The 57,671-nt window shown below is 66.6% G+C and carries 50 protein-coding genes and 3 tRNA genes (1 of these 53 running past the window's edge); 23 read left to right on the forward strand and 30 right to left on the reverse strand.

The genetic code is table 11. The annotated features are described in order from the left end of the window. Positions 1 to 126 precede the first annotated feature (126 nt). Complete coding sequence (locus ACFWU5_RS22020; protein ID WP_379245188.1) at positions 127 to 348, reverse strand: RNA-binding S4 domain-containing protein; 222 nt, start codon at positions 346 to 348, stop codon at positions 127 to 129. A gap of 109 nt (positions 349 to 457) precedes the next feature. On the opposite strand from ACFWU5_RS22020, the gene lysX reads away from it, so the two are divergent. The 4 genes from lysX to ACFWU5_RS22040 all read left to right on the forward strand — a co-directional run bounded on the left by lysX (position 458) and on the right by ACFWU5_RS22040 (position 5,514). Next, a complete protein-coding gene (gene lysX, locus ACFWU5_RS22025; protein WP_379268531.1) occupies positions 458 to 3,781 on the forward strand; it encodes a bifunctional lysylphosphatidylglycerol synthetase/lysine--tRNA ligase LysX in 3,324 nt (1,107 codons plus the stop codon). Between the two features lie 102 nt (positions 3,782 to 3,883). Continuing rightward, a complete protein-coding gene (locus ACFWU5_RS22030; RefSeq protein ID WP_379268533.1) occupies positions 3,884 to 4,144 on the forward strand; it encodes a hypothetical protein in 261 nt (86 codons plus the stop codon). Positions 4,145 to 4,178: 34 nt separating this feature from the next. Beyond that, positions 4,179 to 4,871 (forward strand): hypothetical protein, encoded by a 693-nt coding sequence (locus ACFWU5_RS22035; RefSeq protein ID WP_379245194.1) that lies wholly within the window; start codon positions 4,179 to 4,181, stop codon positions 4,869 to 4,871. A gap of 28 nt (positions 4,872 to 4,899) precedes the next feature. Further along, positions 4,900 to 5,514 carry a histidine phosphatase family protein gene (locus tag ACFWU5_RS22040; RefSeq protein ID WP_379268535.1) on the forward strand — a complete coding sequence of 205 codons (615 nt, stop codon included), beginning with the start codon at positions 4,900 to 4,902 and terminating at the stop codon, positions 5,512 to 5,514. 56 nt (positions 5,515 to 5,570) lie between these two features. Here the strand turns inward: ACFWU5_RS22040 and ACFWU5_RS22045 are convergent, their stop codons facing one another. The 10 genes from ACFWU5_RS22045 to gltB form a co-directional block, all read right to left on the reverse strand. Beyond that, positions 5,571 to 6,470, reverse strand: a complete 900-nt coding sequence (locus tag ACFWU5_RS22045; protein ID WP_379268537.1) for a cutinase family protein — start codon at positions 6,468 to 6,470, stop codon at positions 5,571 to 5,573. Between the two features lie 268 nt (positions 6,471 to 6,738). Continuing rightward, positions 6,739 to 7,110: a hypothetical protein gene (locus ACFWU5_RS22050; protein ID WP_379268539.1), complete on the reverse strand. Its 372-nt coding sequence runs from the start codon at positions 7,108 to 7,110 to the stop codon at positions 6,739 to 6,741. Positions 7,111 to 7,120: 10 nt separating this feature from the next. After that, positions 7,121 to 7,597, reverse strand: coding sequence for a roadblock/LC7 domain-containing protein (locus ACFWU5_RS22055; protein WP_379245202.1), 477 nt, complete (start codon positions 7,595 to 7,597; stop codon positions 7,121 to 7,123). Further along, on the reverse strand, positions 7,594 to 8,520 hold the full coding sequence (locus ACFWU5_RS22060; RefSeq protein WP_379268541.1) for a hypothetical protein: 927 nt from the start codon (positions 8,518 to 8,520) through the stop codon (positions 7,594 to 7,596). The genes ACFWU5_RS22055 and ACFWU5_RS22060 overlap by 4 nt, the downstream gene beginning before the upstream one ends. Beyond that, positions 8,517 to 8,897 carry a hypothetical protein gene (locus ACFWU5_RS22065; protein ID WP_379245206.1) on the reverse strand — a complete coding sequence of 127 codons (381 nt, stop codon included), beginning with the start codon at positions 8,895 to 8,897 and terminating at the stop codon, positions 8,517 to 8,519. The genes ACFWU5_RS22060 and ACFWU5_RS22065 overlap by 4 nt, the downstream gene beginning before the upstream one ends. A gap of 305 nt (positions 8,898 to 9,202) precedes the next feature. Continuing rightward, positions 9,203 to 9,847, reverse strand: coding sequence for an SEL1-like repeat protein (locus tag ACFWU5_RS22070; RefSeq protein WP_379268543.1), 645 nt, complete (start codon positions 9,845 to 9,847; stop codon positions 9,203 to 9,205). A 196-nt stretch (positions 9,848 to 10,043) separates the two neighbouring features. After that, the gene (locus ACFWU5_RS22075; RefSeq protein WP_379268545.1) at positions 10,044 to 10,484 is read right to left on the reverse strand and encodes a type II toxin-antitoxin system VapC family toxin; all 441 of its coding nucleotides are present in this window, start codon (positions 10,482 to 10,484) and stop codon (positions 10,044 to 10,046) included. After that, complete coding sequence (locus ACFWU5_RS22080) at positions 10,481 to 10,741, reverse strand: hypothetical protein (RefSeq protein WP_379268547.1); 261 nt, start codon at positions 10,739 to 10,741, stop codon at positions 10,481 to 10,483. Before ACFWU5_RS22080 ends, ACFWU5_RS22075 begins: the two co-directional genes overlap by 4 nt. Before the next feature lie 105 nt (positions 10,742 to 10,846). After that, entirely contained in the window at positions 10,847 to 12,319 is a 1,473-nt protein-coding gene (locus tag ACFWU5_RS22085; protein ID WP_379268549.1) for a glutamate synthase subunit beta, read from the reverse strand. A gap of 56 nt (positions 12,320 to 12,375) precedes the next feature. Beyond that, the gene (gene gltB / locus ACFWU5_RS22090; RefSeq protein WP_379268551.1) at positions 12,376 to 17,043 is read right to left on the reverse strand and encodes a glutamate synthase large subunit; all 4,668 of its coding nucleotides are present in this window, start codon (positions 17,041 to 17,043) and stop codon (positions 12,376 to 12,378) included. A gap of 910 nt (positions 17,044 to 17,953) precedes the next feature. Here gltB and ACFWU5_RS22095 point away from each other — a divergent pair. The 6 genes from ACFWU5_RS22095 to ACFWU5_RS22120 all read left to right on the forward strand — a co-directional run bounded on the left by ACFWU5_RS22095 (position 17,954) and on the right by ACFWU5_RS22120 (position 25,894). Next, entirely contained in the window at positions 17,954 to 19,738 is a 1,785-nt protein-coding gene (locus ACFWU5_RS22095; RefSeq protein WP_379268552.1) for a DUF4407 domain-containing protein, read from the forward strand. A gap of 163 nt (positions 19,739 to 19,901) precedes the next feature. Next, positions 19,902 to 21,455 (forward strand): adenylate/guanylate cyclase domain-containing protein, encoded by a 1,554-nt coding sequence (locus ACFWU5_RS22100; protein ID WP_379268553.1) that lies wholly within the window; start codon positions 19,902 to 19,904, stop codon positions 21,453 to 21,455. Between the two features lie 258 nt (positions 21,456 to 21,713). Next, entirely contained in the window at positions 21,714 to 22,598 is an 885-nt protein-coding gene (locus ACFWU5_RS22105) for a hypothetical protein (protein WP_379268554.1), read from the forward strand. Beyond that, positions 22,595 to 23,620 carry a DUF4129 domain-containing protein gene (locus ACFWU5_RS22110; RefSeq protein ID WP_379268555.1) on the forward strand — a complete coding sequence of 342 codons (1,026 nt, stop codon included), beginning with the start codon at positions 22,595 to 22,597 and terminating at the stop codon, positions 23,618 to 23,620. The genes ACFWU5_RS22105 and ACFWU5_RS22110 overlap by 4 nt, the downstream gene beginning before the upstream one ends. Beyond that, positions 23,617 to 24,603 carry an AAA family ATPase gene (locus ACFWU5_RS22115; protein WP_379245230.1) on the forward strand — a complete coding sequence of 329 codons (987 nt, stop codon included), beginning with the start codon at positions 23,617 to 23,619 and terminating at the stop codon, positions 24,601 to 24,603. Before ACFWU5_RS22110 ends, ACFWU5_RS22115 begins: the two co-directional genes overlap by 4 nt. A 4-nt stretch (positions 24,604 to 24,607) precedes the next feature. Continuing rightward, positions 24,608 to 25,894 carry a DUF58 domain-containing protein gene (locus ACFWU5_RS22120; protein ID WP_379268557.1) on the forward strand — a complete coding sequence of 429 codons (1,287 nt, stop codon included), beginning with the start codon at positions 24,608 to 24,610 and terminating at the stop codon, positions 25,892 to 25,894. A gap of 180 nt (positions 25,895 to 26,074) precedes the next feature. Here the strand turns inward: ACFWU5_RS22120 and ACFWU5_RS22125 are convergent, their stop codons facing one another. Continuing rightward, positions 26,075 to 26,821, reverse strand: coding sequence for an RDD family protein (locus tag ACFWU5_RS22125; protein WP_379268559.1), 747 nt, complete (start codon positions 26,819 to 26,821; stop codon positions 26,075 to 26,077). Between the two features lie 18 nt (positions 26,822 to 26,839). Between ACFWU5_RS22125 and ACFWU5_RS22130 the strand changes: the two genes are divergently transcribed. Beyond that, on the forward strand, positions 26,840 to 27,874 hold the full coding sequence (locus ACFWU5_RS22130; RefSeq protein WP_379268560.1) for a stage II sporulation protein M: 1,035 nt from the start codon (positions 26,840 to 26,842) through the stop codon (positions 27,872 to 27,874). 744 nt (positions 27,875 to 28,618) lie between these two features. On the opposite strand, the gene ACFWU5_RS22135 is transcribed toward ACFWU5_RS22130, so the two are convergent. Next, positions 28,619 to 29,977 (reverse strand): hypothetical protein, encoded by a 1,359-nt coding sequence (locus ACFWU5_RS22135; protein WP_379268594.1) that lies wholly within the window; start codon positions 29,975 to 29,977, stop codon positions 28,619 to 28,621. A 133-nt stretch (positions 29,978 to 30,110) separates the two neighbouring features. Here ACFWU5_RS22135 and ACFWU5_RS22140 point away from each other — a divergent pair, with 133 nt between their 5' ends. Then, positions 30,111 to 30,749 (forward strand): class I SAM-dependent methyltransferase, encoded by a 639-nt coding sequence (locus tag ACFWU5_RS22140; protein ID WP_379268562.1) that lies wholly within the window; start codon positions 30,111 to 30,113, stop codon positions 30,747 to 30,749. Positions 30,750 to 30,848: 99 nt separating this feature from the next. Here the strand turns inward: ACFWU5_RS22140 and ACFWU5_RS22145 are convergent. After that, positions 30,849 to 30,934, reverse strand: a tRNA-Leu gene (locus ACFWU5_RS22145). A gap of 218 nt (positions 30,935 to 31,152) precedes the next feature. Between ACFWU5_RS22145 and ACFWU5_RS22150 the strand changes: the two genes are divergently transcribed. The 8 genes from ACFWU5_RS22150 (at position 31,153) to ACFWU5_RS22185 (ending at position 41,594) form a co-directional block, all read left to right on the forward strand. After that, complete coding sequence (locus ACFWU5_RS22150; RefSeq protein WP_379268564.1) at positions 31,153 to 32,547, forward strand: DUF3662 and FHA domain-containing protein; 1,395 nt, start codon at positions 31,153 to 31,155, stop codon at positions 32,545 to 32,547. A gap of 168 nt (positions 32,548 to 32,715) precedes the next feature. Next, complete coding sequence (locus ACFWU5_RS22155; RefSeq protein ID WP_062992366.1) at positions 32,716 to 33,192, forward strand: FHA domain-containing protein; 477 nt, start codon at positions 32,716 to 32,718, stop codon at positions 33,190 to 33,192. Further along, entirely contained in the window at positions 33,189 to 34,637 is a 1,449-nt protein-coding gene (locus tag ACFWU5_RS22160) for a PP2C family protein-serine/threonine phosphatase (protein ID WP_379268565.1), read from the forward strand. The genes ACFWU5_RS22155 and ACFWU5_RS22160 overlap by 4 nt, the downstream gene beginning before the upstream one ends. After that, positions 34,637 to 36,109, forward strand: coding sequence for an FtsW/RodA/SpoVE family cell cycle protein (locus tag ACFWU5_RS22165; protein ID WP_379245244.1), 1,473 nt, complete (start codon positions 34,637 to 34,639; stop codon positions 36,107 to 36,109). Before ACFWU5_RS22160 ends, ACFWU5_RS22165 begins: the two co-directional genes overlap by 1 nt. Continuing rightward, entirely contained in the window at positions 36,106 to 37,572 is a 1,467-nt protein-coding gene (locus ACFWU5_RS22170) for a peptidoglycan D,D-transpeptidase FtsI family protein (protein WP_379245246.1), read from the forward strand. The genes ACFWU5_RS22165 and ACFWU5_RS22170 overlap by 4 nt, the downstream gene beginning before the upstream one ends. A gap of 37 nt (positions 37,573 to 37,609) precedes the next feature. Then, a complete protein-coding gene (locus ACFWU5_RS22175) occupies positions 37,610 to 39,124 on the forward strand; it encodes a protein kinase (RefSeq protein ID WP_379268567.1) in 1,515 nt (504 codons plus the stop codon). Further along, complete coding sequence (gene pknB, locus ACFWU5_RS22180) at positions 39,121 to 41,022, forward strand: Stk1 family PASTA domain-containing Ser/Thr kinase (protein ID WP_379245250.1); 1,902 nt, start codon at positions 39,121 to 39,123, stop codon at positions 41,020 to 41,022. The genes ACFWU5_RS22175 and pknB overlap by 4 nt, the downstream gene beginning before the upstream one ends. Positions 41,023 to 41,174: 152 nt before the next feature. Next, positions 41,175 to 41,594, forward strand: coding sequence for a CBS domain-containing protein (locus ACFWU5_RS22185; protein WP_379245252.1), 420 nt, complete (start codon positions 41,175 to 41,177; stop codon positions 41,592 to 41,594). A gap of 4 nt (positions 41,595 to 41,598) precedes the next feature. Here the strand turns inward: ACFWU5_RS22185 and ACFWU5_RS22190 are convergent, their stop codons facing one another. The 3 genes from ACFWU5_RS22190 to ACFWU5_RS22200 form a co-directional block, all read right to left on the reverse strand. Beyond that, positions 41,599 to 42,057: a deaminase gene (locus ACFWU5_RS22190; protein WP_379245254.1), complete on the reverse strand. Its 459-nt coding sequence runs from the start codon at positions 42,055 to 42,057 to the stop codon at positions 41,599 to 41,601. 143 nt (positions 42,058 to 42,200) lie between these two features. Then, positions 42,201 to 42,881 carry a RibD family protein gene (locus ACFWU5_RS22195; protein ID WP_379268569.1) on the reverse strand — a complete coding sequence of 227 codons (681 nt, stop codon included), beginning with the start codon at positions 42,879 to 42,881 and terminating at the stop codon, positions 42,201 to 42,203. Next, entirely contained in the window at positions 42,878 to 43,540 is a 663-nt protein-coding gene (locus ACFWU5_RS22200; RefSeq protein ID WP_379245258.1) for an aminodeoxychorismate/anthranilate synthase component II, read from the reverse strand. Before ACFWU5_RS22200 ends, ACFWU5_RS22195 begins: the two co-directional genes overlap by 4 nt. A gap of 94 nt (positions 43,541 to 43,634) precedes the next feature. Here ACFWU5_RS22200 and crgA point away from each other — a divergent pair, with 94 nt between their 5' ends. Both crgA and ACFWU5_RS22210 read left to right on the forward strand, forming a co-directional pair. Then, positions 43,635 to 43,901, forward strand: coding sequence for a cell division protein CrgA (gene crgA, locus ACFWU5_RS22205; RefSeq protein ID WP_379245260.1), 267 nt, complete (start codon positions 43,635 to 43,637; stop codon positions 43,899 to 43,901). 86 nt (positions 43,902 to 43,987) lie between these two features. Next, positions 43,988 to 44,437 carry a PH domain-containing protein gene (locus tag ACFWU5_RS22210; RefSeq protein ID WP_379268571.1) on the forward strand — a complete coding sequence of 150 codons (450 nt, stop codon included), beginning with the start codon at positions 43,988 to 43,990 and terminating at the stop codon, positions 44,435 to 44,437. A gap of 83 nt (positions 44,438 to 44,520) precedes the next feature. Here the strand turns inward: ACFWU5_RS22210 and ACFWU5_RS22215 are convergent, their stop codons facing one another. Next, positions 44,521 to 45,054 carry a peptidylprolyl isomerase gene (locus ACFWU5_RS22215; RefSeq protein WP_379245264.1) on the reverse strand — a complete coding sequence of 178 codons (534 nt, stop codon included), beginning with the start codon at positions 45,052 to 45,054 and terminating at the stop codon, positions 44,521 to 44,523. Positions 45,055 to 45,106: 52 nt separating this feature from the next. Between ACFWU5_RS22215 and ACFWU5_RS22220 the strand changes: the two genes are divergently transcribed. Further along, positions 45,107 to 45,256 (forward strand): hypothetical protein, encoded by a 150-nt coding sequence (locus ACFWU5_RS22220; protein ID WP_379245266.1) that lies wholly within the window; start codon positions 45,107 to 45,109, stop codon positions 45,254 to 45,256. Between the two features lie 7 nt (positions 45,257 to 45,263). Here ACFWU5_RS22220 and ACFWU5_RS22225 read toward each other — a convergent pair whose 3' ends face one another. The 12 genes from ACFWU5_RS22225 to dnaN all read right to left on the reverse strand — a co-directional run. Next, on the reverse strand, positions 45,264 to 46,058 hold the full coding sequence (locus tag ACFWU5_RS22225; RefSeq protein ID WP_379268596.1) for an ABC transporter permease: 795 nt from the start codon (positions 46,056 to 46,058) through the stop codon (positions 45,264 to 45,266). 56 nt (positions 46,059 to 46,114) lie between these two features. Continuing rightward, positions 46,115 to 47,110 carry an ATP-binding cassette domain-containing protein gene (locus ACFWU5_RS22230; protein ID WP_379245268.1) on the reverse strand — a complete coding sequence of 332 codons (996 nt, stop codon included), beginning with the start codon at positions 47,108 to 47,110 and terminating at the stop codon, positions 46,115 to 46,117. Between the two features lie 625 nt (positions 47,111 to 47,735). Next, on the reverse strand, positions 47,736 to 48,653 hold the full coding sequence (locus ACFWU5_RS22235) for an acyl-CoA dehydrogenase (protein ID WP_379268572.1): 918 nt from the start codon (positions 48,651 to 48,653) through the stop codon (positions 47,736 to 47,738). Positions 48,654 to 48,658: 5 nt separating this feature from the next. Continuing rightward, positions 48,659 to 48,731, reverse strand: a tRNA-Ala gene (locus tag ACFWU5_RS22240). Positions 48,732 to 48,766: 35 nt separating this feature from the next. Further along, positions 48,767 to 48,874 (reverse strand): DLW-39 family protein, encoded by a 108-nt coding sequence (locus tag ACFWU5_RS22245; RefSeq protein ID WP_379245272.1) that lies wholly within the window; start codon positions 48,872 to 48,874, stop codon positions 48,767 to 48,769. Positions 48,875 to 48,903: 29 nt separating this feature from the next. Then, a tRNA-Ile gene (locus ACFWU5_RS22250) sits at positions 48,904 to 48,977 on the reverse strand. Positions 48,978 to 49,113: 136 nt separating this feature from the next. After that, a complete protein-coding gene (locus ACFWU5_RS22255; protein ID WP_379268574.1) occupies positions 49,114 to 50,100 on the reverse strand; it encodes a DUF3566 domain-containing protein in 987 nt (328 codons plus the stop codon). A 43-nt stretch (positions 50,101 to 50,143) separates the two neighbouring features. After that, entirely contained in the window at positions 50,144 to 52,651 is a 2,508-nt protein-coding gene (gene gyrA / locus ACFWU5_RS22260; RefSeq protein WP_379245276.1) for a DNA gyrase subunit A, read from the reverse strand. 57 nt (positions 52,652 to 52,708) lie between these two features. Next, positions 52,709 to 54,742: a DNA topoisomerase (ATP-hydrolyzing) subunit B gene (gene gyrB, locus ACFWU5_RS22265; protein WP_379245278.1), complete on the reverse strand. Its 2,034-nt coding sequence runs from the start codon at positions 54,740 to 54,742 to the stop codon at positions 52,709 to 52,711. A gap of 441 nt (positions 54,743 to 55,183) precedes the next feature. Next, positions 55,184 to 55,720, reverse strand: a complete 537-nt coding sequence (locus ACFWU5_RS22270) for a DUF721 family protein (protein WP_379245280.1) — start codon at positions 55,718 to 55,720, stop codon at positions 55,184 to 55,186. 128 nt (positions 55,721 to 55,848) lie between these two features. Continuing rightward, positions 55,849 to 57,045, reverse strand: coding sequence for a DNA replication/repair protein RecF (gene recF, locus ACFWU5_RS22275; protein WP_379268576.1), 1,197 nt, complete (start codon positions 57,043 to 57,045; stop codon positions 55,849 to 55,851). Between the two features lie 15 nt (positions 57,046 to 57,060). Then, positions 57,061 to 57,671 carry the 3' portion of a DNA polymerase III subunit beta gene (gene dnaN, locus ACFWU5_RS22280; protein ID WP_379245284.1) on the reverse strand. It continues 565 nt past the right edge of the window, so the window shows 611 of its 1,176 coding nt (coding positions 566-1,176); the start codon falls outside the window, past its right edge; the stop codon is at positions 57,061 to 57,063.

Below are 57,671 nucleotides of genomic sequence, written 5' to 3' on the forward strand. Positions count from 1 at the left end.
CAGAGGCGCAGCCTCCAGCAACGGTGGCTAACTCGCGGCCCCTCAGGGGCCGCGCTCGAGCGCGCCAGCGCTCCAAAAACACAGCCTCAAACAATCTGGGACCACTCAAACCCCGAAGTCAGGGCACTATCCCTGAGACACTCGCGCTTTGTTCCCCGCCAACAACACAACATCCCCAACTTCCAACTGCCGCCCGCGACGCAGCTCCACCTCGTCGTTGACGCGCACCAACCCCTGCGCGATCACCGTTTTGGCTTCGGCCCCCGAATCGATCAGGTTGGCCAGCTTCAAGAATTGCCCGAGCCGGATGACTACGTCATCAATAGGCACATCGACTGGTTCCGACATGCGCTAATACTTACCCTCTCCCCTGTTTCCGCGAGCAACCGCCCCCGCCCACGGACACGCCGCGCCCACCGCCCCCACCTTCCACGCCGCGGGCACGCACACTGGACCGGTGACTTCCGTGCAAACCGAGCAGCAGCCAACCGTCGAGCCTTCGGCGCAGCCGGGCAGCGGGTCGACCGTGCACCGCCCACACGGCCGGTTGTCCGAGCTACCGCACATCATCGGCACCGCGCTGGGGGTGTTCTCGGTGCTGTGCCTGCTGTGGAGTTTGTCGCCTGCGCTGCGGCATCTCACGCAGGTGCCGCGCCACTACATCGACCAGTACTACTTCGACGCCCCCGAGACCAGTCTCGTGTGGGCGTTGGTGGTCGGTCTGTTGGCCGGTGCGACCGCGAGCCGTAAGCGGATCGCGTGGTGGCTACTGGTGGGCTACATGCTGTTGTTCGCGGTCGCCAATATCGCGGAGTACACCGACAAGCACGACACCGACGCACTGGTCGCGTGCGTGGTGCACCTGGTGGTGGTCGTGCTGTTGGTGGTGGCGCACAAGCAGTTCTATACGCGCGTGCGGCCGGGGGCGCTGTGGAAGGCGCTCGGGGTATTGGTGGCGGGCCTTGGTGTCGGGTGGTTGGTCGGCTGGGGATTGATCGAATTGTTCCCCGGCACTTTGATTTCCGATGGGTGGCAGCGTCCGCTGTGGTCGATGTATCGGGTGTCGGGTGCGGTCCTGGTCGACAACGAGCATTTCGACGGGCGACCACCGCACCTGGTGAACTTCGCGCTGGGCCTGTTCGGTGCGATCGCACTGTTGGCCGCGGTGATCGTGCTGTTGCGTTCCCAGCGCGCCGACAATGCCATGACCGGCAAGGACGAGTCGGCCATCCGCGGCCTGTTGGTCGCCGCCGATGTCGAGGATTCGCTGGGCTACTTCGCCACCCGCCGCGACAAGGCGGTGGTTTTCGCGCCGAACGGCAAGGCCGCCATCACCTATCGGGTGGAGCTGGGGGTGTGCCTGGCCAGCGGCGATCCGATCGGTTCGAAGGAATCGTGGCAGGGCGCGGTGCGGGCGTGGCTGCAGCAGGCCGACCGATTCGGGTGGGCGCCCGCGGTGATGGGCGCGAGTGAGATCGGCGCGACCGCCTACCGCGATGCGGGGATGTCGGCGCTGCGGCTGGGCGACGAGGCCATCCTCGACACCCGCACGTTCTCGCTGGCGGGCCCACACATGAAGCAGGTGCGTCAGGCCGCGAATCGTCTTCGCAAGCAAGGGTATTCGGTGCGGGCGCGCCGGTGGCGGGACATCCCGGCCGACGAGTACGCGCCGATCATCGCCCGCGCCGACGCCTGGCGCGACACCGAGACCGAACGCGGGTTCTCGATGGCGCTGGGCCGACTCGGCGACCCGCTGGACGGCGACTGCCTGCTGGTGGAGGCCGTCGACGGTGACGACCAGGTGCGCGGCATGTTGTCGTTCGTGCCGTGGGGTCGCACGGGGGTGTCGTTGGAGTTGATGCGGCGCGATCCGAGCAGTCCCAACGGCGTGATGGAACTGATGATCTCCCAGCTGGCGCTGACCTCGGACCAGTACGGCATCACCCGAATCTCGTTGAACTTCGCGGTGTTTCGCTCGGTGTTCGAGGAGGGCGGGCAAATCGGCGCAGGCCCGATCCTGCGCGCGTGGCGTCGGGTACTGCTGTTCTTCTCGAAATGGTGGCAGCTCGAGGCGCTGTATCGCTCGAATGTGAAGTACCACCCGCGCTGGGTGCCGCGGTTCTTCCTGTACGAGGACAGTCGACAGTTGCCGCGGGTGGCGATGGCGTGTGGGCTGGCGGAGGGTTTCCTACCGCGGATCGGCAAGGAGCCCGACGCCGCCGTACACACCGGCATCACTTCGGCCGTGCCCGCGACCGTCACCGGCCTGCACGGCGACGGCAGCCCGCCGGAACTGCCCGACGGCGCCGATACCGACCAGGGTCCGCGCAGGCCGGAGCAGGTGCGGGTGCGCCTGGACAAACTCGACCGCCTGACCGCCACCGGCATCGACGCCTACCCGGTGGCCTACCCGCCGACCCACGACATCGCCCAAGCTCGCCGCTGCCCCAAGGGCACCACGGTGCGAATCGCGGGGCGTATCTTGCGGATTCGCGACTACGGCGGCGTGATCTTCGCGGTGGTGCGGGACTGGACCGGCGAGATCCAACTGGTGATCGACCGCGACCGGGTGGGCGCCGAACGCAGCAACGAGTTCACCGAATTCTTCGATCTGGGCGATCTGATCGAGGTGAGCGGGCAGATCGGCACCAGCCGCAACGGCGAACTGTCGCTGCTGGCGCAGGACTGGCGGATGAACGGCAAGTGCCTGCACCCGCTGCCCGACAAGTGGCGTGGGCTGGCCGATTCCGAGGCCAAGGTCCGGCAGCGGTACGTGGACATGGCGATCAACCCGGAGACCAGGGAGCTGATGGCCAAGCGCAGCGCGGTGCTGCATTCGTTGCGAGATTCGTTGTACGCCTGGGGTTTTCTGGAAGTGGAGACCCCGATCCTGCAGCAGGTGCACGGTGGTGCCAACGCGACACCGTTCCGCACCCACATCAACGCCTACGACCTGGACCTGTACCTGCGCATCGCCCCCGAGCTGTACCTGAAACGGCTGTGCGTGGGCGGCATGGAGAAGGTGTTCGAAATCGGGCGCACGTTCCGCAACGAAGGCGTGGACTTCAGCCACAATCCCGAGTTCACGATCCTGGAAGCCTATGAGGCGCACAGTGATTACCTGCAGATGATGCACCTGTGCCGTCGACTGATCCAGCACGCGGCGATGGCGGCCAACGGTGCCGAGGTGGCGTTGCGGCCCACCGACGACGGCTTCGAGACCGTGGACATCTCCGGCGAGTGGCGGGTGAAGACCGTGCACGGCGCGGTGTCGGAGGCGATCGGCACCGAGATCACCGCGCGCACCGAACTGGACCGACTGCGTGAACTGTGCGACGAAGCGGGCGTGCTCTACCAAAGTGGTTGGGACGCAGGGCAAGTGGTGCTGGAAATGTACGAGCACCTGGTCGAATCACAGACCACCTACCCCACGTTCTACCTCGACTTCCCCACCTCGGTCTCCCCGCTGACCCGCTCGCACCGCAGCATCGACGGACTGGCCGAACGCTGGGATCTGGTGGCTTGGGGCGTCGAATTGGGCACGGCCTACAGCGAACTCACCGACCCGGTCGAACAGCGGCGCCGACTCACCGAACAGTCGATGCTGGCCGCGGGCGGCGACCCCGAGGCGATGGAACTGGACGAGGACTTCCTGCAGGCCCTCGAACACGCGATGCCACCCACGGGCGGGCTCGGCATGGGCGTGGACCGGGTGGTCATGCTGATCACCGGGCGCAGTATTCGCGAAACGCTGCCGTTCCCGTTGGTGAAACCGCGGTAGAAACGGGTACAGCTGTAAACGAATCGCAGCACACCGGCGATCACTATCTGCTCCGAAACCTCTAGCGACAGCGCTAGTCTCGGAGTTCCGGCGCCGGGAGGGATGTCGGACCACCAATACTCGGGATGGGATCACATGTACCTGGACTTGCTCACCACCGCCGCACTGGTCGACCCGCACGTGTTCATCGACACCGTAGCGAGCTCGGACGCGGTCAACGCCACCACGGACCTGCTCGCGAAAAAGAAGAAGAGCAACAAGGGCATGCTCATCGGCGGCATCTGCTGCCTGGTCGTGGTGGTGCTGATCGTGGGTGGCATCTACCTGATGAAGAACAAGAAGAAGGGCAACGGCCAGCCATGATCTGATCCGGGGCTCGCGGCGATAGCCTGCGTACATGGCTAGCGAACGCAGCGAGTCCCGCGACGGTTACCTGCTGGTCAAGGGGCTGTCGGCGACCATGGTCGGTGCGGTGTTCCTGCTGCTGCGCATGTTCGCGATCTCCGACTACGAGTGGGACAGCGCCTTCGCGCTCGCCGACATCCTCAGCCTCGAAGACGTGGTCGGCATGGTGCTGGGCACCCTGATGGCCGACCCGGTGCTCGGTGGTGCGGCGATCGCGGTGCTGTGGCCCGCCGCGATCGTCACCCGGATCCGGATGGGTCGCCCGACCTGGGACAACGCGGGCAACCTCGCGTGGCTGATCATCGTCACGCTGTTCGCGGTGTCGCTGCTGCTGAGCTTCCACATGTGGTGGGTACTGGTGTTGACCTTGGTGATCGTAGCGGTGGTGACATTCCTGCTGCGGGCGGGCGCGCACGGTCAGGACCGGTGGGGCGCGGCGGTCGCGCACTGGTACATCGCGGGCACGGTCGTGCTGATCACCGTGATCGGGCTGGTTTTCGCCGCGGTGCTGCGGGTGCCGTGGGCGCCGCTGGAGCGGATCGAAACCAAGAAGGGGCCGGTGGTCGGGTACGTCATGCGGGTGTCGCCGGGTTATCTCGATGTGCTGGTGGAGAAGGGGCGCGACATGATCGTGGTCGATACCGACGAGGTCACCGCCCGCGAGGAATTGGACGAGGCACCGTAGTTCCAGCCGGGGCCCCTAGGGTGTGGGGGTGCAGCTGATTCTTGTGCGTCATGCCCAGCCCGAACGCGTCGTGGGGGTTACCACCGCCGCGGACCCCGGTCTCACCGAGATCGGCCGTCTGCAGGCCGACCGGGTTCCGGCCGTGTTGGCTCCGCACGCGATCACCCGCATCGTCAGCAGCCCACAGCGCCGGGCCCGCGATACCGCGCTGCCGACCGCGACCGCGCGCGAACTAGCCGTCGAGGTCATCGACGATCTGGCCGAATACGATCGCGACCTGCCCGCTTACATTCCGATCGAGGATGCGAAAACCGAGCTCGCGCACGCCTATGCGCGGATCAAGGCCGGGTATCTGCCCGAGGAGATCGATGGGCCGGCGTTCACCGCGCGGGTCCTGGCCGCCGTCGAAAAGCTGTTTGCCACAACGGCTCCCGATGACACGGTCGTCGCGTTCGCTCACGGCGGTGTCATCAACGTGTTGCTCGCCGACGTCCTCGGCCTACTGCGACCGCTGACGTTCCCCATCGACTACTGCTCGGTCACGCGAATCCTGTACTCGCGCACCGGCACCCGCACCGCCGCCACCATCAACGAGAACGGCCACGTCTGGGACCTGCTGCCACGAGCCCTGTCTCGCAAATAGACCAGCGCAGCAAAAAGCCCGGCGCCGCAGCACGCGACACCGGGCTCCGAGAACCGTCAGGCCTGCTGAGCGATCCAGTTGTGCATCCACGAGATAGCGGTCTGCCCGCCACCCACCGAGTAACTGCCGTACAGCGTGTGCGCCTGCGAGCGGTAGAACTGCTCGAGATCCTTGGCCCGCTTCTGGTTGGCGGCGTCGGTCAGCTGCGCGCCCAGCGTGGGCACGCCGCCGTGCATCATCAGGTCGTTCATGATGGCGCCCGCTTCGATCTGGTAGCGCCACAGGTTCGCCGGGTTGGCGTCCGAGCTCTGGGCAAGGAAGCCCGCGAAGCGAGTCACGAAATCGTCGGTGGCGGTGGCGCAGTACAGGTCGTCGACCGCGCAGATGGTGCGCGTGCGGTCGCTGAGCCAGCCGAAGCCGCCCGGACGAGCACCACCGGCACCCGCGCCCGCGGCGTGCGGGCCGACCTGCACGTCGGTGGGCGAGCGGCGCGGATCGGAGATCAGGCCGACCGCGGCGACCCGGTCCTGCGGGATCGTGCTGATGCCGGTGCCGATCTCGGCGGCCAGATCGCCCGCGGCGTCGGCACCCTGGCTGTAGCCCACGATGGCGGCCTTGGTGTCACCGCAGAACGCGAGCTTCGCGGTGATCAGCGAGCGCGCGGCATCCACGGCCTGCTTCTTGGAGTTGCCGTAGACATCGCCTTCCCAGGGGAACGCGGTCGCGGCGTAGGTGACGTAGTCGACGTCGGTGTTGCGGGGTAGGCCGTTGGTGACACCGGCGAGCATGCCGGGACCGGGCGACTTGTCATGGCCGGTTTCCCAGGTGCCGGGAATGGCTACTACGTACAGACTCGGGCAGGCCGGCGCCGCGTGCGCGCTCGAGCTGCCGACAACAATTCCGGACATCGTCGCGGCGAACGCTCCCATAGCCGCGACAACCTTCTTCACCTGCATACCGCTCCAGTCCAACCTTGCCCGCGCGTGCACGGGCAAACCCCGATACCTGACGTTGTGGCCCCAGACCTCGCCGCGAATCACAATAGGCGTCCGGGTCCCGCCGTGCCACATGACCGGTGATCTTGTGACTCGACGCACCGATATTGTCCCGTGCGCGAGCGAACAGCACGGGTCGACCAGTTGTCCCAGCGTTCATTTCGCACCGAGGACACGGAAATGTCGGCGGCACACCAGCGCCGCCGACATCCCCCCAGGGACGAAACCCCTAGACCTCGAGGTCTTCTTCGATGCCCTTGAGCTTGTGCCGGGCCAGTGCCAGGTTGGCGCGGCCGCGATCCAGGGCCAGGTACAGGAACAGGCCCTTGGACTTGCGCCCGGTCATCGGGCGGATCACGTGGTACTGGTTGCCCAGGGTGATCAGCATGTCCTCGATCTCCTCGTTGAGACCCAGCTGCTCGATCGTGCGCATCTTCGCGCGCACCACCTCGGTGTTGCCCGCGGCGGCGACCTGCAGGTCCAAAGCCTTGCTGCTGCTGAGCATCCCCAGTGCCATACCGCTGCTGTAGTCCACGATCGCGGCGCCGATCGCGCCGTCGATCACCATCATGTCCTTCAGAGCCAGATCCATATTCGACATGTCGTGCCTTTCATTCGAGTGCCGGCGTCGCCAGATGGGCGGCGATGGCGCGTGCTACCGGTCGCGACTCCAGGTGGAGTCGGCCGACGTTTATTTCCGGACCCGCGAGCACGGCCAGGCAGGTGTAGCCGGCGGCGTAGATCACCACCTGCCCCTCCGTGCCGTGCACGACGACCTCGTTGAAGCCGCCGCCGTGCGCGGTGTTGGCCAGTCGGTACGACAGCGACAACTGCGCGGCCGACAGCGCGGCCATGCCCGCCGGTTCCAAGTGGGCGGGCAGGTCGTGTTCGATGAGCAGACCGTCACCCGAGGCCACCAGCGACCCCACGATCTGCGGTAGTCGTTCGCGCAACGACTTCAGCTCGGCTTGCACCACCGGATAGTGCTGTGGCGCACCGTGTTCCGGCCTGCCGTTGTCGGGCGCGGTCATCGGCACCTTGGTCAACCTTCCCCTCCATTCACCGAGCAGTTTCTTCCGCACGGTCACGCAAGCTCCTCCAACGCCGCCCTGAGCCGGATGAGTATTTCGCGATCCACCTGTTCCCACTGTTCGGGTTGCGCTGGGTGGGAACGGGTTACGCGAAACTGGGTGGACGCGGTCGCTTCCTCGTCGATCGCGTGCCTGCCCGATCGTGCGCCCGTTCCCTGCGGGGAGCGGACCGGTCCCAGGCTGCCGGGTATGCGTTTGGGCAGCGAGGGCACGTGGGGTGTCGAAGTGTTCGACGGTTCGTGGTCGGCCAGTGTCGGTGCCAGCGTGAGGTGGCGGCCGCGGTTTTCGACGTTGACCTGCTGCGGTGGCTCGATCACACCCGCGGCGGTGAGTTGGCGCACGGCGACCAGGCAGCCGTAGGTGGTGCGGCCCAGTTCCCTGGCGATGTCGGCGATGCTGCGACGCGTGTCGGCCGCGGCCAGCACTTCGACCTGACTTCCGGTGAGCAACAGTTGGTTTCGCTTGACGCGCCGCGCCGGCACGACCGGGACCATGGTCACCAGGTCGGCGGACCACGCACTGTCGTCGCTGTCGCTGCGGCGTTCGCATTCGTGCACGAGTGCGCGCGGGGCGATATGGCAGACCGGGGCAAGCCAATGTTCTGGTGTGGCAAGGAATTCCGGCTCGTCGTCGGAGGCCAGCAAGAAATACGCGGCGTCGAAAACCGAGAGCAGCGCAAGTGTTTCCAGTTGGGGGCGATGGAGCAGTGGGCCGGGGTCGCCCGCGCCCGCTCTGCGCCAATCCTCCGCCGTTGCTACACCGGCCTCCACGGCCAATCTGTCGAGGCCGATGGTTCGCTCGCAACCCACCGACGCGATAGTGCCACGCACCAGGTGGAATTCGCCGTCGCCCGCGCGCAATATGCCGGTGGAGCCTTCTTCGCCGAGGCGATGCAATTCGTCGGCCAGTGCCACGCTCATCGGTTCCCGCCCGTCAATTCCTCCAGCGCCGACCGCAGCTGATAGCGGGCCATGCCCAGATTGCCGGTGTCGCCGTCGAATTCGACGTGCATGAACAACCGGCCGTCGAAGTCACCGTCGACCAGGTGCAATAGGTGAAAACCCCTGGTCCGGCACACCACGATCTCGGTGAGGTCGTCGTCGGCGCTGCCCAGCGCGGTGCACCCCAGCGCCGCGCGCACCACATCGGTGGTGCCCGCCGCGTCCTCGTGTTCGTCGATGCCGTGCCGCTGGCCCGCCCCTGCGATGGCCAACCCACTCGCCCCGTCCACCAGTGTCACACTGCGCGCCCCGGGAATGTCCATGATGCGCTTCAAGCAGCCATCAAGTGAATTCACCGCGCCCCCGAACGTCCTCGTTTGTCGATCGGGAACGACGGTATACCCGCGGGCTATTCGCCGCATCTCGAACGCCGGAAAATTGCTGTCGCACAATATGTTTGCTGGGGTTTGCTGGTAAACCGCGCGGTATCAATACTTTTCAGTAACTCACCCGATGGTTCGCTGCCACCCGCTATAACCGGTGATCACTGTGCGAATCCACTGTTCAGCGATTACCGGGCGAACTATCGTTTCGGATTCTTCGCAAGCATCGCCGAATCGAACGCGCGCAGTTCCCATCGATGGGAACGCAATAGTGCGAATCAGCCTGCCGCGCGGCGGTACCAGGCTTGCGCTTCCCGGTGCGCGCCTTGGGATTCCAGCAGGGCGGCCAGATTCGCCATCGCACGGGGGTGGCCCAGATCGGCGGCGCGACGGAAGCAGCGGCGTGCCTCCGTGGTGGCGCCACGGTCTCGCAGCAGCATGCCTAAGTTGTTCACGGCATCGATGTCACCGTGATCGGCAGCCTCGCCGTACCAGGCCTCGGCATCGTCGAAGCGGTGCTGGTCTTCGCACAGGCGCGCCAGGTTGTACATCGCGTCGACATGGCCCGCCATAGCCGCGTGGTGGTACCAAGTTTCGGCGTCCACACGATCACCGGACTGGTAGAGCATCGTGGCCAGGTTGTACATGGCGTTGCTGTTGCCGCCCGCGGCCGCACGGCGGTACCAGGATTCGGCCTCGTCGAGCTCGCCGAACTGATCGAGCAGCACCGCGAGATTGTTCATCGACCGCGTATGACCCGCCGCCGCGGCACGCCGAAACCACAGCTCCGCCGCCTCGAAATCGCTGTGGTCGTGGTAGAAGTGGGCGAGATTGTGCATGGCGGTACCGTCACCGCCCTGCGCGGCTCGGCGAAGGTTCGCCAACGTTCCCGGCGGCAACGGCACAGCTCCCCCTCGGATCACCGGTTACACCTAGACACGGAAAGTCTATGTGCTGCACCGGAGATGAGCTAGGTCGTTTGCCGAGGCACCGAACCTGTTGCACCACATACCCGTTCATACCCCCACGCACATTCCCCGCAAACCCGCAGGTACCCGGCAACGTGTCCGGATTCGGCGGCCGATCCGCGGTGTGTGGGGGGAATGACAAAAGTTGGCCTCAATCCGGTGCCCGCACCACGATCCGAGCCGACGGCACGGTGGCGGCCAGCCGGGTGATGTCGTGCGGGTCGGAGGTGATCACCATGCCGCCACCATGCTGCGCGCAGACCGCGACAACATGCGCGTCCGCGATATATTCGCTGCCGACACCCGCACCCGCCAGGACAGCCCCCACCTGCCTGGCCAGAGTGAAATCCGTTTCGGCCAGTGCGATCGCGCGGTTGCCCGAGTTATCCGGGAGCTTCCGCGTCACCAACGTTTCGACCCCACGCGTGCGCGCAACCCCACGACACACCTCCGCGCAGATCACGGCAGGCACGATCACATCGCTGCCGCGCGCGTAAGCCTCGGCCAGCAGCGCCCGTAACCGAGCAGGCGGCTTCGCTTCCGACGCCGCCGACAGCCCGGCCGAGTCCAACACCACGGGCAATGCGTTCACGCGATGTCTCGCATTCGCGCAGCCGCATCCAACTCATCGAAGGCCGCGCGCGCGTACGCGGTGTCGGAGTCGGAAACCGGCCCCAACTCGCGGTCCCAGGATTCGATCAGCGCGCCCAACGCCGCACGACGAGCCAGGCGGTCGACATGTTCGGTCAGAGCCGCGTTCACCACCGCGGACAGGTGCGAATCGCCCAGCTCGCGTGCCAGGTCGACGATCTCTTCGTCAACCGTTACAGTGATCTTACGTTTGGCCATACTTTTATCCTACCTCGACTGCCGCATAAGCGGGGCCATCACCGCGGCACAGAAAAAGGCACCCGCGGACTCGAAAGTCCGCGGGTGCCTTGGTTGTTCAGCAGGTCAACGCTGGGCGACTGCCGTCGGGGGGATCGGCGCGGGCAGCGCGGTTTCGCCCTCGAGGAACTTGTCGACTGCCGAGGCGGCGGCGCGGCCCTCGGCGATGGCCCACACGATCAGGGACTGGCCGCGGCCCATGTCGCCGGCGACGAACACGCCGGGGATGTTGGTGGCCCAGTTCTTGTCGCGCTGGACGTTGCCGCGACCGTCGTAGCCCACGCCCAGGTCGGTGAGCAGGCCCGGCTTCTGCGGGCCGACGAAGCCCATCGACAGCAGGACCAGGTCGGCCTCGAGGGTGAAGTCGGTGCCTTCGACCTTCTCGAAACGGCCGTTGGACATCTTGACCTCGTGGGCCTCGAGACCGGTGACCTTGCCGTCCTTGCCCACGAAACGCTCGGTGTTCACCGAGAACAGGCGTTCGCCGCCCTCTTCGTGTGCCGAGGCGACGCGGTACATCAGCGGGTAGGTCGGCCACGGGGTCGAGCCCGCGCGCTCCTCGGGAGGACGCGGCATGATCTCGAACTGGTGGACCGACTCGGCGCCGTGGCGGTGCGAGGTGCCCAGGCAGTCGGCGCCGGTGTCGCCGCCACCGATGATGATGACCTTCTTGCCCTTGGCGTGGATCGGGGGCAGGCCTTCTTCGTCGGCGATGTCGTCACCGAGCTGGACCCGGTTGGACAGCGGCAGGAACTCCATCGCCTGGTGGATGCCGTCGAGCTCGCGCCCGGGGATCGGCAGGTCGCGGGCGATGGTGGCGCCACCGGCCAGCACGATCGCGTCGAAACGCTCACGCAGCTGCTCGGCGGTGATGTCGACACCGACATTGACGCTGGTCTTGAAGATGGTGCCTTCGGCCTCCATCTGGGCCAGACGACGGTCGATGACCGACTTCTCCATCTTGAATTCCGGGATGCCGTAGCGCATCAGGCCACCGATGCGGTCGTCCCGCTCGAACACGGTCACGGTGTGACCGGCGCGCGTCAGCTGCTGGGCGGCGGCCAGACCGGCCGGGCCCGAACCGACGACGGCGATCTTCTTGCCGGTCAGGCGGGTCGGGTACACCGGGGTGACCCAGCCTTCGTCGAAGGCGTTCTCGATGAGTTCGACCTCGACCTGCTTGATGGTGACCGGCTGCTGGTTGATGCCGAGCACGCAGGACGCCTCACACGGGGCGGGGCACAACCGACCGGTGAACTCCGGGAAGTTGTTGGTGGCGTGCAGGCGGTCGATGCCTTCGCGCCACGCACCCTTGTACACCAGGTCGTTCCACTCGGGAATCAGGTTCCCCAGCGGACAACCCTGGTGGCAGAAGGGAATTCCGCAGTCCATGCAGCGGCTGGCCTGGGTCTGCAGGGTCTGCTTGGTGAAGGACTCGGTCTCGTAGACCTCTTTCCAGTCCATCAGTCGCAGATCGACCGGACGACGGGCCGGGGTTTCCCGCGAGGTGTGCTTCAAAAAACCTTGTGGGTCAGCCACGAGCCGCCCCCGAAGAATCACTGTGCTGTGTCGACATCATCGTTAAAACTCCTTGACTAACCACGAGCCGCCTCCATGATCGCCGTGTCGACATCCTTGCCGGCCTTTTCGGCCTCGGAGATGGCGAGCAGAACCTTCTTGTATTCGCGGGGCATGACCTTCACGAAATGGTTCACCTGCTGGGACCAGTCGCTCAGGATGCGTTCGGCCACAGCCGATCCCGTTTCGTCACGGTGGGTGGTGATGATGTCGCGCAGCCAGGTGAAGTCGTCACCGGACAGCTGCTCGATCGCCTCGATCTGATCCGGGTTGACCCGACCGGGCAGCTTGCCCTCCGGGTCGTAGATGTAGGCCACACCACCGGACATGCCTGCACCGAGGTTGCGCCCGGTGTCACCGAGGATGACCACGCGACCACCGGTCATGTACTCGAGCGCGTGGTCGCCCACACCCTCCACGACCGCGGTGGCACCGGAGTTACGCACGCCGAAGCGTTCGCCCGCGACACCGTTGATCAGGATGCGACCGCTGGTGGCGCCGAACATGATCACGTTGCCCGCGATGATGTTGTCTTCGGCGACAAAGCTTTCCGGTGCGTCGGTCGACGGACGGACCACGATGCGGCCACCCGACAGACCCTTGCCGACGTAGTCGTTGGCGTCACCGAACACGCGCAGCGTGATGCCGGCCGGGACGAACGCGCCGAAGCTGTTGCCCGCCGAACCGGTGAAGGTGATGTCGATGGTGTCGTCGGGCAGGCCCGCGCCACCGTAGAGCTTGGTCACCTCGTGGCCGAGCATGGTGCCGACCGTGCGGTTGACGTTGGTGATCTTGGATTCGATCTTCACGGCCTGGCCACGCTCGAGCGCCGGGGCGCTCTGCGCGATCAGTTCGTTGTCCAGCGCCTTGTCCAGCCCGTGGTCCTGGGTGGTGGTGCACCGGGTGTCCTGGTTCATGAACGCCGTTTCCGGCATGTCCAGGATCGGCGACAGGTCCAGCTTGGCGGCCTTGTAGTGCTGCTTGGCGGCGGCGGTGTCGAGCAGGTCGACGCGGCCGACGGCCTCGTCCAGCGTGCGGAAACCGAGCTCGGCGAGCAGCTCACGGACCTCTTCGGCGATGAACATCATGAAGTTCTCGACGAATTCCGGCTTGCCGGTGAAACGCTCACGCAGAACCGGGTTCTGGGTGGCGATGCCGACCGGGCAGGTGTCCAGGTGGCACACACGCATCATGACGCAGCCCGAGACCACCAGGGGCGCGGTCGCGAAACCGAACTCCTCGGCGCCGAGCAGCGCGGCGATCATCACGTCGCGGCCGGTCTTCATCTGACCGTCGACCTGGACCACGATGCGGTCACGCAGGCCGTTGAGCAGCAGCGTCTGCTGGGTCTCGGCCAGGCCGAGCTCCCAGGGACCACCGGCGTGCTTCAACGAAGTCAGCGGCGAAGCGCCGGTACCGCCGTCATGACCCGAGATGAGCACGACGTCGGCGTGTGCTTTGGACACACCGGTGGCGACGGTGCCGACACCCGGCTCCGCGACAAGTTTCACGTGAATCCGAGCCTGCGGGTTCGCGTTCTTCAGGTCGTGGATCAGCTGGGCCAGATCCTCGATCGAGTAGATGTCGTGGTGCGGCGGCGGGGAAATGAGACCCACGCCCGGCGTGGAGTGCCGCACCTCGGCGACCCACGGGTACACCTTGTGCGCGGGCAGCTGGCCGCCCTCGCCCGGCTTGGCGCCCTGGGCCATCTTGATCTGGATGTCGGTGGCGTTGGTCAGGTAGTGCGCGGTGACGCCGAAGCGACCCGACGCGACCTGCTTGATCGCCGACCGACGCCAGTCACCGTTCTCCTCGACCTCGAAGCGAGCGGGGCTTTCGCCGCCCTCACCGGAGTTCGAGCGAGCGCCGATGCGGTTCATCGCGATCGCGAGGGTCTCGTGCGCCTCGGCCGAGATGGAGCCGTAGCTCATCGCGCCGGTCGAGAAACGCTTCACGATCTCGGACGCGGGCTCGACCTCGTCGATGGAGATCGGCGCGCGCTGACCCGACTTGAACTTGAACAGCCCACGCAGCGCGGCGAGGCGCTCGGACTGATCGTCGACCAGCTTGGTGTACTCCTTGAAGATCGAGTACTGACCGGTGCGAGTCGCGTGCTGCAGCTTGAACACCGTGTCCGGGTTGAACAGGTGGTACTCGCCCTCACGACGCCACTGGTACTCGCCGCCGACCTCGAGCTCGCGGTGCGCGCGCTCGTTGCGGTTCTCCAGGAACGCCACGCGATGGCGGATGGCCACCTCTTCGGCGATCTCGTCGAGACCGATGCCGCCCAGCGGGGAGCGCAGACCGGTGAAGTACTCGTCGACCAGGTCCTGCGCCAGGCCGATGACCTGGTACAGCTGGGCGCCGTTGTAGGAGGCCAGCGTGGAGATGCCCATCTTCGACATCACCTTGAGCACGCCGTTGGAGCCCGCGGTGCAGTAGTTCGCGACGGCCTTGCGGAAGTCGGCGTCGTGGTTGCCGGTGCTGCCGGGCATCTCCAGCGAGCCGCGCTCGAGCATGTCCTCGATGGTCTCGAAGGCCATGTACGGGTTGATCGCGGCGGCACCGAAACCGATCAGCAGAGCCATGTGGTGCACCTCGCGGGCGTCACCGGCCTCCACGACCAGGCCGACCATGGTGCGAGTGCGTTCGCGCACCAGGTGGTGGTGCACCGAGGAGGTGAGCAGCAGCGACGGGATCGGCGCCAGCTTCTCGTTGGACTCACGGTCCGACAGCACGATGATCCGCGCGCCACCGTCGATGGCGGCCGATACCTGGGTGTTGATGGCCTCGAGTGCCTTGCGCAGACCCTCGCCGCCCTCGGCGACCGGGTACAGACCGCGCACGACCACCGAGCGCAGGCCCGGCTGGCTGCCGTCGTCGTTGATGTGCACGAGCTTGGCCAGCTCGTCGTTGTCCAGAATGGGCTGTTCGAGCGCGATCTGACGACAGGAGTCAGGGCCCGGGTGCAGCAAGTCGGCCTCGGGGCCGAGGTTGCGCTTGAGGCTGGTGACGACCTTTTCACGAATCGCGTCGAGCGGCGGGTTCGTGACCTGTGCGAACAGCTGCGAGAAGTAGTCGAACAGCAGACGCGACCGGTTCGACAGCACCGCGATCGGCGTATCGGTACCCATCGAGCCCAGTGCCTCGCCGCCGGTCTTGGCCATCGGCGTGATCAGCAGGTTCAGGTCCTCGGTGGTGTATCCGAAGATCTGCTGACGGATCAGCACGCGGTCGTGCGACATGTGCACGTGCGGGCGGTCGGGCAGGTCGGCGAGACGGCTGACGCCCTCGTCGAGCCACTGCTGGTAGGGCTCCGCCTGGGCGAGCTCCGACTTGACCTCTTCGTCGGTGACGATGCGGCCCTTTTCGGTGTCGACCAGGAACATCTTGCCCGGCTGCAGGCGGATCTTCTGGACCACGGTCGACGGATCGATGTCGAGCACGCCGACCTCGGACGCCAGCACGACCAGGCCGTCTTCGGTGACCCAGATGCGACCCGGGCGCAGACCGTTGCGGTCGAGCACGGCGCCGATCTTGGTGCCATCGGAGAAGCAGACCGCCGCCGGGCCGTCCCACGGCTCCATCAGCATCGAGTGGTACTCGTAGAACGCACGCCGCTCGGGGTCGAGGTTCTCGTTCCGCTCCCACGCCTCGGGGATCATCATCATGATCGCGTGGTGCAGCTCGCGACCGCCCAGGTGCAGCAGTTCCAGCACCTCGTCGAAACGCGCGGTATCGGACGCGCCGGGGGTGCAGACCGGGAAGATCTTCTGCAGACGGTTCTTGCCCGCCTCGTCCTTGCCGAACACGTCGCTGCGCAGCAGCGCCTCACGGGCGCGCATCCAGTTCTCGTTACCGGTGACGGTGTTGATCTCACCGTTGTGAGCGACCCGACGGAACGGGTGCGCCAGCGGCCACGAGGGGAACGTGTTGGTGGAGAAGCGCGAGTGCACGATGCCCAGTGCGGACTCCACGCGCTCGTCGTGCAGGTCCAGGTAGAACGCGCGCAGCTGCGGCGTGGTGAACATGCCCTTGTAGATGAAGGTCTGGCCGGACAGGCTCGGGAAGTACACCGATTCCTTGCCGACAGTGCCCTCACCGGGACCGGCCTGGCCGAGCTCGTGCTCGATCCGCTTGCGGATCACGTAGGCGCGACGCTCCAGGTCCATGCCCGACAGCTGCTCGGCGGAGTTCTTGGGCGAACCGATGAAGATCTGCCGCAGGGTCGGCATGGCATCGCGCGCCAGTGCGCCCAGCGACGACTCGTCGATGGGGACCTCGCGCCAGCCGAGAACGGCCAGACCCTCTTCGGTGACGATCTTCTCGACGCCGTAGGCGGCACGTGCGGCTTCGCGACGGGCCTGCGGCAGGAAGGCGATACCGGAGGCGTAGGAGCCTTCCGGCGGCAACTCGAAAGTGGCGCCTTCTTCGGCGAGGATCGCACGGAAGAACTTGTCCGGCAGCTGCAGCAGGATGCCCGCGCCGTCGCCGGAGTTCGGCTCGGCACCCGCAGCACCGCGGTGCTCCAGGTTCAGCAGGGCCGTGATGGCCTTGTCGACGATGTCTCGACTGCGCCGTCCGTGCATGTCGGCGACGAACGCGACGCCACAGGCGTCGTGTTCGAATGCCGGATCGTAGAGCCCGGTGACTCCGGGTGACCTGTGGCCAGGAAGTTGCGTCATGCCTCTGCCTTCAAGAAAGTCGGCTGTCGATGTCGGCCACTCAGCGAGCTGAGCGTGGGCCCTTCGTCGTTTCGCCTCCGTCAAGACTGCGTCCGTACGATCCACAAACCAGCGGCGATGATGGTTCGGGGCGTTGACGTAGTTGGGGTGCTCAGAGGTAACGGGATGCTTACTCATCCCTTACCTCTGTGCGGGGTTTCACCCGCTACTCTTGGCCCGGTTTCACCGGCCCTCGATCGGGTGGTTGTGCCGAACATGGGTGCGTTCGGCGTAAGAGCAAACGATAAGTCAGACGGCAGACCCAACCAACTAAGGTTGAGCTAACTACCCCGTCTAGCTGGGCTTTGTAACGACCGCTTGCATCGTCGCGCGCGTCGTCCAGTGTAAAGCAGACCGGGGCCTGGATCGATCCCGAACAACCCGTGCTCACCTGCGCGAACACCGTCGACGAGCAGCCTGCGATCAGCCTTCGACCCGAGGCCGAAAGCTGAACTCACCTGCACCGCAGCAGATTTCCCGTTCCTTGACCTGGTCAAACCTGCTATCCCCGCTAACCAGGGGTGTGGGCGGTGAGATATTCCCGACACGGGCCCCGACGAGCGCGCCAGTGGGCCGACCGTACGGTCTGTATTGTCGAATGTGCGCCACAGCACACCGCTGGCTAACTCTGGGCAGTGTCCTTGGACACAAATTCGGCGCGGGCGGCGGTTCGCCTCGGCTCGCCGGGTGTGACACGCCGAGGTCGTCGCCGAAATGTCGGGCGCGCGCACGATGCCCGGTCGACATGACTGTGAGGCTGACCACAAGCGACCCTTCGACGCTCGGTGTGTCGCCTGACGGCCTGTCACGCTGACAGCACGAATCCATGACAGTTTCGCCATGCCTGTGGAGCTCGACCCGGGGAGAATTGATGACCGGCTTACTCACCTGGCTGGGCGGCGGGCTCGCCACGCCCGCGCGTAGGGACCCCGAAACGGGCGCTGACCAGGCCTACAACCATGAACAGAGCCGCTACCTGATCACCGGTGCGGCGGTAGCGCTGTTCGCGGTGATCGCGGGACTGGTGGCGATGGCCGCGCTGCTGGCCGCCTCGAGCGGGGTGGTTCTCGCGGTGCTGTTCGCGCTGGTCGTCGTGGTCGCCGCGGGTGCGCTCGGGCGGGCATTGGCCACCACGCGTCCCGGTGCCGACGACGATCGGCTCGGTATGGCCGCCCGGATCGGTGTCGGCGTGCTGGCCGGGGCGTTCGTCGCCGAACTGGCCGCCACCGTGCTGCTGGGCGCCACCGTCGACCGGGAACTGGACGTGCGCGCGCACGCCGACGCCGAGAACGCGCCCGCAGTGGTCGCCGCCCGCACCTCGTTCGACCTGGCCACCGCCGACCGCGGGGCCCTTGACCTGAGCATCGCCAAGTCGCAGGCCGAGATCGACCGGTCGCTGGTGATCGCGCGGTGCGAGTTCAACCCGACGCCGGAATGCCCGCAGACCAGGATCACCGGCGTACCGGGTCGCGGTCCCGAAGCGCAGACCGCCAACGACATGCTCGACGACGCCCGCAAGCAACTGGCCACCTCGCAGGGTCGCATCGAAGGCCTCGACCAGCGGGTTCGCACCGAATCCGCCGCCCTTGCCGCCGCGCGGACCACCGCGTTCGCCGAGGGTGACCGAGGGCTGGGCGCGCGCTGGTTGGCCATGAACAGCTACACCTCGTCGCACGCCGGTGCCGCCGCTTTGCGACTGCTCATTCTTGTCGCCGGAGTCGTGCTCGCCCTGCTGCCGCTGCTGCTGCGCTGGTGGCGCGGGGAAACCTCCCTGGATCGTCGCGTCGACGCCGCCGAGGTCGCGGATCGGGCCCAGCGTGAAGCCGACGCCGCCATCGCGGTGAAACGCGCCGAGGTCCGCACCGAAACCGCGGCGATGCGCGCCGAACACGAGCTCACCGCCGCACAACTGGCCATCGAGGCCGATACCGTGATCGATCGAGAACGTCAGCGCACCAGGATCATCGCCGCGATCGGCGGTTTCGAGCTCGGATTCTCCGAGCCGCATCGAAAGGACGACTCCGTGTCTCTGGAGCCGAACGTGACATCGCAGCTGCCCGCCGGGTACGTCCAGCACGCGCTGCCCACCGGGACCTCGGGGGCGTTGGTGCCCGCGCAGCAGGCCCCTGTTCAGCCGGCGCCCAGTGGCGGCCTGGAACTGCCGATCATCGGGACCGTGCCGTTCACCGATACCGCCGCGCGGTGGATTCGTCCGCTGGTGCCCGCGTTCGTGGCCAACGCCTTCGACTCGGCCACGCATCCCATGCGGACCGCGCGGCAGGCGTTCGAGGAGGTCGAAGAGGTGACGTTCACGCTGCGGCGCACTCGCAAGGTCGCTGTCGATACGCAGGATTCCTCGGCGCCGCAGGCCGTGCCCGCCGGATATCAGCTGCAGGGACAGCCCGTCCAGGGATTCCTGCCGCCCGGCGCCTACCAGCAGCAGCCGTACGCGCAGCAGATCGCCTCGAACGTGGTCGACGCGCCGTCCAGCCGGTTCCATCCGGATCCGCGGCAGTACCAGTCGGCGCCGAACTACTCCGCGCTGCCCGCCGGTCAGGGCAATGGACTGCCCGGTGGACACGGGCACGGCGAGCTGCCCGGCCGCCACGACGAACTGCCCGGCAACGATCCGCGTCAGCTGCCGCCCGCGCGCTGAGTGAACACTTGTACATCGAATAGCTGCGCAGACGCGTTCTCGTGCGGCTGCCCGGTGGATGATCACAAAACCGGTGACTACCAGTTTGTATAGCGGCCCGACGCGGGCAGTGACCTGAGCTACTCTACTGCCGGTACCGGGTAGACCGGTTTACAGTTCGAGGGTGATCAACCGCGATGGACCCGCCGGCGTGAGATCAGCGCCGTGGGGCTCCCCGCTGCTCGGACCGGTCGACGAGAAGTCGATGGCGCGCCGCGTTCGAGTGCAGTTGTTGCTCACCATTCCGCTGATCATCGCCAATCTCATCGGCATCACCATGGTCGTGGTGCTCGCCGGCTTCGTGCTGCCGGGGCCCACGGTGTTCACCAGGGAATTGTTGCTGGTCAACACCGTGATCACACCGGTCTGTGCCGGGCTGGCGCTGGCCGTCGGCACGGTGTGGGGCACGGTGGCCGGGGTGCGGTCGATGCGCTGGGCCACCGACACCGAACAGGTGCCGACGCCGCACGAACAGCGCGTCACCGTGTCGGCGCCGCGCTGGATGGTGTTGCAGCAGGCGGTGCTGTGGACGTTGACGCTGATCGTGCTCACCGTGATCTACGGCGTGCTCGAACCCGCGCTCATCCCCAAGGTCGTGCTCGCGATCGGCGCCGCCGCCATCGTCGTGTGCGCCAACTCGTACCTGATCATCGAATTCGCCCTGCGCCCCGTCACCGCGCGCGTGCTCGCCGCCGACCCGCACCGCCGTCGCGGCATCGGCGTATTCGGCCGCACCATGCTGTCGTGGCTGGTCGGGGTCGGGGTGCCGGTCGCGCTGTCGATGACGGTTGCGGTGTGGGCACTGGCCGACCCGGCGGTGAGCAAGGCCCGACTCGCGGTCTGCATGCTCAGCCTCGGCGGGTCGGCGCTGCTGTTCGGGTTGATCCTCATGGCCCAGGTCGTCGCCGCCACGGTCGCGCCGATCAAGGGTGTGCGGCAGGCGCTGCGCCGGGTGGAAAACGGTGACCTCGCCGCCGAGATCCCGCTCTACGACGGCACCGAACTGGGCGAACTGCAGAGCGGGTTCAACATGATGGTGCACGGGTTGCGCGAACGCGCCATGATCGAGGACCTGTTCGGCAAGCACGTGGGCCACGACGTGGCGATGGCGGCCATCGCGTCACAGCCGGTACTCGGCGGCACCGAAACCGAGGCCGCGGCGCTGTTCATCGACATCATCGGATCCACGACGATGGCGGCGACACTGCCCGCACCGGAGATCGTGGGGATTCTGAACCGGTTCTTCGACATCGTCGTCGACGAGGTCGAGCGGCATGGGGGGTTGTTGAACAAGTTCGAAGGAGACGCGGCGTTGGCGGTGTTCGGGACGCCTGCTCCGTTGGAAGACCTTGCGGGGTCGGCGTTGTCTTGTGGGCGGGCTATTCAGCGGCGGCTGAAGGACGCTTCGGATTTGGATGCGGGGATCGGGGTGGCTGCTGGGCGGGTGGTGGCGGGGAACGTGGGCACGCATAACCGGTATGAGTTCACGGTGATCGGGGATGCGGTGAATGAGGCTGCGCGGCTTTGTGAGTTGTCGAAGCAGTACGAGGGGCGGTTGTTGAGTTCGGCTACGACGTTGGAGGCGGCGGGTGCGGGGGAGGCTGCGCAGTGGGTTCTGGGGGAAGAGGTGACGTTGCGGGGGCGGTTGAAGACGACTCGGGTTGCGCTGCCGAAGTAGGGAATTGCCTGGGTAAAACTGGTCCTGGGCTGTATGCGTTGGGTAGGGACTGCCTGGTTAGAACTGGTCCTGGGCTGTGCGCCTTGCTGTGTTTGTTGGAGCGCTGACGCGCTCGAGTCGGGGCCCTTCGGGCCCCCGATCTTCCCTCCCTCCGGGTACTCCTTCGTCGCACCCTCCACTCAGTCCAGATCGGGGCGGGCCCCTCCGTACGAAAAGACATACGGGGTCTAGGTGGGGCGGGTTGGTTACACTCGGCGCGTGCGTCCCCCCGTCGAAACGGTTGGCGCCGTCGGGGCGGGAATCGATCCGGCGCGCAGGTCTTCATCGCTGCCGCCGACGCCACCCACGGTGCCGGTTCGTCCGCTGCGTTTTCGCGAGTTGCTCGATGAGCCGTTCGCGCTGATCCAGGCCCATCTTCGGGCCTTTGCTGTGCTCGGCGGTGGGGCGCTGGTGGTGGGGGTTCTTGTCGTTCTTGCGTTTACCGGGACGGTTTCGCATCTCACCGATGGGTCTGATGCGGGGACCGGGTGGGCTGCGGTGCTGTCGACCGCTACCTGTGTGTGGGTGGTTCGGCTGGTACTGCGCGGGGCGACTACCGCGATTGCGTTGGCCGATTTCAACGGGGTTCGGTACGGGGTGCTCGATGGGCTGCGGGGTGCGAGTCATCATGCGGGGGCGCTGATTTCGGCGCAGATCATGTTCACGCTCAGCGGGGTCGGGGTGTTGCTGTTGGGCAGCATTTTGATCATCACGTATCCGCTTGCGCTGATTTGGCTTTCGAATGTGCGGGCGCGGCGGTTTGTCACCGAGCCGGTGATCGTTGCGGAGGGCGTCGGTTTCGGGGTGGCCGTTGGGCGTTCGAAGGAGCTCATGCACGGGGCGGTCTGGTCGACTGCGGGGTTGTGGCTTACTCAGCGGCTTCTTTTCGCGGCACTTGCTGTGCCCGCGTTCGGGATTCCGTTCTTTCTCACCGATGTCTCCGGTACTCACCAGTGGGCCGTGATCACGTTGCTGGTGGGTGGGTGTCTGCTGGTGGTGGTCGTGAGTGAGATCGTCGAGGCGAACAGTCGCGTGCTCTGCTACATCAGTCGACGGTGTGTGCGTGAGGGCTTGGATATCAGGATTCCGGGTGGTCGCCGATGACGAATCCGCCCGATGGGATTCCGCCGCAGCCACGTCTCGGTGCCGCTGCCGAGCATCGAGCTGCTGCCGAAAGTGCTGCTGGCAGGCGTGATTACGACCGTGCGTTGCGTGAGCGTTTTCGTGCGGTGTTGCGTGGGCTCGAGCAGGACGGCAGTTTGCCGGTTCGTCGTTCTCGCACGGCGCAGGAAACCGCCGATGACGCGACTACCGCTCTGCCGCCGGAGCATTCGGTCGAATTGCACCCGGCCGCACACAGTTTCGATGAAGTTGTCTACGGCGGTCGCGCGGCTACCGAGGACGAATACCGTCGGCTCGAGTACGCCGATCGCTACTCCCAATCCGCGCCGCCGCCGGTCCTCGATCCACAAGAGATCGAGGTTGTCGAGCGAGAACCCAAGCAGCGCAAGAAACTTCCGCCGCTGCCCGCGATTCTGCACAGCCCGCGATTCTGGGCAGCGCTAGCCGCGGGGCTCGCTATTGCCTTGTTGCTCTACGCCACGATGCAGTCCTGCGGCGCCCCGACCGCACCTACTCCCCCCGACTTGCCCGCACCACCGGACCCACCCGACAAACCGCCTTCCGATAACGACTTCGACTTCGGCAGCGGCAAGGACTCGATCTTCACCCGGCTGCCTGGGTGGCTCGCGTTCGGTGGGCTGCAGTTCCTGCTCGCGTTCGCCGCGGTGATCTGGTGGCGGGCGCGCAGGCGGGGGGCGCTGGTCGGTGAGCCGCGACCGGTCGAGGTGCCTGCGAACGAACTGCTCGCCGGTCAGGCGGGGTTGTACCGCAAGTCCGGTGACGTGGCGCACGTGGCGGGGATCTTGCGGTCGGCGACGCTGCGGCGGATCAAGCCGCGGCTGGGCCGGGAGTTCACCGACGATCAGCTCGTGAATACCGTGGCGGCACGTCTCGGCGTGCCCGCCGCGCAGATCGGCACCGTTCTGTTCGGCGAGGTGTCCGACGAGACGACGCTGAATTACATTGCCGCACACCTCGAATGGATCGAGACGGAGCTCGGATGACCGACAACACAGTCCTGCAGAAACCACCGAGCGCGACCGAAGCCGCGGCGGCGCTGGCCGCGTTGCGCACCGAGATCGGCAAGGCGGTGGTCGGCAACGATCAGGCCGTGCTGTACCTGGTGCTGGCGCTGCTGTGCCGCGGCCATGTGCTGCTGGAAGGTGTTCCCGGCGTGGCGAAGACGCTGCTGGTGCGCGCGCTGGCGACCTCGCTGGACCTCGAGCACGCGCGGGTGCAGTTCACCCCTGATCTGATGCCGGGCGATGTCACCGGGTCGCAGATCTACGACCCGCATTCGGCGGAGTTCACCTTCCGCAAGGGGCCGGTGTTCACCAACCTGCTGCTGGCCGACGAGATCAACCGCACGCCACCGAAAACCCAGTCGTCGCTGCTGGAATCGATGGAGGAGCGCCAGGTTTCGGTCGACGGCCAGCCGCGCCCGCTGCCCGATCCGTTCGTGGTGATCGCCACCCAGAACCCGATCGAGCAGGAGGGCACGTACCCGCTGCCCGAGGCGCAGCTGGACCGATTCCTGTTCAAGGTCGATATCAGGCTGCCCGACCGCGACGACGAGTTCCGCATCCTGCAGCGGCACGCCGCCGGCTTCGACCCGCGCGACCTCGGCGCGGCGGGGCTGCGTCCGGTGGCCGGGCCCGAGCACATCGCGGCCGCCCGCGCGGCGGTCGGGCAGGTGACGGTGAGCCCTGAGGTGCTGGCCTACATCGTGGACCTGTGCCGCGCGACCCGCTCCTCCCCCGCCGTCGCGCACGGTGCGTCCACGCGTGGCGCGACCGCGCTGCTGGCCGCCGCGCGTGCGTACGCCTGGCTCAACGGCCGCGCGTATGTGACGCCCGACGACGTGAAAACCGTTGCGATGGCAGTGCTTCGGCATCGTCTGCAGTTGCGGCCGGAGGCGGAGCTGGACGGGGTGAGCACCGAGGGTGTGCTCTCGTCGTTGCTGGTCTCGGTGCCGGTTCCGGTCTAGCGACGTGGTGGTCACAGGCCGGTTCGCGCTGCTCGCCACGGTCGCGGCGGCGGTGGTGATGTTCGTGGTGCCGACAGCTGTGGGTGTGCTGGCCGCGTGCGCGGTGCTGGTGACGGTGCTGCTGGTCGACGTCGCGTTGACCGCGCGGGCCGATGCGTTGTCGGTGACCCGCGAGCCGTTGACGGTGGTGCGGTTGGGTCGCAGCGCCGAGGTGGAGTTGGCGGTCACCAATGTCGGCACGGGCACTGTGCGCGGCACGCTGTGGGACTCATGGCCCGATAGTGCGCGCGCCGAACTGCGCGGCCATCACCTGGACCTGGCGCCGCATACGCGAATCCGGCTGCGTACCAAGCTGACTCCCACCTACCGCGGCGATCGGGTCGCGGGCCCGGTGACGGTGCGGCTGCTCGGACCGCTCGGACTGGCGGGCCGACAGAGCCGCATCGATGTGCCCGCTCGCGTGCGCGCGCTGCCCGCGTTCCGCAGTGAGCGACTGCTGCGTTCGAAGGTGAAGCGGCTGCACCATCTCGAGGGCCGCAATGTGGCCAATACGCGTGGGCAGGGCACCGAGTTCGATTCGTTCCGTGAGTACGTGGCGGGTGACGACGTACGCAGTATCGATTGGCGGGCCACCGCGCGCGCCAACGACGTGCTGGTGCGCACCTGGCGGCCCGAACGCAACCGGCACATGCTGATGGTGGTGGATACCGGGCGGGCCAGTGCGGGCCGGGTCGGCGAGGGCACCCGGCTGGACAGTGCGATCGAGGCGGCGCTGCTGCTGGGTGGGTTGGCTGCGGCGGCGGGTGACACCGTCGACCTGTTGGCCTATGACCAGCGGGTGCGCGCGGAAGTCAGTGGCGTGGGCGGCAATCAGCTGCCGTTGAAACTTATGCACACCCTCGCGGGCGTTACTCCACAGCTGGTGGACACCGATACGACCGGCCTTGTGCGCACGGTGATTTCGCGGGTTCGCAGGCGTGCGTTGATCGTGTGGTTCACCAGTCTGGACGGGCCGACGGTCACCGAGCATCTGCTGCCCGCCTTGCCGACTTTGACCCGTCGGCACCGGGTGCTGATCGTGTCGGTCACCGACCCGGAAATCGCCGCGGCGGCGGGCGATAGGACCGCGGTGTACTCGGCGGCTGCCGCCGAAACCGTGTTGGCCGAGCGCGCTGTGGTGCAGGAATCGCTGCGACGGCGCGGGGTCGCCGTGGTGGCCGCGGCCCCCGATCAACTGCCAGAGGCGCTGGCCGACGAGTACCTCGAACTGAAGCAGTCCGGCTCGCTGTAGGGCTGTGCATAACGCGAATTGTGCACAGCCACACCACATTGTGGATAACGGGAGTTTCCACCGGTACTCACAGCTCATCCACCGGTTCGCTAACAGATTCATCCACAGGGGGATTCGTGCACAGGCGCGTTCGAACATCGCCGAATTCATCCACAGGCGATTCATCCACAGGCTGTGGATCTACACGCGCGAAAGCTGCTGTCGCCGAGCCATGATCGCGCCGAGCACGTGATACGGCGGGTAGCCCACAGGCTGTGGACAACGCAATTCCACACACATCGCCTCGACCAGCTGCGTGCCCAAATAGTGCTGTGTGGGCGGGGTCAATGTCGGCAGGCGGGTGAGATACCGGCGTGCGGCCGCCGCCAATTCATCGGAGATGCCACTGGGATCCAGCCGCGCCGACCAGGCTGTGAGCCACGGCGGCGCGACGGCCAGCGAGGGTGACGGCATGGCCTGCCGGTTGTGGACAACCACCGTTCCAGCCAGCACATCGCCCACCCGTTTGCCGTCGCGTGAACTCAGCGACGTGATCACCGCGACCGCGCCGAACGCGCCGAGCATCCAGAAATCCACAATCGCGCCCGCCAGTCCACGGGTGAGCGCGTGCCGGAAATCGATCGGCCCGGCGTCGGCGCGCACCACCCGCAGACCGAACGCCATCTTGCCCAGTGAGCGTCCGCGCGTGAGGGTTTCACTGCAAACCGGGTAGGCGATCAGCACGGTCACCACCGTGACAACCATGCTCACCGACAGCCAGGCGGAGTCCGCGTCGGTGGTCAACAGGATCACCGTCAGCGCGTACTGCAGCGTCAGCGCCAGCATCAGCTGCAGCGTCAGGTCGAGCAGAAAAGCGCCCGCACGGCTGGGGATGCGCGCGATCGGGAGGTGCAGCGCCACCGCTTCGCCGGTGGTGAATTCAGCCATATCGCTAGCATTCCCGATATGGACACCGATTCCTACAGCTGGGCGCACCAACGTTCGTGGTACCGCCTGGATCAGTTGGTGCGTCAGCGCAAGCTGACCGGTGCCGAAGCCGACGAGCTGGTGCGGTTGTACCGATCCACCTCGCAACAGTTGGCGAAACTGCAAGGCCACCAGCCCGATCCGGAGCTGGTGGAACGGCTCAGCGCGCTGCTGGCGCGAGCGCGCGGCCGGGTGCTGTCGGCGAAGTCGCAACCGTGGCAGGAAGTGGGCCGTTTCTTCACCCGATACTTTCCCGCGGCTGTGTATAGAGCCTGGCCGTGGTGGTTGGGGACAACTGCGATTTTTCTCGCCGTCTCGACCGTGATCGCCGTGCTTGTGGATAAGTCCGCGGCCGCGCGCGATGCACTGGGGATACCCGACGGAGATCTGTCCACAGTCACCGGACCTGGGGGTTCGTTCGAAACGTACTACTCCGAACACCCCAACGACGCCTTCGCGGCGAAGGTGTGGACCCACAATTCACTGGTCTCGGCGATCGCGTTGTTCACCGGTGTACTGATCCTGCCGGCTGTGTATGCATTGTTCATGAATGCCCTGAACCTGGGGATAACCGGTGGATTGATGGCCGACGCGGGGCGGCTGGACTCGTTCTTCGGCTTCATCCTCCCGCACGGCACGCTGGAGCTCACCGCGCTGTTCGTGGCGGGTGGGGTGGGGTTGAAGCTGGGGTGGACGCTGGTGGACCCCGGCGGGCGCAGCAGGGCCGCTGCGATGGCCAGGCAGGGGCGGGCCACCGCGACCGTGGCGCTGGGGCTGGTGGGTGTGCTGCTGGTGTGTGGACTGCTGGAGGGGTTCGTGACGCCCAGCGGGCTGCCCGCGCCCGCGCGGATCGCGTTCGGGTTCGCGGCGGAGGCGCTGTTCCTGTTCTACGTGTTCGGGATCGGCAGGCGGGTGGCCGAGGAACAGGATGCGCTGGCAGTGGCACCGGCCGCGCTGCCGGATCCGACGCAGCGGTGGCTCGGCGCACCGTCACAGGTTCTCGACCGCGTCTGAGCTCGCAGGTGTGCGTGCATTTGCGCGGCCGACAACTCCGAGCACACGGCCCCGGGACGGCACGGGACAACCGGCAGCTACGGAAGGTTACGAGACGGTGAAGAACTCCCCCATTTGAGTTCCGCTGGCCGCAGCGAGTCGGGCTCGAACTGCGGCCAGCGTTACCGTCAACTGTACACAATCGTTATGCCCACGCAACCCCCAACGCGCAGGTCCGGGGTAGGAATTGCGAACCTGCAAAGGCCTGTGGACACACCAATTTTCACACCTGCAGCAAACTTCCGGCATCGCGGAGATCGAGCAGTCGGCGGCACCGAGAATTCACCCCCGGCAAACCTTCGAAAACGAGTCATTCATCCGTCTCAGCTATCTCAGGCGAATATCGGTCGGGGTTGCCCCCGATCACACTGCGGTCTCGCCATAGCCGTTCACCTGCGGTTACAGCAACGGAATTACAGTTGCCGACCAGTTGAAACGTCAAAAGAGACCTCGAGTTTGTTTACAGGCCTGCAAACATGATCGCCACTCAGCAATCGGGGGAAAAGACTGGATTCGAGGCCCATAACTGGACGGATGACCGGTTGCGAAAGGTCCGCCGAACACCTCGAAATCGGCAGGAGAACAGCAGGAACACGGCCCCGAGTAGGCCAGTGTGACGTTCGACTCATCTACGGCCCGCGAGGACTATTCGGCGGCCGACGGGGCAAAGAGGTCACCGGCAGGACACGACGTGCCCGCCGACGATCAACCCACGCGCACGACCCCGGAGATGGTCCCCTGCCACAGCGCGCCGTCGCGCGCGATGAGCGCGGCCATCTGCAGCGGATCCTCGGCGACAGTGCCTGGCAGGGGTGTGGAGGTGCGAACAGCCCCGGTTTCGGGGTCGATCACGACATAGTCGAATCCGTCGAGGGGGGTTGTCATGTCGGGTCCGACGCGGCGCACGGTGTGGATGCCGCCGTCGGCCAGCGACAGTCGCGGCACGGCGGCGCTACGGATCGCGCTGTCCCACACCGGGACACACCCGCCGACGGTGAGATCGACACGGCTCAAGCCGCCGCGGAACGGCGCGTTCGCGGGAACCGCAGGTCCGGCACCCTCGGGAACGGCGGGATACGGGTAGCCGTAGGTGCTTGCGACGAAGATCGACGAACCGATCGCGATCGGCGAATTCTCACTGCCACGCACCGGCACCGGAATCGAGCAGACCTGCTCCCCCGAGCCCGAGCGCGCCACGATCAGCTTCACCTGGTCGTCGGCGTTGTCGACGATGGCGAGGTATTCGTCGCCGGTCACGGGTCCGAAGTAGGTGGGTGTCGACCCTGTCCCCCAGCCCAGCTGTCCCGGCTTGCGCGCGGACCCGCGGTCGTAGGGTGCGCGCCAGAGCAGTTCGGGTAGACCGTCTTCGGCTCGCAGTTCGTAGAGCGCGTGCGAACTGGCGACGGCTACACCGCCATTGGGTGCGGAGGAGATGCTGTTGGTCACCTGCTCGCCGGACGGCAGCGTCACCGTCGCGACGCGGCCCTGCGCATCGACGAACCCGACGATCCCGCGCCCCGTCGCGAACCAGACATTGCCCGCCCAGTCGGGCACGAGCCCGGTCACGTTGTCCCCCTGCGGAATCGCGCCGGACAGATCCGCCTGAACGCCGGCCTCCAACCGCCACGCCCCGTCCCCGTTTCGCACATGAGCGACCCGCAACAGCTGCCGCCCACCGTCGACCACCACCAGGCGGTCCTCGTTGTCGAGATACGCGTACACCCCGCCCAGCAGGCTCCCCCTGGCCAACGGCAACGAGGCCACGGCCTTACCGACCGGCCCGGTCGCCGCGGCGTCGAACAGAAACACCGTCGGCGTCTGCCCCGCGATCGCCGTGCACAACCCGACCACCAGCCCGTCGGACCCTTGCAGCAGCGTCGGGCAGGCCGCCGCGAGCGGATACACCGTGACCGCCGCACCCGGCCGCGGCCCCGCCAACGGCGTCACATCCGACGACCCCGCGTCGCCGTGCATTGTCGCCGTCCCCAACGGACCGAGAAAAGGATTGGTCGCCAGCGGACCCGTCACCGGGTCGGCCGACGCCGGACCCGCCCAGGCGCACATCGATACGAGGGCAAGGGCGAGAACGCGAGTTACAGACGACACGGTCGGTATCGAACCCGAATTCCCGGCCGAAGAGAAGTATTCCGATCACGCTGAGGCATCGGCGACGAGTGGATCCCCCTACGATGACGACATGACCGGGGTCAAAGATCGCCTGCTCACGACAATCGCCGGCCAGCTCGGCAACCCGCACGGTGTGCTCGGTAAGGGCGTGGCGTTCGTACTCGATCGCGGCAACAAACGTGCCATCGCGGCGGCCGTCGAGGCCGCCGCCCCCACCACCGGCGCGACGGTCGCCGACATCGGCTTCGGCGGCGGCGTCGGGCTCGAGTTGCTGCTCGCCCGCATCGGCGCCGAAGGCGTGGCCCACGGCATCGAGCCGTCCCCTGACATGCTCACCCGCGCCCGCGGCCGTTTCGCCATGGAAGTCGCCGAGCGCCGCCTCGCCCTCGCCGACGGCACCCTCACCGCCCTCCCCCTCCCCGATGCGAGCCTGGACGCGGCGATCACCGTCAACACCATCTACTTCCTCGACGACCTCCCCGCCGCCTGCGCCGAACTCGCCCGCGTCCTACGCCAGGGCGGCACAGCGGTGATCGGCATCGGCGACCCCGAAGCGATGGGCAAAATGCCCTTCACCCCTTACGGATTCACCCTGCGCCCCGTCGCCGAGGTCACCGCGGCACTCACCGCCGCCGGACTCACCGTCGAACAGCGCACCCTGCCGAATCCACCCATCCCGCACCACCTGCTCATCGCCCACAAGGCCTGATCTCGCGCGCACAACGATCGGGTCGCCCTGCTTCGCATCGCCCGCCCCTGAGCCCGAAAACGACTGAAGGCCCGATCCGATTGGATCGAGCCTTTAGTCTGGTGGGCGAAGGGGGACTTGAACCCCCACGTCCTTACGGACACTGGCACCTGAAGCCAGCGCGTCTGCCATTCCGCCACTCGCCCGAGCGACTGGAAAAATCTAACATGCCCCGCGTGTGAAAATAAAATCGATTCCCTGACCTGCGACGATGCGGCGAAATTCGGCGGGGGAACCAGGCGGAGCCGCCGGGAGTTACCCAGGTGGAGGATCGTGGATATCATGCAAGGAACGTGGTCGGGTTCGGACACGCCGTAACAGTGTGTCGAGGAGGGCGGACACGCGCACCGAAGGGAGGGCTGTGATGGGGATCGTCTCTAGATTCGAACGTCGTCTACAAGGCGCTGTCGGTGACGTGTTCGCGCGGGTGTTCGGCGGCAGTGTGGTCCCCCAGGAGGTGGAGGCCGCGCTGCAGCGGGAAGCCGCAGATCAGATCCAGGATCTGGAGGGCGGGCATCGACTGGCGCCCAACAGTTACGTGATCACGATCAACGAGACCGATCACGGCAAGCTCGACGCCGACCACGACCTGACAACCAAAGCGTTCGCCAAACACTTGCAGGATTACATCCGCGAGCAGGGGTGGCAGACCTACGGCGAAGTACACGTGGCGTTCGAGGCATCACCTACGCTGCACACCGGAATGTTCAGAGCGAGCGGCCGCGTCGACCCCGACGCAGGCCGTGGGACGGCCCCACCTCGCCCCGAACCGCCACAACGACCCGCACACCCGCAACCAGGAGCTGGCCCCATGACGCATAACTCAGGCTACGAGCCCGGCCGAGAGCCCGCGGAGTCCGATCCACGCAACCGCGGGTACCAGCCGCCCGCTGCCGCGCCGGGGGCTCCCTACCCTGCCGATGATTACGGCCGCGGTGGCTACGGCGCGCCCGAGGCGCAGCCCGGATACGGCGGCGACTACCAGAACGGCTACGACCCGGCCGCGCCCGCGCAGCCCGGTTACGGCCAGCCCGGGTACGGCGCCGCGCCCGCGTACGGCGAGCCCGGCTACGACCAGCAGGGTGGCTACGGCCAGCAGGCGTACAGCCAGCAGGGTGGCTACGGCGCCCCCGCGCCCGCCCCCGGCTACGACCAGCCCGCGTACGACCAGCAGGGTGGCTACGGCCAGCAGGGTTACGCGGAACCGCAGCAGCAGGGCTACGGCCAGCAGGCCGGTTACGGGCAGCAGGGCTACGCCGAACCCGCCTACGACCAGCAGGGCGGCTACGGCCAGCAAGGCTATGCCGAACCGCAGCAGCAGGGCTACGGCCAGCAGGCCGGTTACGGGCAGCAGGGCTACGCCGAACCCGCCTACGACCAGCAGGGCGGCTACGGCCAGCAGGGTTACGCCGAACCGCAGCAGCAGGGCTACGGCCAGCAGGCCGCGGGCTACGGCGCCCCCGCCCAGTCCAGCTACTCGGCCACGCTGCAGCTCGACGACGGCAGCGGCCGCACCTACGCGCTGCGCGAGGGTTCCAACATCATCGGCCGCGGCCAGGACGCCCACTTCCGGCTCCCCGATACCGGCGTCTCGCGACGCCACATCGAGGTGCGCTGGGACGGTCAGACGGCCATGCTGTCAGATCTGGGTTCCACCAACGGAACTCTGGTCAACGGCTCCCCCGTGCAGGATTGGCAGCTCGCCGACGGCGACGTCATCCGGGCCGGACATTCCGAGATCCTGATCCGGATCGTCTGATCCCGTAAGCTGCGCGGTGCACGTCTCGAGTCGACGCTGTCGGCTCTATGATGCTGCCATTACACGCACGGTCCCGACCTCGGGACCCGCAAGCCAGCACGCTGGTGGGGGTGGTTCGCGCCGCACCCGCCGTATCGACGTACCCGGGCGAACAGGAGGTGGAACGCCGTGCAGGGATTGATCCTGCAACTGACCCGCGCGGGGTTCCTGCTGCTGCTCTGGTTGTTCGTCTGGGCCGTTCTGCGGACCTTGCGCAGCGATATCTACGCGGCATCCGGCATACGGATTCAGCCGAGGGCAACCCGCGGAAATCGCGGGTCCATCGGTCTGCCCTCCTTCAGCCGAAGCCAGAAGGGCGCCAAGTATCTAGTGGTGACTCATGGATCACTGGCCGGCACTCGGATCACCCTCGGCACGCAACCGGTTCTCATCGGACGCGCCGACGATTCGACGCTGGTACTCACCGACGACTACGCCTCGACCAGGCACGCGCGACTGTCTCAGCGTGGTGACGACTGGTACGTGGAGGACCTCGGTTCTACCAATGGCACCTATCTCGACCGCGCGAAAGTCACCACCGCCGTCCGCGTTCCGCTCGGTACTCCTGTCCGGGTCGGCAAAACAGTGATCGAGCTGCGATCGTGACTCTTGTTCTGCGCTACACCGCGCGAAGCGACCGCGGACTCGTCCGGGGCAACAACGAAGATTCGGTCTACGCGGGGGCACGACTGCTCGCGCTGGCCGACGGCATGGGTGGGCACGCCGCCGGAGAAGTGGCCTCCCAGTTGATGATCGCCGCACTGGCGCATCTCGACGACGACGAGCCCGGCGACGACATCCTCGGAAAGCTCGACCACGCAACGCATTCCGGCAATGCCGCGATCGCCGATCATGTCGAGGCCGAACCCGAACTCGACGGCATGGGCACCACGCTCACCGCCATCCTGTTCGCGGGACGCAAGCTGGGCCTGGTGCACATCGGTGACTCGCGCGCGTACATGTTGCGCGACGGCGAGCTGACCCAGATCACCCGCGACGACACGTTCGTGCAGTCGCTGGTGGACGAGGGTCGGATCACCGCCGAGCAGGCGCACACGCACCCGCAGCGTTCGCTGATCATGCGCGCGCTGACCGGCAACGAGATCGAGCCGACGCTGATCATGCGCGAATCCCGCGCGGGCGACCGGTATCTGCTGTGCTCGGACGGCCTGTCCGATGTGGTCAGCGACGAGACCATCGGCAACACCATGCGCGAGGGCAATACCGACGAGTGCGCCGACCGGCTCATCGAATTGGCTTTGCGCTCAGGCGGTCCCGACAACGTCACCGTTGTCGTGGCCGACGTGATCGACCTGGACTACGGCCAGAGTCATCCGATCCTGGCCGGTGCCGCCTCCACCGAGCAGGAGGAGGACGCCCCGCCGCCGAACACCGCCGCGGGTCGGGCCGCCGCCATGCGTCCCCCGCGCGCGCAACCGCGCCGGGCCGCTGCGGCACCGCCGCCGGTGGAGACCAAGTCGCACAAACTGCGCTGGCTGCTGCTGTCGGTGGCGTTGATCGCCGCGGTCACGGTGGGACTCGTGGTGGGCTACAAGATGATTCGCAGCAACTACTACGTGGGCGCCGACAACGACCAGGTGGTCGTGATGCGAGGGCTGCCCGGTTCGATCCTCGGCTACTCCATCCAGGACGTGGAGCTCACGGCCTGTGTGACCAACCAGAGCGAGCTCACGGTGGTGGAAGCGGGCAAGTCTGCGCCGGCCGGGTGCAAGAAGCTGATGGTGGCCGACCTGCAGCAGGCCGTGCGCGAACAGGTGCGCAAGAGTCTGCCGCCGGACTCGCTGGACAAGGCACGCGACAGCATGAAGGCGCTGAAGAAAGAGCTCCTGCCGCCGTGCGTGAAGAAGGAAGCGGTCCCGCAGCCCGGCGTGCTGCCGCCCGAGCCCACGCCGGTGATCCCCGGCGCGACACCGACTCCCGGCCCTGATCAGCCGGCGACGCCGACCACGCCCGCGCCGACCACCGCGCCGGTACCGACCACCACCACACCCCCGCAGATCTCAGGGGAGAACTGCCGGGTGACGGACTGATGTCCGCACCCCCACAGCCGTCGGCCGGGGCCTTCCCAAGTCCCCCCGGCGGATTCGCGCCCGCGCCACCACCGTCGACACGCCGCAACCAGGAGTTGCTGCTGTTGGCGGGCGCGGCGGGAATCACGACGGTGTCGCTGTTCATCGTGGAGGCGAGCCAGGAACAGTCGATCACCTGGGACATCGCCAAGTACGGGGTGGCGTTCCTGGCGCTGTTCGGGATCGCGCATCTGGCGGTGCGCCGGTTCGCGCCGTTCGCCGACCCGCTGCTGCTACCGATCGTGGCGCTGCTCAACGGTTTAGGGCTGGTGCTGATCCATCGCCTGGATCTGGCCGAGGCACAGCTGGCCAAGTACAACGCGACCCCGGTGCCCTCGCCCGACGCCAACCAGCAGATCATGTGGACCGGCTTGGGCATCGTGGTGTTCATCGGCCTGCTCGTGGTCTTGCGGGACTACCGCACGCTGGCGCGTTACACCTACACAGTAGGCCTGGTCGGGCTGATCGCGCTGGCGATTCCGGCACTGTTGCCCAGCCGTTTCTCCGAAGTCAACGGCGCCAAGATCTGGATCCGGCTGCCCGGATTCAGCATGCAGCCCGGCGAATTCGCGAAGATCGCGCTGATCGTGTTCTTCGCGGGCGTGCTGGTGGCCAAGCGTGACCTGTTCACCGCGGCGGGCAAGCACTTCCTCGGCATGGAGTGGCCGCGTCCGCGCGATATGGGCCCGGTGCTGATCGTGTGGGTCGTGTGCATCGGCGTGCTCGTGCTCGAAAAGGACTTGGGCACTTCGCTGCTCATCTTCGGCACGGTGCTGGTGATGATCTACATCGCCACCGAGCGGGTGGGTTGGCTGATCATCGGCGGCGGGCTGCTCACGCTGGGTTTCGTGTTCGCCTATCAGCTGTTCGGGCATGTGCGCGTGCGCGTGGACACCTGGCTGCACCCGTTCGACGACTACCACAACACCGGTTACCAGATCTCGCAGTCGATGTTCGGTTTCGCCACCGGCGGCCTTGCGGGCACGGGTCTGGGCAGTGGTCGACCGGACACGGTGCCGTTCGCCAAGACCGACTTCATCGTCACCACCATCGGCGAGGAACTGGGCCTGATCGGCCTGACCGCGGTGCTGATGCTGTTCCTGATCTTCATCGTGCGCGGGCTGCGCACCGCGCTCGCCGTGCGCGACAGCTTCGGCAAGCTGCTGGCCGCCGGTCTGTCGTTCACCATCGCGATCCAGATCTTCGTGGTCGTGGGCGGTGTCACCAAACTGATCCCGCTGACCGGTCTGACCACGCCGTTCATCTCCTACGGCGGATCGTCGCTGCTGGCGAACTACGCGCTGCTGGCGCTGTTGATGAAGATCTCCGATGCCGCGCGCGCACCGGCCCCGGCGCGCAAGCGTGCCCCGGCGCCGATCGCCGACGCCGCGACAGAGCTGGTCCGCAGGCCGGAAAGCAGGGTGAGCGAATGAATACACCACTGCGTCGCGTCGCCGTCGCCGTCATGGTGATGGTGGTGGCGTTGCTCGTGAACGCGACCTACCTGCAGGTGGTCAAGGCCGACGACCTGCGCGCGGATCCGCGTAACTCGCGGGTGCTGCTGGACGAGTACTCGCGCCAGCGCGGTCAGATCTCCGCGGACGGCACGGTGCTGGCGAGCTCGGTGGCCACCGACGACCGGTACAAGTACCTGCGCGAATACCCTTCCACCCCACCGGCTTACGCACCGATCACCGGTTTCTACTCGATGCAGTACGGCAAGACCGGCCTGGAACTGGCCGAGGATCCGTTGCTGTCGGGCAATGACTCGAGCCTGTTCGGTCGCCGACTGATCGACATGTTCGCCGGTCGCGATCCGCGCGGGGCCAACGTGCTGACCACGCTGAATCCGATCATGCAGCAGGTGGCCTACGACCAGATGACGTCGAAGGGCTACACCGGCTCCGTCGTGGCGATCGAGCCGAGCACCGGCAAGATCTTGACCATGGTCTCCACGCCCAGCTACGACCCCAACGAGCTGTCCGCGCACGACGGCGCCGCGGGCAAGGCGGCCTGGGAACGGCTGAGCACCGACCCCACCCAGCCGATGCTCAATCGCGCGATCTCGCAGACCTACCCGCCCGGCTCGACGTTCAAGGCCGTGGTCACCGCCGCGGCGCTGTCCAACGGGGTGGCCGGGCCCAACGACCAGTTCACCGCCGCGCCCAACATCACCCTGCCCGGCACCAGCACCACGCTGGAGAACTACAACGGCAGCACCTGCGGCGACCAGCCCACCGCCAGCCTCTACGAGGCGTTCCGGCGGTCGTGCAACACCGCGTTCGTGGAACTGGGTGTGAAGGTCGGCGCGGCCAAGCTCAAGGACGAGGCCGCGGCGTTCGGCATCGGTCCCATGCGTGGCGTGCCGATGCCCGTGGCCGAGTCCACCGTCGGTCCGATCCCGGACAACGCGGCACTGGGCCAATCCAGCATCGGCCAGCGCGATGTTGCGGTGACCCCGCTCAATGTCGCGGTGATCGCCGCGACCATCGCCAACGGCGGCACCAGAATGCAGCCGTACCTGGTGGACCGGATCCAAGCGCCCGATCTGTCCGACCTGGGCGAGACCGAGCCGGTCAGCATCGGCCAGGCCGTGAGCCAGCCGGTAGCGTCGACGCTGACCGACCTGATGATCGCCTCCGAAGCCAATACCGCGGGCGGCGGGCGAACGCGCTACCAGATCGCGTCCAAGACCGGAACCGCCGAACACGGCAGCAATCCCCGTAACACCCCGCCCCACGCCTGGTATATGGCCTTCGCGCCCGCGCAGAACCCGAAGATCGCCATCGCGGTGATCGTCGAGAACGGCGGCGATCGGGCGCTGGCGGCCACCGGAGGTTCGGTAGCCGCGCCGATCGCGAGGTCGGTACTGGACGCTGGCCTGGCAGGGGGCTGAACGAAATGAGTGTGCGAGTGACAACACGGGGGCCCCGATGCTGAACAACGGTGCTTTGATCGCCGACCGCTACCGCCTGCAGCGGCTCATCGCCACCGGCGGTATGGGTCAGGTGTGGGAGGCCATGGACACCCGGCTGGATCGCCGGGTGGCGGTCAAGGTCCTCAAGACCGAGTTCTCCGCCGACCCGACCTTCCGCGCGCGTTTCCGGGTGGAGGCGCGCACCACCGCGCAGCTCAACGCGCCCGGTATCGCCGGCATCTACGACTACGGCGAGACCGCCGACCCGTCGGGCGGCGAGACCGCGTACCTGGTCATGGAACTGGTGCAGGGCGAACCGCTCAACGCGGTGCTCAACCGGATGGGCCGACTCTCGGTCATCCAGGGTCTGGACATGCTCGAGCAGACCGGGCGCGCACTCGAGGTCGCGCACGCGGCAGGCGTGGTGCACCGCGACGTGAAGCCGGGCAACATCTTGGTCACGCCGACCGGTCAGGTGAAGATCACCGACTTCGGCATCGCCAAGGCCGTGGACGCGTCGCCGGTGACCAAGACCGGCATGGTGATGGGCACCGCCCAGTACATCGCGCCCGAGCAGGCCATCGGCGAAGACGCCACCGCGGCGTCGGACGTGTACGCGCTGGGCATCGTCGGCTACGAAGCGCTGGCAGGCGTGCGTCCGTTCACCGGTGAGGGCGCGATCACGGTCGCGATGAAGCATGTGCGCGACGCACCGCCGCCGCTGCCCGACGACCTGCCCGCCAACGTGCACGAACTGATCGCCATCACCATGGCCAAGGACCCGCTGCAGCGCTACAGCAGCGGCGGCGAGTTCGCCGACGCCGTGGCCGCGGTGCGCGCGGGTCACATGCCGCCGCTGCCCGGTGGCGCCGGTGGTGCGTCGATGACCGGTGCGACCAGGGTGCTGCCGCCCGGACCGACCGTGGCGATCCCCGCGGCCGACTACGACGGCGCCACTATGCGTTTCGGCCATCAGCCCGGTGGTCCCGCGGGCCCGCCGACCGGTGGTTACAGCGGTCCGGCCACGCAGGCTGCCGCCGCGGCGCCGGCCCCGGCGAACAACGCCAAGAACAACCAGAAGTGGCTGATCGCGCTGGGTGTGGGCGCGCTGGTGCTGGGTGGTGGTGTGCTGTATCTGCTGTTCGGCACCGAACCCACCCGCGGTACGGGGCCCACGACCACCACGGTGCAGACCACCACCAAGACCACGCCGCCGGTGACCACCACCAAGGTCGTGCCGCCGCCGGTCGTGACCACCGAGGAACCGCCGACCACCACGGAACCGCCGCGGCCGACCACCACCACGCCGCCGCCGACCACCACGACCGAACCTCCGGTGACCACGACGACGCCGCCGGAAACCACCACCAAACCCAAGCCGACGACGCCGCCGAAGACCACCAGCAAACCGCCGACGACCACCGAGCCTGTCGCGGGCACCACCACCGCGGGTCGACCTCGGCTGCCCACCTTCGACCTGCCGTTTCCCAATGGCGACACGGTCGTAGGCCCGACCATAGGACAACCATGACGACCCCGAAGAATCTCTCCTCGCGGTACGAGCTTGGCGAGATCATCGGGTTCGGCGGCATGTCGGAGGTGCACCGCGCGCGCGACGTGCGGCTGTCGCGCGACGTGGCGATCAAGGTGCTGCGGGCCGATCTGGCCCGCGATCCTACGTTCTACCTGCGGTTCAAGCGTGAAGCCCAGAACGCGGCCGCGCTGAACCACCCCGCGATCGTGGCCGTGTACGACACCGGTGAGGCCACCGTCGACGGCGGGCCGCTGCCCTACATCGTCATGGAATACGTCGAGGGCGACACCCTGCGCGACATCGTGCGCGGCAAGGGGCCCCTTGCTCCGCGCAAGGCGATGGAAGTCGTGGCCGACGTGTGCGCGGCACTGGATTTCAGCCACAAGGCCGGGATCGTGCACCGCGACATGAAACCCGCCAACATCATGATCAACCGCGCCGGTGCGGTGAAGGTGATGGACTTCGGCATCGCCCGCGCGATCGCCGACAGCGCCAACCCGATGACCCAGACGTCCGCGGTGATCGGCACCGCCCAGTACCTGTCGCCCGAGCAGGCGCGCGGCGAGACCGTCGACGCGCGCTCGGACGTGTACTCGGTGGGCTGTGTGCTGTTCGAGATTCTCACCGGGCAGCCGCCGTTCACCGGTGACTCGCCGGTCGCGGTCGCCTACCAGCACGTGAAGGAAGATCCGCCGCTGCCGTCGTCGGTCAATCCCGGCGTGCCGCGCGAACTGGACTCGGTGATCCTCAAGGCCATGGCCAAGAACCCGGCCAACCGGTACCAGACGGCCGCGGAGATGCGCGCCGACCTGATCCGGGTGCTGGGCGGGCAGCGGCCCAGCGCGCCGATGGTGATGAACGATGAAGACCGCGGCGACTACGACTACGACGACGAACCCGCGCCGCGCACCTTCCACGACCGGCGCGACGACACCTCCGAGCACGCCGCGATCGGCCCGCCCAGCGAAGAACGCAACCGCACCGGACTGATCGCGCTCGGTGTCGCGGCGGCGCTGGCCGTGGCGTTCGGGCTGTTCTGGGTGCTGGTCGGCCCCGGCAGCAAAGCCGATCAGGTGGCCGTTCCCGACCTGTCGGGCAAGAGCTCGCAAGAGGCTCAGGGCGAACTCGTGCGCGCCGGTTTCCATGTGTTCGTGCAGGAGAAACCCGACGCGAAAGTGGCGCAGGGCAATGTGATCGCGACCCAGCCGCTGGGCGGTTCGCGCATCGACGAGGGCAGCACCGTGACCGTGCAGGTCTCGACCGGACCCACCCAGGTGCAGCTGCCGCGGCTGATCGGGATGAACCGGGCCGACGCCGAACGGCAGCTCAACGCCATCGGACTGCAGATGGATCCGAACGTGGTGCGCCAGCCGTCCAGCACCGCCGACATCGACAAGGTGATCGCGCAGGAACCCAGCGCGGGCATCAAGGTCGACATCGACCGGCTGATCATCGTCACCATCGGCGGTGGCCCCGAGGAGATCCGGGTGCCGCAGGTGGTGGGCCAGGACATCTCCGTGGCCAAGCCGAACCTGGTCGACGGTGCCGGTTTCAAGGTCGAGGTCCAGGAAGTGAAGTCCGCGCAGCCCAAGGGGCAGGTGCTGGCCACCAGCCCCGGCGGCGGCAGCAACGCGGAGAAGGGGTCCACGATCACGGTCCAGGTCTCCGCCGGTGACCGGATCACCATCCCGGATCTGAGCGGGCTCACGCCGGTGCAGGCGCAGGAAGTACTGCGCGGGCTGGGATGGACGGGTCAGCTCAGTCAGACCACGGTGATCACGTTGGACGGCAATGCCTCGGGCAAAGTCGTCGGGCAGAATCCCGCGGCCGGGTCGTCGGTGACGATCAGCGGCAATGTCGTGCTGCACGTGGGCGCTTCGCCGATTCCTCGCTGACGCGGGGCCGATTTCACGCTGAGACCTGGGTCGGAACCTACGCGGTTCCGGCCCAGGTCTCGATTGCATGGCGAACGCGTGCGCCGCGGTCGCGCGGGCGCAGAATGAGGCTGCTTCATCCCTATCCAGCTCTGCTGAAACAGGAGTAGCCGATGACCACAGCCAGGGACATCATGAAACCGGGTGCGCAGTGGATCACCCGCGGTGACACCGTCGCGACCGCCGCGGCCGCGATGGCCGATCTCGGGGTCGGTTCGCTGGTGGTGGCCGACGACGACGAACGCATGTGCGGCATCATCACCGACCGCGACATCGTCGTGAAGTGCATCGCGCTGGGCCTGTCCCCCGACACCACCACCGCGGCGGAACTGTGCGAGGCGACGCCGCGTTGGGTCAGCGCCGACGCCGATGTGGAAGACGTGCTCGACGAGATGGAATCGCACCGGGTGAAGCGGATGCCGGTGATCGAGAACAAGCGGCTGGTCGGGATGATCAGCGAGGCCGATCTGGCCCGGCACCTGGACGACAATCAGCTCGGTGAGTTCGTGACCGCGATCTACGGGCGGCCCTAGCTCTCTAGCTCAGATCCAGGTGGGTGTTCATCGACATGGCCTGTTCGGCCAGGTCGGTGAGCTCCACCACGCGCACGCCGTGGGTGCGCAACGTGTCCACACCCTCGCAGGCGGCCACGAACAAGCTCGGCTCGCGCCAGGCGATGACCACGGTGGGGATGCCCGCGGCCAGGATGCGGTCGGTGCACGGTAGGCGGGTCGCGGTGGCGCGGGTGGAGCACGGTTCGAGCGTGCTGTAGATCGTTGCCCTGGTCAGGCGGGGGTCGTGCGGGTCGAGTTTGTTCAGTGCCGCCTCTTCGGCGTGCACTTTCGCGTCGGTTTCGCGGGAGAAACCGGTCGCGATCTCCACACCGTCGGCGACGATGACCGCGCCCACCGAGTAGGCGGTGTCGCTGGGGGGACACTGTCGGGCCAGTTCTATCGCCCTGTGCATGAACCGGTGATCGGTGTCTTCTCGGCTCACGGGCAGTCCCTCCGGTTCGAAGTTATCCACAACCCTGGCGTGATGTGGAATTGGTCATGTTCACGTGTGGAGAAAAGTTGTCCGCGAACTGTGAACAGCTATATTTTCCCAGGTCAGTGCAGGGAAGTTGTTCGCGGTACCAGTTAGTTGTCGGGGTGTGTACCGGGGTTGACCAGGTAGTTCATCACAGCGATATCCCCAAGTTTCTCCACACCCGCCAGGTGCAGTCTGCGACCTACGCCACCGGGGAACTGGGCGGGTCCGACGAAGCGGGGAGCGGCCGGATCGCCGACCAGGATCGGGGCGATCGCCAGCCGGATCTCGTCGACGAGGTCGGCGGCGAGGAATCCGGTGTGCATACCGGTGCCGCCTTCGACCATGAGCCTGTGGATATCTCTGGTGCCGAGGTCTTCGACCAGCCTGGGGAGTTCCAGACGCTCGCCGAGGCTGATCACCTCGGCGAGTCCGTCGAGTCGGTTGCCCAGCTTCGCCGCGCCCCGGTTCGAGGTGTAGACGAGTTTGTCGCCGCCGGTGTGCCAGAAGTTCAGGTGTGGATCGAGATCGCCGGAATCGGTGACGGTCACCTTCACCGGATATTCCGGCTTGCCCTGCGCTACCCGCGCGGCCCGGCGCTGCGCACTGTTCACCAGCAGCCGGGGGTTGTCGGTGCGCAACGTCTGCGCACCGATCAGGATCGCGTCGGATTCGGCCCGGATCTGATCGACCCGATCGAAGTCTTCGGCATTCGACAGGAGCAGACGCTGCGCGCTCGTGTCATCGATGTACCCGTCGAGACTGGCCGCGACCGAGAGCAAGACTCTCACTTGGTCACCAGCGCGGCGACCTCCGCCTCGAGCGCACACACGAGACCTTCCGCGGGACGTTCACCGCAGACCTCGAGCCAGTTCGCCAGCATCCGGTGCCCGCCCTGGGTGAGCACGGACTCCGGGTGGAATTGCACGCCGTGGATGGGCAGGGTGCGGTGGCGCATGGCCATCACGATGCCGCTCTCGGTGTGGCCGACGACCACCAGTTCCTCGGGCATGGTTTCGGGCAGGACCGTCAGCGAGTGGTAGCGGGTGGCGGTGAACGGGTCGGGCAGGCCGGCCAGCACGCCGGAACCGATATGGAACACGTCGCTGGTCTTGCCGTGCAGCAGTTCCGGTGCCCGATCGACGGTGCCGCCGAACGCCTCACCGATCGCCTGATGCCCCAAGCACACACCCAGCAGCGGCTTGTTGTGCTTCGCCGCCGCGTGCACCAGCGGAATGCTCGCACCCGCGCGATCCGGACTGCCGGGCCCGGGACTCACCAACACCCCGTCGAACGCCCCGCCTTCGTCACCGACGGTCAGCAGAGTGTCCAGATCGGCCAGGCGAGGATCGTCATTGCGCCAGACCACGGCGTCGGCCCCAAGCTGGCCGAGGTACTGCACCAGGTTGAACACGAAGCTGTCGTAGTTGTCGACGACCAATACACGCATGCGTTGAGCGTACTTGTCGGCCCAGTAGGTCGTCGCGTCCATTACCTGGTGGGATAGCCTGGTATTTAACCTGTACTCCGAATTCGAGGACGTCATGCCCAAGTCCAAGGTCCGCAAGAAGGCCGACTACTCCCCCAGCCCTGCCAGCCGCACGCCGGTGAAGGTGAAAGCTGTGGGGCCGTCGCCGGTCTGGTACGTCGCGATCATGCTGGGCTTCATGCTCGCCGGCCTGATTTGGCTGATCGTGTATTACCTGGCCGCAGAGCACATCGGCTTCATGAACGACCTCAACGCCTGGAACTTCCTGATCGGTTTCGGCCTGATGGTCGTCGGCCTGATCATGACCATGCGCTGGCGCTGATCCCAGACCGGATTACACACGTGTAATTCATGCACACCTGTGGATAACCCTGTGCACAACTCGAGGATAAAGGGGCGGACACCCGCGTGAACGAAGCACAACCCGTCTCGTGGTCCACCCCCGTAGCGGGTTTGTTCGCGGTCGCCGGTGGCGGATTGCTGCTGGTAGCGGCCGCAATCCTGGCCAAGGACGGGCCGAGCCGACTGCTGGTCGGCATCGGCGCGGTCGCCGTCCTCGCGATGGCGGCCCTGGCGGTGCGTCAACGCCCCCGACTGACCATGATTCCCGGCTCGAAGCCGCGCTTGGTGGTCGGCACCCTCACCGGGCCCAAGGACTACCCCCTGGACCGGATCGACCGGATCCGCATGGTGTCCTACCGCCGCATCGGACGTAAATCCGCGATGCTCGAGATCGACGTCCGCCACAACGACGCCGAACGCCTCCTGATCTTCGGCCGCTGGGACCTGGGCACCAACCCCCACGACGTCTACGACGCACTTGTAGTGAACGGCTTCGCCTCGGTGACTTCCGACTGACGTTGTTTCACGTGAAGCAAAGAGCTCCCCGCCGCAGAAGATCGCGACGGGGAGCTCTTTTTTGTGCCAGTGACAGTGTGTGACTAGTCGATCGTCACGGCCGAGATGATCACGGGCTCAGCCGGGCGATCGTTGCGGTCGGTCTTCACCGAGGCGATCGCGTCGACGACCTTGCGCGAATCCGGGTCGACCACCTCGCCGAAGATCGAGTGCTTGCGATTGAGGTGCGGCTGCGCGCCGACGGTGATGAAGAACTGCGAACCATTGGTGGCGGTGCCCGCGCCCGCATTGGCCATCGCGAGCAGGTAGCCGCGGTCGAAACGCAGGTCCGGGTGGAGTTCGTCGGCGAACTCGAAGCCCGGCCCACCACGGCCGGTCCCCGTCGGGTCGCCACCCTGGATCATGAACCCCGGGATGACCCGATGGAAGACGGCGCCGTCGTAGAACGGGCCCGCTTCCGTGCCACCGGCGTTGACGGTGGAGTACGGCGCGCTGCCGTCGGCGAGGCCGACGAAGTTGCGCACCGTTTTCGGGGCGTGGTTGCCGAAAAGCGCGATCCTGATATCGCCGTGGTTGGTGTGCAGAGTCGCCACGGCCGTCTGGTTGGGTGAGGTCACGCAGTTATGGTGCCACGCGGCGCGCCGAATCCGGCTGTGCCACAGTGGTGGAATGAAGCTTCGTAATCCGCTGCTCGCGTCGCTCGCACTCGCCGGGGCCGGTGCCGTGGCCTACCTGGCCCGCGCCAAGCGCCCACAACTGCCCGAACCGGCCGCCGAGCCGCCGCGCTTGGGTTATTCACGCAACGGCTCGGCGCACTAGTTCCGCGTCAGCGGGCGACCGACTTCTTGTACTGGATCTGAGCCAGCGGCACGAAGATGATCAGGATGACCACGATCCAGATCAGCGAGGTCGCCACCGGATGCTGCATCGTCCACGCCTGTGACGCGGGCGCGAGCGGACTGGTGTTGCCGAACAGTTCGCGCACCGCCTCGGTGACCGCGGACATCGGGTTCCATTCGGCGAAGATGCGCAGCGGCGTGGGCAGATCGTCGATCGGCACGAACGCGTTGGACAGGAACGTCAGCGGGAAGATCACCATGAAACTGGCGTTGTTGAACACCTCCGGTGCCCGCACGAGCAGCCCGACCACGGCCATCATCCACGACAGCGCGTAGGCGAACAGCAGCATCAGCGCGTAGGCCAGCACCGCGTCCAGGAACGACCCGCGGATGCGCCAGCCCACGATCAGACCGGTCAGCGACATCACCACCAGGCTGACGACATTGATCACCACGTCGCTGATCGTGCGGCCCACCAGCACCGCCGACGGCGCCATCGGCAGCGAGCGGAATCGGTCGATGATGCCCTTCTGCATGTCCTCGGCCAGGCCCGCGCCGGTGAACGAGGCGCCGAACACCACGGTCTGCACGAAGATGCCCGCGATCAGGAACTCGCGGTAGCCGCCTTCCATGCCGGGGACCTTGATCGCGGAGCCGAACACGTACGCGAACATGAGCACGAACATGATCGGCGACATGGTCGTGAAGATCAGCACGTCGGGCACGCGCTTGATCTTGATGACATTGCGTTTGGCGATGGTGATGCTGTCGCTGACGACCATCGACAGTCGCTGCGCGAGCGGAAGTTGTTCCACCCCATGCTTGTCCACGGTGACGGTCATCGGTTCTTTCCTTCCCCGGCGCCCACGGTCTGCGCCTCACCGTTGACGAGTTCTTCGGCTTCGTGCCCGGTGAGCGTCAGGAAGACGTCGTCGAGCGAGGGTCTGCGGAGGGCGACATCGCTGATCTGGATCTTGTGTTCGGTGAGCCTGCCGATCGCGGCGACCAGGTCCTGCGACCCGTCCGACACCGGCACCGTGAGCTTGCGTAAGCCGGGTTCCACGTGGATCTCCCCGTCGGCCATTCCGCCGAGCACCTGCTTGGCAGCGGCCAGCTGATCCACCGAACCCACGGTGAGTTCGATGCGGTCGCCGCCGACCAGTGCCTTGAGTTCGTCTGCGGTGCCGCGCGCGATCACCTTGCCGTGGTCGATCACCGCGATGGAATCGGCGAGGCGGTCGGCTTCGTCCATGTACTGCGTGGTGAGCAGCAGCGTGGTACCGCCGGCGACCAGTTCCTCGATGACGTCCCAAAGGTCGAGGCGCGCACGGGGATCCAGCCCGGTGGTCGGCTCGTCGAGGAACAGCACCGGCGGATTGGCCACCAGCGCGCCCGCGAGATCGAGCCGCCGACGCATACCGCCGGAATAGCCCTTCACCGGCCGGTCGGCGGCGTCGCTGAGCCGGAAGCGGTCGAGCAGTTCGCGCGCGCGTTCCTTACTGCGCTGGGTGCCCAGATGGTAGAGCCTGCCCACCATTTCGAGGTTCTCGAAGCCGGTGAGGTACTCGTCCACCGCGGAGTACTGGCCGGACGCGCCGATGCGGGAGCGCAGGGCCTGTGGATCTTTCAATACGTCGATGCCCGCGACGGTGGCGGTGCCCTCGTCGGGGATCAGCAAGGTGGTGAGGACGCGAACGGTGGTGGTCTTGCCCGCGCCGTTGGGGCCGAGCAGCGCGGTGACGGTACCTTCCGGCACGGTCAGGTCGAGCCCGTCCAGGGCGACGAGCTTCCCATACCGTTTGACCAGCCCCTCGGCGACAATTGCGTCGGGCATGATTCTCCTGAAGTCGTAGGTGGCGAACCCTTCGGACCCAGTATTGCCCTACCCACTGACAAGTCGCATCCCCAATTTCGGCGGGCCCCACGGGCCGGGTGTACACAACTGTTCGACATGCCGAACGTCGCGACACGCGGCGAATCGGACTGATTTTCTGGCTCTCGCCACGAACAAGACCACCTTTTCCTGGTGACCTCGCCACTGTCGCCACGAGAACACGTTCGCCGGCATTCTCCCGTAAAACCGTGTGTACCAGCATCTTTCGACGATATTCGGGCAGCTGACCAGTACTTCGCATCAGTTCAAAACGGGCGCGCGGCCCCCTGCCTGCGCCGACACGCGCCACCATCGCCGAAAAATCTCGTCGAACTCACCCGATGCGCGTACCCGAATTCCGCTCATATCGCGTAGGATCGTTCAGGTCGGCCCCTCCCCCCCGGGCCGACCCTACGCGGGCCTCGGCTAACTCCCCCCCTTCGCCGAGGCCCGCTCCCCATTTTCCGGCAAGGTCGCAGTTCGGTGGATCAACCACCGCGCACCGAAGCCGCAGCGTCACCGGTCGGGCCGCGGCCCGGCGATTACCCGGCTATCGGGAATTATCGCCGGGATCGGCCCACAGAAATCACCGCAGTTCGGCCACCGTGCGCCACGCCGTCGCCAGCCGCAACGCTCGCACCTTCCCCGCCACCCCGAGCAGCGGCGCGTCCCGCTCCCACCGGTCCCTGGTGTGTGCGTCGACCTGCGGCCACCACGGCTGTATCTCCTGCCGCACCCGCGTCAACTGCTCGAAAACCCCGCCGAGCGCGATATGCGCCCCCGCCGACGCCGGATCCTGCGCCGCCACCCCACGCACCGCCGCAAACAGCGCCAGCAGCTGTTCTACGGGCTCCGCCGGCCATTGCGCTAGCCGGGCAACCCGCACCAGCTGACCGAGCACAGCGGCCACCACATGCAGGTCCTCGACCGTGCGAAACGGCTTGAGATAGTCCGTGTAGCCGTCATCGGGCAGTACTTCGCCACAAGCATTATCGAAAGTGACTGTGGCGTGCGGGATTTCGGGTGCGAACGGCAACGCGGGCAGCGGTGTCACCGAGGTAGCCGCCCCGGCGGGCACCAACACCGCTCGCAGCACCGGCCGACCGCCCTCGGAAGTACCGGCTCGCGCGATCACCAGAAAGCGGTCAGCGAACGTTCCGAGCGTGGCGAAGGACTTCGTTCCGTGCACGATGCCGTCGTCGTCGACTGTGGTGGTCATCGTCGACGGTCGCGCACCAGCGGCCTCGGTCGCGCACATCGACGACAGTTCAGCGGGATCCAGCGAAGGAACCAGCGCGTGCAGCGCTTCTTGATAACCGCCGAGGAAAGCCAGACCTGTTCCGGCACTGTCGAATCCGGCGATAGCGGCCCGGTCGATGGAATGCGCGAATCCGGCGGACCGTTCGCGGTGAGTTGCCCACGCAGCCGCGAAATCAACCGAAACAGTGTCGGCGGGGGTGGCAGTGAGGAGAAAATCGAAGCCCGAAGGATTTACAGCATTCACAGATGTGGAGCCTAGGGGAATCGAACCCCTAACCCCTGCCTTGCAAAGGCAGTGCTCTGCCAATTGAGCTAAGGCCCCTTACTGGTCAAATGACCAGTTGGCATAAACCGAAATCAGCGGGTGGTGACCTCACGCCAGAGGTCCGCGTCATCGCGCTGACGGAATTTGTTGACGCCGATCAGAACGGCGATCACAACACCGACCATGAGGACAATCTTCATGATTCCCACCCTACTGTGCTGTTCGGGAGTGGGCCTAGGAGGACTTGAACCTCCGACCTCTTCGTTATCAGCGAAGCGCTCTAACCGCCTGAGCTATAGGCCCGAACTCATTGTCGATCCCCTGCGTGAGCAGTGAACCGCAACGAGAAACGAGGTTACCTTACCGAGCTACCGATAACCAAAACGGCCGGTCAGACCCGGTTTCCCGAGCCCGACCGGCCGTGGTCGAACACTGACTTCTAGTCCGGATCGGCCAGGGTTACCTGGATGCCGCCGACCAGATCGCAGCACTGGTTGTAGATGAACACGCCGACCGTGGCCAACGCGGTGAAAAGCACCACATTGATCAGACCGATCACCCCCGCGTACCCGAAGATCGTGCCCGCGTCGATCAGGCTCGACGAGCTGCCCTCCTGGTTCAACATCTCACCCAGCGAGTTGTCCAGGTTGTCCCACACGCCCATGCCGGCCAGCACGATGTAGAGCAGGCCCACGGCCAGCATCCACACGAAGAACAGCGCGACACTGATCACCAGGGTGATCTTCAGGGTCGACCACGGGTCGATCCGGCGGATCTGCACCGTGGCCCGCAACGGCTCACCCGACGCCGCGATGGCCACCGGCACCGCGGGCGAGACCGAGCCCGCCGCGGCCGCACGGGCACTGGGCCCCATGGGACGCTGCGGGGTCGGCGCCATCGGCAGCCCCGGAGGCGCCACCGGCGCTTCGGGAGCCGGGTGGCGCACGTCGGACAGGTCGGGCATGTCCTTGACCAGTTCCGGACGCGCGATGGAACGGGTCGGCCCGTCGATACCGACGGACTTCACCATCGCCGCTTCCTTGCGCGCCGCCTTGGCCGCCAAGTCCGCGGTGGTGCGGGCATTGGACGCGCCGCCGCCCTTCAGGCCGCCCGAAGACGACCCGGCACCCGAAGCACCGGCAGCCGGCTTGCCCTGACTCGGCGATTCGCCGGGCCGGTACAGGTTCGACTGCGGTTCACGCTGCGGAAGCTGAGCCCACCCGTCCTGGTAGGGCGACGATTTGCTGCCCTTACCGTCGAACGAATCGGCCCCGGCCGCACCGGTTTCCGGCGCCGAGCCCTTCGCCGGACCGCCCTGGCCGTCGGGCCTCGGTATCGGTCGCGGCTGGATTCCAGACGTGGCGATCCGCTCGGTGACGCCGTTGGTCTGGTTCCGATCGTCGTTCGACTGATTCGGTGTGGTCAAGGGAATCCTCAGATCCGTTCGTTGCCGCCGCTGTTTGGTGTTACTACTCCGAAGCCACGTCGCCGGTGAGCTGATCGGGATCGGGCTCGTCGGCGTTGCGCGCGATCGCTAGCAAGGTATCGCCATCCGCGAGGTTCATCAATCGCACGCCCTTGGTCTGGCGTCCGGCTTTACGAACCTGCTTGGCTGCGGTGCGGATGACACCACCACTGGAAGTGATCGCGTACAGCTCGTCCTCGTCGTCGACGATGAGCGCACCCACCAGGCTGCCACGTTTCGGGTCGTACTGGATTGTCAATACGCCTTTTCCGCCACGACCCTGCGCGGTGTACTCCTCGATCGCCGTACGTTTGGCGTACCCACCTGCGGTGGCCACAAGCAAGTACGTCTCCGGGCGAACCACATTCAGCGACAACAGTTGGTCGTCGGTGTTGAACCGCATGCCCTGCACACCGGAGGTGGCGCGGCCCATCGGACGCAGCGCCTCGTCGGTGGCGGCGAAGCGGATCGACTGGCCGTGCGCCGACACCAGCAGCAGGTCGTCGTCGGACGAGCACAGCACCGCGCCGACCAGTTCGTCGTCGTCGCGCAGGTTCACCGCGACGATGCCACCGGACCGGTTGGAGTCGAAATCGGTGAGCTTGGACTTCTTCACCAGGCCCGCGCGCGTCGCCAGCACCAGGTACGGGGCGTCCTCGTAGGTCTTGAGCTGGATGATCTGGGCGATCTTCTCGTCCGGCTGGAACGCGAGCAGGTTGGCCACGTGCTGGCCGCGCGCGGTCCGGTTGGCCTCGGGCAGCTCGTACGCCTTGGCCCGGTAGACGCGACCCTTGTTGGTGAAGAACAGCAGCCAGTCGTGGGTGGACGAGATGAAGAAGTGCTTGACGATGTCGTCCTGCTTCAGGCCGGCGCCCATCACACCCTTGCCGCCACGCTTCTGCGACCGGTACAGATCGGTCTTGGTGCGCTTGGCGTAGCCGGTCTCGGTGATCGTGACGACCACGTCCTCGCGGGCGATCAGATCCTCGTCGTTGACGTCACCGTCGGCGGCGATGATCCGGGTACGACGGTCGTCGCCGTACTTCTCCACGATCTCGGCCAGCTCGTCACGCACGATCGCGCGCTGACGCTCGGGCTTGTCGAGAATGTCCTTGTAGTCGGCGATCTCGATCTCGATCTTGGCCAGATCGTCGACGATCTTCTGCCGCTCCAACGCCGACAGGCGACGCAGCTGCATGTCCAAGATCGCGGTGGACTGGATCTCGTCGATCTCGAGCAGCTGCATCAGGCCGGTGCGCGCGGTGTCGGTGTTGGCCGCGCGCCGGATCAGCGCGATGACCTCGTCGAGCATGTCCAACGCCTTGACCAGGCCGCGCAGGATATGAGCCCGCTCCTCGGCCTTGCGCAGCAGGTACCGGGTGCGCCGGACGATGACCTCGAGCTCGTGATTCACGTAGTAGCGAATCATCTGGTCAAGGCGCAGCGTGCGCGGAACACCGTCGACGATCGACAGCATGTTCGCGCCGAAGCTGGTCTGCAGCTGGGTGTGCTTGTAGAGGTTGTTCAGCACCACCTTCGCCACCGCGTCACGCTTGACCGTGACCACGATGCGCATGCCGACACGGTCCGAGGACTCGTCGTGGATATCGGAGATACCCGCGATCTTCGCGTCCTTGACCTGCTCGGCGATGGAGTTGACGAAGTTGTCGGTGTTGACCTGGTACGGCAGCTCGGTGATGACGATCGTGGTGCGGCCACGCGCGTCTTCCTCGATCTCGACCACACCGCGCATCCGAATCGAACCGCGACCGGTGGTGTAGGCATCGTGAATGCCCTGACCGCCCACGATCAGACCGTGCGTGGGGAAGTCGGGGCCCTTGACCCGTTCCATGCACGCGGCGAGGGTGGATTCCTCGTCGGCCTCGTAGTTCTCCAACGCCCAGTAGATGGCGTCGGCGAGCTCGTTGAGGTTGTGCGGCGGAATGTTGGTGGCCATGCCGACCGCGATGCCGTTGGACCCGTTCATCAACAGGGCGGGCACCCGCGCGGGCAGCACGGTCGGCTCCTGCGAGCGACCGTCGTAGTTGGGCACGAAATCGACCGTCTCCTGGTCGATATCGCGCAGCATCTCCATCGCCAGCGGCGTCAGACGGCACTCGGTGTATCGCATGGCGGCCGCACCGTCGTTGCCGCGGGAACCGAAGTTGCCCTGGCCGTCGACCAGCGGGTAGCGCAGCGACCACGGCTGGGCCATGCGCACGAGGGTGTCGTAGATCGACGAGTCGCCGTGCGGGTGGTAGTTACCCATGGTCTCCGCGACCGGACGCGCGGACTTCACATAGCCGCGATCGGGGCGGTAGCCGTTGTCGTACATCGCGTACAGCACGCGCCGGTGCACGGGCTTGAGGCCGTCGCGCACGTCGGGCAGCGCGCGGCCAACGATCACGCTCATCGCGTAATCGATGTAGCTGTTCTGCATTTCGGTCTGGATGTCGACCGGTTCGACCCGGTCGCCCGCACCGCCGGTGGGCGGCAGCGTGGTCTCAGTCATCAAATCTCCTTCGAGGGGCCGACGTGCTCGCGGGCGCGCTGGAAAGCGCTGCGCTGCTTACACATCGAGGAAGCGGACGTCCTTGGCATTGCGGGTGATGAAGCTGCGACGTGCCTCCACGTCTTCGCCCATCAGCACCGAGAACAGCTCGTCGGCCGCCGCGGCGTCATCGAGCGTCACCTGACGAAGCACCCGCACCGCCGGGTCCATGGTGGTTTCCCACAGCTCCTTGGCGTTCATCTCGCCCAGACCCTTGTAGCGCTGGACGCCGTCGTCCTTGTTGATCTTCTTGCCTGCTGCCAGGCCCGCCTCGATCATCGAGTCACGCTCACGGTCGGAGTAGGCGAACTCCGGCTCCGAACGCATCCACTTGAGCTTGTACAGCGGCGGCGCGGCCAGGAACACGTGACCGTGCTCCACCAGCGGACGCATGAACCGGAACAGCAGCGTGAGCAGCAGCGTCGCGATGTGCTGACCGTCCACGTCGGCGTCGGCCATCAGAATGATCTTGCCGTAGCGCAGCTTGGCCAGATCGAACTCGTCATGGATGCCGGTGCCGAACGCGGTGATGATCGACTGGACCTCGTTGTTCTTGAGGACACGGTCGATCCGGGCCTTCTCGACATTGATGATCTTGCCGCGCAGCGGAAGAATCGCCTGGTACATCGAGTCTCGGCCGGACTTGGCCGAACCACCGGCGGAGTCGCCCTCCACGATGTAGATCTCGCACTTGGCCGGATCCTTGGAACGGCAATCCGCCAGCTTGCCCGGCAGCCCGCCCAGATCGGTGGCCGACTTGCGACGCACCAGCTCACGCGCCTTACGCGCGGCCATGCGGGCCTGCGCCGAGGACACCGCCTTCTGCACGATGGTCTTCGCATCGGCGGGGTTGGCCTCGAACCAGTGCTGCAAATGCTCGTTGCAGGCACGCTGCACGAACGACTTCACCTCGGTGTTGCCCAGCTTGGTCTTGGTCTGGCCCTCGAACTGCGGCTCGCCGACCTTGACGCTGACGATGGCGGCCAGGCCCTCGCGGATGTCGTCACCGGTGAGGTTGCCGTCTTTCTCCTTGAGGAGCTTCTTCTCCTTGGCGTACTTGTTGACCACCGTGGTCAGCGCCGCGCGGAAGCCCTCTTCGTGGGTGCCGCCCTCATGGGTGTTGATCGTGTTGGCGAAGGTGTGCACGGACTCGGAATAGCCCGAGTTCCACTGCATCGCGACCTCGAGCTCGTGGCCGGTGCCCTTCACGGTGTACCCGACGACCGAGTTGTGGATGGCCGACTTGGTGCGGTTGATGTGGCGCACGAAGTCCACCAGGCCGCCCGGGTAGTGATAGGTGCGGGTCTTCACCTTGTGCTCGACCGCTTCCGCGGCCACGACCTCGGCATCCTTGGGCGCCTCGGCGGTCTCACTGACCACCTCGTCGATGACCTCACCGTCGCTGACCCGCTCGTCGGTGAGCTTGATGGTCAGGCCCTTGTTCAGGAAGGCCATCTCCTGCAGGCGCCGCGCCACGGTCTCGAAGTTGTAGTGCGTGGTCTCGAAGATCTCCGGATCGGCCCAGAAACGGACCGTGGTGCCGGTGGCCGAGGTCGGCTCGCCCTGCACCAACTTGCCCGGCTTGGCGTCCTTGTAGGTCTGGCTCCAGTGGTAGCCGTCGGTGTTGACCTCGACCTCGACCTTGGTCGACAGCGCGTTCACCACCGAGATACCGACACCGTGCAGACCACCCGACACCGCGTAGGAATCGGAGTCGAACTTGCCGCCCGCGTGCAGCTGGGTCATGACGACCTCGATCGTGGGCACGCCCTGGGCGTGCATCGCGACCGGGATGCCACGGCCGTCGTCGATCACCTCGACGCCGCCGTCGGCGAGCAGGGTCACCTCGACCTTGCTGGCGTAGCCGGCCATCGCCTCGTCGACCGAGTTGTCCACAACCTCCCAGATGAGGTGGTGCAGACCGCGCTCGCCGGTGGAGCCGATGTACATGCCAGGGCGCTTGCGCACCGCCTCGAGACCCTCGAGGACCGTGATGGAAGAGGCACCGTAGCCTGAATCTTTGCCCGATGCGTTGGAGTCGTTGGCAGCCACTTGTCGGTAGCTCTCCTTACTTGCTGATCCCTGGCGCAGCGACCTGGGCAGCACGCGCACGGCTCGATCGGAGCCATCAGATATCACGGACTGCACAGCACGCGCCGAAGGTTCGCCGCTGGTTACGTCACCATCCTACTGGTAAGCCCAACTTACAGTGCACCTACGACACCCCTAGCTTCCCCGGTAATGCGAGAACTCGTCTGACTGCGGGAGTTTTGCGCCCTGTCCGCTACTCCGCGCCTCTTGGTCGGATCTAGGCGCGGGGAACTCTGCGTTGGCGGCCAGACTTGTGATGGTGGTTCGGTTGGCCCGTTCCCGGTGAGTTACCCATGTTCTTGCGAGACCAGTTGTCACCACGGGGGTTATCCACAGGGCCTGTGTACAAGTCGGGGTGAGAGCGGTGCGGGCTCAATGGATCTCGCGCCGGTCACCGCGCGGCTACCCGTAGGTATCGCGCGGTCCACGGCCCTTGACGTGGCGATCGCCCTTGCGCCAACTCGGTGCCGCGGGGCCGGTGATCCGCAGCGAGGTGACCACGCCGTGACCGACCGCGGCGGCGATCTTGGCCAGGATCTGGCTCTGCAACATGCGCAGCTGAGTGGCCCATGCGGTGGACTCGGCGGCGATCTTGAGAACCCCGTCTTCCAGGGTCACCGGGGTGGCGTGCGAGGCGATGTCCTCGCCGACCACGCGGGGCCAGCTGCCGAACACCGTCCCCTCGGCTACCTTGCCTGACCAGCCACGACTCTTTGCCAGCGTGCCGCTCAGGGCACCCAACAGTTGGGGATCGCGGGCGTCGGGTCCCGAGCCGGACCACCCGCTGCGGCGTCTGCCGCCCGCGCGTAATTTGCGTACCGGCGAGGCTCTGCCCTGGCCGACGGACTTGCCGTTGGCCTTGGCCGCGGCGCGCGCCTCCTCCAGCGCGCGGCGGGCCAGATCGATGCCACGCAACTCCGGGGCGGGATCTTCGGGCACGGGCTTCCGCCTTCCGGTGTCGTGGGTGGTGCGGCGCGGATCGCAGTCTACGCCGGGGTGCCGACAGCTTCTTTCGGCATATGTCCAGCATGTTGCGGGTTTTCCACAGGGGCTGGGGATAACTTTCGCTAGCTGTGCATATCTTCGGGCTGTTCGACCGGTTCGAGCACGATCTGCGAGGTGCGCCGGTCGGCCTCGCCGGTGGTGTGCACACGCAACGGTCTCGCGGCCAGTTCCGACGGCACGTCCTCGGCCACCGCGGCGGTGATCAACACCTGCTCGGCACCCGCGGCGACCTCCGCCAGCGCGGCGCGGCGGCGGCGGTCGAGTTCGGCGAACACGTCGTCGAGCAGCAGCACCGGCTCGGAACCTTCGCTGCGCAACAGTTCGAACGAGGCCAGTCGCAGGGCCAGCGCGTACGACCAGGATTCCCCATGACTGGCGAAACCCTTGGCGGGTGCGCTGCCCAATAGCAGTTCCAGATCGTCACGATGCGGACCGACCAGACACACGCCGCGGTCGAGTTCGCGACTGCGGGCGGCGGCCAGTTCGCGCAGCATGATCTCGTGCAGCAGCTGTGGATCATCGGGCTGTGGCGTCCTGGCCGGGTCGAGTAATTCCGGCGGCAGGTAGCCCGAACGGTAAGTGATTGCGGCAGGACGTGATTCGGGCGCGATCGACTGATACGACTGGGACACATGGGGATACAGGTCGTGGACCAGCCGTAACCGTTCGGCCAGCAGCACTGCCGCGTGGTCGGCGAGGTGCCCGTCCCACACGTCCAGGGTGCTCAGATCCGCACGCGAACGGGATTGGCGCCCAGCGGTTTTCAATAGGGCGGAGCGTTGCCGCAACACCTTGTCGTAGTCCGCGCGCACGCCGGCGAGCCTGGGCAAGCGGGCTGTGGACAACTCGTCGAGGAACCGTCTCCGCTCCCCCGGATCGCCGCGCACCAGCGCCAGATCCTCGGGCGCGAACAACACGGTCTGCAGAATCCCCAGGATCTCGCGCGACCGACGCACCGGCGAGCGATTGATCTGGGCACGGTTGGCGGCGCCCGCTTTGAGCTCCACATCCACGCGCAGTTCGCGGCCGGTGTTCACCACCGAGGCGCCGATCCGGGCCTGGGTGGCGCCCATGCGGATCAGTGGCGCGTCGGCGGAGACGCGGTGCGAGCCCAGCGTCGCCAGGTAGCCGACCGCTTCCAGGAGGTTGGTCTTGCCGTTGCCATTGGCACCCAACAGCACCGTGCGCCCTGGGGATAATTCTAGGTCGGCGTGTTCCCACGACCGGAAATCGCGGACCGACAGCTCACGGATGAACATGCCGCGACAGCCGACTCAGCCGGGCAGCCGGACCGGCATCAACAGGTAGATGTACTGGCTCTCCAGCGCCGCGAACGCACCCGACTCGAGCACCTTGGGCTCCTCGTCGGAGGCGGGCAGCAGCACCGCGGGACGGCTGGGGGTGGTGAACCCGAAGGTCACCCGCTCGGTGTGCAGCGCGGCCAGGCCCTCGGTCAGGTAGCCGGGGTTGAACGCGATGGTCAGCGGTTCGCCACGGAAATCGGCCTCGAGCCATTCCTCGGCCCGGCCCGCGTCGTCGCCACCCGCGGACAGCAGCACGCCGTCTGTGGAGAACTCCAGCCGCACCTGGGCGCCACGCTCGGCCACCAGGGCCACGCGCTTGATCGCCTCCGACAGCACCGCGACGGGCAGCGTGGCGATGGAGGTGTGTTCCTTGGGCAGCAACTGGCGGAACTTGGGGAACTCCGCGTCGAGCAGGCGGGTGGTGGTGCGGCGACCACCGTTGACGATGCCCAGCAGGCCGTCTGCGCCACCGGCACTGCCCAGCGACAGCTGCACGGGCGCCTCGGCGGCACCGAGGGTCTTGGCGGCTTCGGACAGCGTGCGCGCGGGGATCAGCACCGCGGTCTCGATGTCGGAGCGGG

This window comes from Nocardia sp. NPDC058640 (genome assembly GCF_042716995.1).
GTDB lineage: Bacteria > Actinomycetota > Actinomycetes > Mycobacteriales > Mycobacteriaceae > Nocardia.

Excerpts from the sequence above, each read along its gene's own strand:
- ACFWU5_RS22110 (WP_379268555.1), top strand. The coding sequence starts at position 22,595 with ATGACGAATCCGCCCGATGGGATTCCGCCGCAGCCACGTCTCGGTGCC.
- ACFWU5_RS22170 (WP_379245246.1), top strand. The coding sequence starts at position 36,106 with ATGAATACACCACTGCGTCGCGTCGCCGTCGCCGTCATGGTGATGGTG.
- ACFWU5_RS22135 (WP_379268594.1), bottom strand. The coding sequence starts at position 29,977 with ATGTGCGCCTGGGCGGGTCCGGCGTCGGCCGACCCGGTGACGGGTCCG.
- ACFWU5_RS22080 (WP_379268547.1), bottom strand. The coding sequence starts at position 10,741 with ATGGCCAAACGTAAGATCACTGTAACGGTTGACGAAGAGATCGTCGAC.
- ACFWU5_RS22225 (WP_379268596.1), bottom strand. The coding sequence starts at position 46,058 with ATGGTCGTCAGCGACAGCATCACCATCGCCAAACGCAATGTCATCAAG.
- ACFWU5_RS22165 (WP_379245244.1), top strand. The coding sequence starts at position 34,637 with ATGTCCGCACCCCCACAGCCGTCGGCCGGGGCCTTCCCAAGTCCCCCC.
- ACFWU5_RS22150 (WP_379268564.1), top strand. The coding sequence starts at position 31,153 with ATGGGGATCGTCTCTAGATTCGAACGTCGTCTACAAGGCGCTGTCGGT.
- ACFWU5_RS22050 (WP_379268539.1), bottom strand. The coding sequence starts at position 7,110 with ATGTCGAATATGGATCTGGCTCTGAAGGACATGATGGTGATCGACGGC.
- ACFWU5_RS22115 (WP_379245230.1), top strand. The coding sequence starts at position 23,617 with ATGACCGACAACACAGTCCTGCAGAAACCACCGAGCGCGACCGAAGCC.
- gltB (WP_379268551.1), bottom strand. The coding sequence starts at position 17,043 with ATGACGCAACTTCCTGGCCACAGGTCACCCGGAGTCACCGGGCTCTAC.
- ACFWU5_RS22095 (WP_379268552.1), top strand. The coding sequence starts at position 17,954 with ATGACCGGCTTACTCACCTGGCTGGGCGGCGGGCTCGCCACGCCCGCG.
- ACFWU5_RS22030 (WP_379268533.1), top strand. The coding sequence starts at position 3,884 with ATGTCGGACCACCAATACTCGGGATGGGATCACATGTACCTGGACTTG.
- ACFWU5_RS22185 (WP_379245252.1), top strand. The coding sequence starts at position 41,175 with ATGACCACAGCCAGGGACATCATGAAACCGGGTGCGCAGTGGATCACC.
- recF (WP_379268576.1), bottom strand. The coding sequence starts at position 57,045 with ATGTTCATCCGTGAGCTGTCGGTCCGCGATTTCCGGTCGTGGGAACAC.
- ACFWU5_RS22035 (WP_379245194.1), top strand. The coding sequence starts at position 4,179 with ATGGCTAGCGAACGCAGCGAGTCCCGCGACGGTTACCTGCTGGTCAAG.
- ACFWU5_RS22060 (WP_379268541.1), bottom strand. The coding sequence starts at position 8,520 with ATGAGCGTGGCACTGGCCGACGAATTGCATCGCCTCGGCGAAGAAGGC.
- ACFWU5_RS22045 (WP_379268537.1), bottom strand. The coding sequence starts at position 6,470 with ATGCAGGTGAAGAAGGTTGTCGCGGCTATGGGAGCGTTCGCCGCGACG.
- ACFWU5_RS22220 (WP_379245266.1), top strand. The coding sequence starts at position 45,107 with ATGAAGCTTCGTAATCCGCTGCTCGCGTCGCTCGCACTCGCCGGGGCC.
- ACFWU5_RS22020 (WP_379245188.1), bottom strand. The coding sequence starts at position 348 with ATGTCGGAACCAGTCGATGTGCCTATTGATGACGTAGTCATCCGGCTC.
- pknB (WP_379245250.1), top strand. The coding sequence starts at position 39,121 with ATGACGACCCCGAAGAATCTCTCCTCGCGGTACGAGCTTGGCGAGATC.
- ACFWU5_RS22130 (WP_379268560.1), top strand. The coding sequence starts at position 26,840 with ATGGACACCGATTCCTACAGCTGGGCGCACCAACGTTCGTGGTACCGC.
- ACFWU5_RS22245 (WP_379245272.1), bottom strand. The coding sequence starts at position 48,874 with ATGAAGATTGTCCTCATGGTCGGTGTTGTGATCGCCGTTCTGATCGGC.
- ACFWU5_RS22140 (WP_379268562.1), top strand. The coding sequence starts at position 30,111 with ATGACCGGGGTCAAAGATCGCCTGCTCACGACAATCGCCGGCCAGCTC.
- crgA (WP_379245260.1), top strand. The coding sequence starts at position 43,635 with ATGCCCAAGTCCAAGGTCCGCAAGAAGGCCGACTACTCCCCCAGCCCT.
- ACFWU5_RS22230 (WP_379245268.1), bottom strand. The coding sequence starts at position 47,110 with ATGCCCGACGCAATTGTCGCCGAGGGGCTGGTCAAACGGTATGGGAAG.
- ACFWU5_RS22200 (WP_379245258.1), bottom strand. The coding sequence starts at position 43,540 with ATGCGTGTATTGGTCGTCGACAACTACGACAGCTTCGTGTTCAACCTG.
- gyrA (WP_379245276.1), bottom strand. The coding sequence starts at position 52,651 with ATGACTGAGACCACGCTGCCGCCCACCGGCGGTGCGGGCGACCGGGTC.
- ACFWU5_RS22125 (WP_379268559.1), bottom strand. The coding sequence starts at position 26,821 with ATGGCTGAATTCACCACCGGCGAAGCGGTGGCGCTGCACCTCCCGATC.
- ACFWU5_RS22175 (WP_379268567.1), top strand. The coding sequence starts at position 37,610 with ATGCTGAACAACGGTGCTTTGATCGCCGACCGCTACCGCCTGCAGCGG.